General features: G+C 70.9%; 49 protein-coding genes and 1 pseudogene (1 of these 50 cut by a window edge). 20 read left to right on the plus strand and 30 right to left on the minus strand.

Features of this window, described 5'->3' with window-relative positions; genetic code table 11:
• Positions 1 to 59 precede the first annotated feature (59 nt).
• The 4 genes from ACWDX7_RS23130 to ACWDX7_RS23145 all read right to left on the minus strand — a co-directional run bounded on the left by ACWDX7_RS23130 (position 60) and on the right by ACWDX7_RS23145 (position 4,605).
• A complete protein-coding gene (locus ACWDX7_RS23130) occupies positions 60 to 1,955 on the minus strand; it encodes an anthranilate synthase family protein (RefSeq protein ID WP_451489142.1) in 1,896 nt (631 codons plus the stop codon).
• Positions 1,952 to 2,575: an isochorismatase family protein gene (locus ACWDX7_RS23135; protein ID WP_451489141.1), complete on the minus strand. Its 624-nt coding sequence runs from the start codon at positions 2,573 to 2,575 to the stop codon at positions 1,952 to 1,954. Before ACWDX7_RS23135 ends, ACWDX7_RS23130 begins: the two co-directional genes overlap by 4 nt.
• Positions 2,576 to 2,642: 67 nt before the next feature.
• The gene (locus ACWDX7_RS23140) at positions 2,643 to 3,413 is read right to left on the minus strand and encodes a 2,3-dihydro-2,3-dihydroxybenzoate dehydrogenase (RefSeq protein ID WP_451489140.1); all 771 of its coding nucleotides are present in this window, start codon (positions 3,411 to 3,413) and stop codon (positions 2,643 to 2,645) included.
• A 19-nt stretch (positions 3,414 to 3,432) separates the two neighbouring features.
• Positions 3,433 to 4,605, minus strand: coding sequence for a 3-deoxy-7-phosphoheptulonate synthase (locus ACWDX7_RS23145; RefSeq protein ID WP_451489139.1), 1,173 nt, complete (start codon positions 4,603 to 4,605; stop codon positions 3,433 to 3,435).
• Positions 4,606 to 4,873: 268 nt separating this feature from the next.
• On the opposite strand from ACWDX7_RS23145, the gene ACWDX7_RS23150 reads away from it, so the two are divergent.
• From ACWDX7_RS23150 to ACWDX7_RS23190, 9 genes are all read left to right on the plus strand, one after another.
• Positions 4,874 to 5,854 (plus strand): NADPH:quinone reductase, encoded by a 981-nt coding sequence (locus ACWDX7_RS23150; RefSeq protein WP_451489138.1) that lies wholly within the window; start codon positions 4,874 to 4,876, stop codon positions 5,852 to 5,854.
• 308 nt (positions 5,855 to 6,162) lie between these two features.
• Positions 6,163 to 6,711: an SRPBCC family protein gene (locus ACWDX7_RS23155; RefSeq protein WP_451489137.1), complete on the plus strand. Its 549-nt coding sequence runs from the start codon at positions 6,163 to 6,165 to the stop codon at positions 6,709 to 6,711.
• 101 nt (positions 6,712 to 6,812) lie between these two features.
• Positions 6,813 to 8,387 carry a class I adenylate-forming enzyme family protein gene (locus tag ACWDX7_RS23160; RefSeq protein ID WP_451489136.1) on the plus strand — a complete coding sequence of 525 codons (1,575 nt, stop codon included), beginning with the start codon at positions 6,813 to 6,815 and terminating at the stop codon, positions 8,385 to 8,387.
• A gap of 159 nt (positions 8,388 to 8,546) precedes the next feature.
• Positions 8,547 to 10,538, plus strand: a complete 1,992-nt coding sequence (locus ACWDX7_RS23165) for an FAD/NAD(P)-binding protein (protein WP_451489135.1) — start codon at positions 8,547 to 8,549, stop codon at positions 10,536 to 10,538.
• Entirely contained in the window at positions 10,535 to 11,953 is a 1,419-nt protein-coding gene (gene pcaB / locus ACWDX7_RS23170; protein ID WP_451489134.1) for a 3-carboxy-cis,cis-muconate cycloisomerase, read from the plus strand. Before ACWDX7_RS23165 ends, pcaB begins: the two co-directional genes overlap by 4 nt.
• 117 nt (positions 11,954 to 12,070) lie before the next feature.
• Complete coding sequence (locus tag ACWDX7_RS23175) at positions 12,071 to 13,516, plus strand: MFS transporter (RefSeq protein WP_451489133.1); 1,446 nt, start codon at positions 12,071 to 12,073, stop codon at positions 13,514 to 13,516.
• A complete protein-coding gene (locus ACWDX7_RS23180) occupies positions 13,509 to 15,977 on the plus strand; it encodes a molybdopterin oxidoreductase family protein (RefSeq protein ID WP_451489132.1) in 2,469 nt (822 codons plus the stop codon). The genes ACWDX7_RS23175 and ACWDX7_RS23180 overlap by 8 nt, the downstream gene beginning before the upstream one ends.
• A 2-nt stretch (positions 15,978 to 15,979) precedes the next feature.
• Positions 15,980 to 17,431 carry an FAD-dependent oxidoreductase gene (locus tag ACWDX7_RS23185; protein WP_451489131.1) on the plus strand — a complete coding sequence of 484 codons (1,452 nt, stop codon included), beginning with the start codon at positions 15,980 to 15,982 and terminating at the stop codon, positions 17,429 to 17,431.
• 38 nt (positions 17,432 to 17,469) lie between these two features.
• A complete protein-coding gene (locus tag ACWDX7_RS23190) occupies positions 17,470 to 18,681 on the plus strand; it encodes an NAD(P)/FAD-dependent oxidoreductase (protein WP_451489130.1) in 1,212 nt (403 codons plus the stop codon).
• A 122-nt stretch (positions 18,682 to 18,803) separates the two neighbouring features.
• Here the strand turns inward: ACWDX7_RS23190 and ACWDX7_RS23195 are convergent, their stop codons facing one another.
• The 9 genes from ACWDX7_RS23195 to aroC all read right to left on the minus strand — a co-directional run bounded on the left by ACWDX7_RS23195 (position 18,804) and on the right by aroC (position 29,381).
• Positions 18,804 to 20,270, minus strand: coding sequence for an MFS transporter (locus ACWDX7_RS23195; RefSeq protein ID WP_451489129.1), 1,467 nt, complete (start codon positions 20,268 to 20,270; stop codon positions 18,804 to 18,806).
• 157 nt (positions 20,271 to 20,427) lie between these two features.
• The gene (locus ACWDX7_RS23200; protein ID WP_451489128.1) at positions 20,428 to 22,008 is read right to left on the minus strand and encodes a class I adenylate-forming enzyme family protein; all 1,581 of its coding nucleotides are present in this window, start codon (positions 22,006 to 22,008) and stop codon (positions 20,428 to 20,430) included.
• A 345-nt stretch (positions 22,009 to 22,353) separates the two neighbouring features.
• A complete protein-coding gene (locus ACWDX7_RS23205; protein WP_451489127.1) occupies positions 22,354 to 23,001 on the minus strand; it encodes an NAD(P)H-dependent oxidoreductase in 648 nt (215 codons plus the stop codon).
• 141 nt (positions 23,002 to 23,142) lie between these two features.
• Complete coding sequence (locus tag ACWDX7_RS23210) at positions 23,143 to 23,568, minus strand: YybH family protein (protein WP_451489126.1); 426 nt, start codon at positions 23,566 to 23,568, stop codon at positions 23,143 to 23,145.
• A 279-nt stretch (positions 23,569 to 23,847) separates the two neighbouring features.
• Entirely contained in the window at positions 23,848 to 24,651 is an 804-nt protein-coding gene (locus tag ACWDX7_RS23215) for an arylamine N-acetyltransferase family protein (protein WP_451489125.1), read from the minus strand.
• Entirely contained in the window at positions 24,651 to 25,262 is a 612-nt protein-coding gene (locus tag ACWDX7_RS23220; protein WP_451489124.1) for an NAD(P)H-dependent oxidoreductase, read from the minus strand. Before ACWDX7_RS23220 ends, ACWDX7_RS23215 begins: the two co-directional genes overlap by 1 nt.
• 390 nt (positions 25,263 to 25,652) lie before the next feature.
• The gene (locus ACWDX7_RS23225; RefSeq protein WP_451489123.1) at positions 25,653 to 26,945 is read right to left on the minus strand and encodes an MFS transporter; all 1,293 of its coding nucleotides are present in this window, start codon (positions 26,943 to 26,945) and stop codon (positions 25,653 to 25,655) included.
• Positions 26,946 to 27,018: 73 nt separating this feature from the next.
• The gene (locus ACWDX7_RS23230) at positions 27,019 to 27,600 is read right to left on the minus strand and encodes an NADPH-dependent FMN reductase (protein WP_451489122.1); all 582 of its coding nucleotides are present in this window, start codon (positions 27,598 to 27,600) and stop codon (positions 27,019 to 27,021) included.
• A gap of 596 nt (positions 27,601 to 28,196) precedes the next feature.
• Positions 28,197 to 29,381, minus strand: a complete 1,185-nt coding sequence (aroC, locus tag ACWDX7_RS23235; RefSeq protein ID WP_451489121.1) for a chorismate synthase — start codon at positions 29,379 to 29,381, stop codon at positions 28,197 to 28,199.
• A 197-nt stretch (positions 29,382 to 29,578) separates the two neighbouring features.
• On the opposite strand from aroC, the gene ACWDX7_RS23240 reads away from it, so the two are divergent.
• Positions 29,579 to 29,851 carry a DUF1876 domain-containing protein gene (locus ACWDX7_RS23240; protein WP_451489120.1) on the plus strand — a complete coding sequence of 91 codons (273 nt, stop codon included), beginning with the start codon at positions 29,579 to 29,581 and terminating at the stop codon, positions 29,849 to 29,851.
• Positions 29,852 to 29,937: 86 nt separating this feature from the next.
• Here ACWDX7_RS23240 and ACWDX7_RS23245 read toward each other — a convergent pair whose 3' ends face one another.
• The gene (locus ACWDX7_RS23245) at positions 29,938 to 30,123 is read right to left on the minus strand and encodes a DUF397 domain-containing protein (RefSeq protein WP_451489119.1); all 186 of its coding nucleotides are present in this window, start codon (positions 30,121 to 30,123) and stop codon (positions 29,938 to 29,940) included.
• On the minus strand, positions 30,120 to 30,905 hold the full coding sequence (locus ACWDX7_RS23250) for a Scr1 family TA system antitoxin-like transcriptional regulator (protein ID WP_451489118.1): 786 nt from the start codon (positions 30,903 to 30,905) through the stop codon (positions 30,120 to 30,122). The genes ACWDX7_RS23245 and ACWDX7_RS23250 overlap by 4 nt, the downstream gene beginning before the upstream one ends.
• Positions 30,906 to 31,057: 152 nt before the next feature.
• Between ACWDX7_RS23250 and ACWDX7_RS23255 the strand changes: the two genes are divergently transcribed.
• Positions 31,058 to 31,456: an ATP-binding protein gene (locus tag ACWDX7_RS23255; protein ID WP_451489117.1), complete on the plus strand. Its 399-nt coding sequence runs from the start codon at positions 31,058 to 31,060 to the stop codon at positions 31,454 to 31,456.
• A gap of 111 nt (positions 31,457 to 31,567) precedes the next feature.
• Here the strand turns inward: ACWDX7_RS23255 and argS are convergent, their stop codons facing one another.
• Complete coding sequence (argS, locus tag ACWDX7_RS23260; RefSeq protein ID WP_451489116.1) at positions 31,568 to 33,352, minus strand: arginine--tRNA ligase; 1,785 nt, start codon at positions 33,350 to 33,352, stop codon at positions 31,568 to 31,570.
• Positions 33,353 to 33,631: 279 nt separating this feature from the next.
• Here argS and lysS point away from each other — a divergent pair, with 279 nt between their 5' ends.
• Complete coding sequence (lysS, locus tag ACWDX7_RS23265) at positions 33,632 to 35,401, plus strand: lysine--tRNA ligase (RefSeq protein WP_451489115.1); 1,770 nt, start codon at positions 33,632 to 33,634, stop codon at positions 35,399 to 35,401.
• A 166-nt stretch (positions 35,402 to 35,567) separates the two neighbouring features.
• Here the strand turns inward: lysS and ACWDX7_RS23270 are convergent, their stop codons facing one another.
• Entirely contained in the window at positions 35,568 to 35,963 is a 396-nt protein-coding gene (locus tag ACWDX7_RS23270) for a hypothetical protein (protein WP_451489114.1), read from the minus strand.
• Between the two features lie 95 nt (positions 35,964 to 36,058).
• Here ACWDX7_RS23270 and ACWDX7_RS23275 point away from each other — a divergent pair, with 95 nt between their 5' ends.
• Positions 36,059 to 37,894, plus strand: a complete 1,836-nt coding sequence (locus ACWDX7_RS23275) for an integrase (RefSeq protein ID WP_451489113.1) — start codon at positions 36,059 to 36,061, stop codon at positions 37,892 to 37,894.
• Positions 37,891 to 38,292: a hypothetical protein gene (locus ACWDX7_RS23280; protein ID WP_451489112.1), complete on the plus strand. Its 402-nt coding sequence runs from the start codon at positions 37,891 to 37,893 to the stop codon at positions 38,290 to 38,292. Before ACWDX7_RS23275 ends, ACWDX7_RS23280 begins: the two co-directional genes overlap by 4 nt.
• A gap of 170 nt (positions 38,293 to 38,462) precedes the next feature.
• Here the strand turns inward: ACWDX7_RS23280 and ACWDX7_RS23285 are convergent, their stop codons facing one another.
• The 8 genes and pseudogenes from ACWDX7_RS23285 to ACWDX7_RS23320 all read right to left on the minus strand — a co-directional run bounded on the left by ACWDX7_RS23285 (position 38,463) and on the right by ACWDX7_RS23320 (position 45,993).
• Positions 38,463 to 39,119, minus strand: coding sequence for a hypothetical protein (locus ACWDX7_RS23285; protein WP_451489111.1), 657 nt, complete (start codon positions 39,117 to 39,119; stop codon positions 38,463 to 38,465).
• 74 nt (positions 39,120 to 39,193) lie between these two features.
• Positions 39,194 to 41,083: a hypothetical protein gene (locus ACWDX7_RS23290; RefSeq protein ID WP_451751526.1), complete on the minus strand. Its 1,890-nt coding sequence runs from the start codon at positions 41,081 to 41,083 to the stop codon at positions 39,194 to 39,196.
• Positions 41,084 to 41,586: 503 nt separating this feature from the next.
• Entirely contained in the window at positions 41,587 to 42,273 is a 687-nt protein-coding gene (locus ACWDX7_RS23295) for a hypothetical protein (protein ID WP_451489109.1), read from the minus strand.
• A 207-nt stretch (positions 42,274 to 42,480) separates the two neighbouring features.
• Positions 42,481 to 43,137 carry a Crp/Fnr family transcriptional regulator gene (locus ACWDX7_RS23300; RefSeq protein WP_451489108.1) on the minus strand — a complete coding sequence of 219 codons (657 nt, stop codon included), beginning with the start codon at positions 43,135 to 43,137 and terminating at the stop codon, positions 42,481 to 42,483.
• Between the two features lie 22 nt (positions 43,138 to 43,159).
• A complete protein-coding gene (locus ACWDX7_RS23305) occupies positions 43,160 to 43,651 on the minus strand; it encodes a Pycsar system effector family protein (protein WP_451489107.1) in 492 nt (163 codons plus the stop codon).
• A 239-nt stretch (positions 43,652 to 43,890) separates the two neighbouring features.
• Positions 43,891 to 44,088 (minus strand): annotated as a pseudogene (locus ACWDX7_RS23310) (DUF2637 domain-containing protein); the annotation flags it as partial.
• A 124-nt stretch (positions 44,089 to 44,212) separates the two neighbouring features.
• On the minus strand, positions 44,213 to 45,016 hold the full coding sequence (locus ACWDX7_RS23315) for a DUF3558 family protein (protein WP_451489106.1): 804 nt from the start codon (positions 45,014 to 45,016) through the stop codon (positions 44,213 to 44,215).
• 113 nt (positions 45,017 to 45,129) lie between these two features.
• A complete protein-coding gene (locus tag ACWDX7_RS23320) occupies positions 45,130 to 45,993 on the minus strand; it encodes a DUF3558 domain-containing protein (RefSeq protein ID WP_451489105.1) in 864 nt (287 codons plus the stop codon).
• A 192-nt stretch (positions 45,994 to 46,185) separates the two neighbouring features.
• Here ACWDX7_RS23320 and ACWDX7_RS23325 point away from each other — a divergent pair, with 192 nt between their 5' ends.
• Both ACWDX7_RS23325 and ACWDX7_RS23330 read left to right on the plus strand, forming a co-directional pair.
• A complete protein-coding gene (locus ACWDX7_RS23325; RefSeq protein ID WP_451489104.1) occupies positions 46,186 to 47,379 on the plus strand; it encodes an RtcB family protein in 1,194 nt (397 codons plus the stop codon).
• Positions 47,380 to 47,557: 178 nt separating this feature from the next.
• Entirely contained in the window at positions 47,558 to 48,562 is a 1,005-nt protein-coding gene (locus ACWDX7_RS23330; RefSeq protein WP_451489103.1) for a GNAT family N-acetyltransferase, read from the plus strand.
• Between the two features lie 150 nt (positions 48,563 to 48,712).
• Here ACWDX7_RS23330 and ACWDX7_RS23335 read toward each other — a convergent pair whose 3' ends face one another.
• Complete coding sequence (locus ACWDX7_RS23335) at positions 48,713 to 49,447, minus strand: hypothetical protein (protein ID WP_451489102.1); 735 nt, start codon at positions 49,445 to 49,447, stop codon at positions 48,713 to 48,715.
• A gap of 78 nt (positions 49,448 to 49,525) precedes the next feature.
• Here ACWDX7_RS23335 and ACWDX7_RS23340 point away from each other — a divergent pair, with 78 nt between their 5' ends.
• On the plus strand, positions 49,526 to 50,116 hold the full coding sequence (locus ACWDX7_RS23340) for an ArsR/SmtB family transcription factor (RefSeq protein WP_451489101.1): 591 nt from the start codon (positions 49,526 to 49,528) through the stop codon (positions 50,114 to 50,116).
• Between the two features lie 123 nt (positions 50,117 to 50,239).
• Here ACWDX7_RS23340 and ACWDX7_RS23345 read toward each other — a convergent pair whose 3' ends face one another.
• Both ACWDX7_RS23345 and ACWDX7_RS23350 read right to left on the minus strand, forming a co-directional pair.
• On the minus strand, positions 50,240 to 51,010 hold the full coding sequence (locus ACWDX7_RS23345) for an SDR family NAD(P)-dependent oxidoreductase (RefSeq protein ID WP_451489100.1): 771 nt from the start codon (positions 51,008 to 51,010) through the stop codon (positions 50,240 to 50,242).
• A gap of 84 nt (positions 51,011 to 51,094) precedes the next feature.
• A complete protein-coding gene (locus tag ACWDX7_RS23350; protein WP_451489099.1) occupies positions 51,095 to 51,430 on the minus strand; it encodes a YnfA family protein in 336 nt (111 codons plus the stop codon).
• A gap of 167 nt (positions 51,431 to 51,597) precedes the next feature.
• Here ACWDX7_RS23350 and ACWDX7_RS23355 point away from each other — a divergent pair, with 167 nt between their 5' ends.
• Complete coding sequence (locus tag ACWDX7_RS23355) at positions 51,598 to 52,107, plus strand: hypothetical protein (protein ID WP_451489098.1); 510 nt, start codon at positions 51,598 to 51,600, stop codon at positions 52,105 to 52,107.
• A gap of 97 nt (positions 52,108 to 52,204) precedes the next feature.
• Here ACWDX7_RS23355 and ACWDX7_RS23360 read toward each other — a convergent pair whose 3' ends face one another.
• Positions 52,205 to 52,942: a Mut7-C RNAse domain-containing protein gene (locus ACWDX7_RS23360; protein WP_451489097.1), complete on the minus strand. Its 738-nt coding sequence runs from the start codon at positions 52,940 to 52,942 to the stop codon at positions 52,205 to 52,207.
• A 282-nt stretch (positions 52,943 to 53,224) separates the two neighbouring features.
• Positions 53,225 to 53,749 carry a GNAT family N-acetyltransferase gene (locus ACWDX7_RS23365; RefSeq protein WP_451489096.1) on the minus strand — a complete coding sequence of 175 codons (525 nt, stop codon included), beginning with the start codon at positions 53,747 to 53,749 and terminating at the stop codon, positions 53,225 to 53,227.
• 174 nt (positions 53,750 to 53,923) lie between these two features.
• Between ACWDX7_RS23365 and ACWDX7_RS23370 the strand changes: the two genes are divergently transcribed.
• Entirely contained in the window at positions 53,924 to 55,771 is a 1,848-nt protein-coding gene (locus tag ACWDX7_RS23370; RefSeq protein WP_451489095.1) for a hypothetical protein, read from the plus strand.
• Between the two features lie 126 nt (positions 55,772 to 55,897).
• Positions 55,898 to 56,695, plus strand: the 5' portion of a protein-coding gene (locus tag ACWDX7_RS23375; RefSeq protein WP_451489094.1) for a serine hydrolase domain-containing protein. It continues 42 nt past the right edge of the window; the window shows 798 of its 840 coding nt (coding positions 1–798); it begins with the start codon at positions 55,898 to 55,900; its stop codon lies beyond the right edge, outside the window.

Raw genomic sequence — 56,695 nt, forward strand, 5'->3', positions numbered from 1 at the left:
GTTGGGGGCGGGGGGGGGGCCCCCCCACCCCCCCCCCGGGGGCCCCCCCCCGCCCCGCGTCAGGCGGCGAGCATCCGCGCCGTCAGCGAGGCCAGCAGCTCCCCGGTGATCCGCGGACCGTTCTGCGTCAGCACCGATTCGGCGTGGAACTGCATCGAGGCGAAGTGCGGGCCGCGCAGCGCGTGCACCTCTCCCGTCTGCGGGTCGCGGCTGATGTCCACGAGCCCGATGCCCGGGACGATGGCCGAGTCGACGGCGGAGCGCGCGGCGAAGGTGTTGTAGAAGCCCACCCGCTCAGGCCGGCCGAAGAAGTCGATCTCCTTCTGCACGCCCTGGTTGGGTTCACCGCGGCGCACCAGCTCGAAGCCGAGGGTGGTGGAGAGCACCTGATGGCTCAGGCAGACGGCCAGGAAGGGCCTGCGCTCGTCCAGCAGGGTCCGTACGGCCGTCCGCAGGTGGTCGATCTTGGGATGTGCGGTGTCGCGCGGATCCCCCGGGCCCGGACCCATCACGACGAGGTCGTGGTGGTCGAAGGAGTACGGCTCGTCGAACCGGCGGACCGTCACCTCCAGGCCGATCGAGCCGAGCTGGCGGGCGATCATCGCCGTGAAGGTGTCCTCGGCGTCCACCACCAGCACCCGCCGTCCGGCCAGCGCCGGATCCACGGCCGCCCGCTCCTGCTCCTCTCCCAGCCAGTAGCCGGCGATGGTCCGGTTGCGGTCCTGGAGCGCCGCGCGGACGTGCGGATGGGAGGCGAACCGGGCCCGCCCTCCCCGCGACTCCAGCGCCGCGAGCAGGCCGGCCGCCTTCGCCTTGGTCTCGGCCACCTCCGACCACGGGTCGGAGTGGCGTACCAGGGTCGCGCCGGCCCCGATGCGGACCTCGCCGGCGGCGGTGATGTCGGCCGTACGGATCAGGATGGACGAGTCCAGCGCGTGTCCGCCCTCCTCGTCGCGGCCGATCAGCGCGAGCACGCCGCTGTAATAGCCGCGGCCCTGCGGCTCGTAGGCGGCGATGACGGAGGCCGCGCTCTCCAGCGGGCTGCCGGTCACCGTGGGCGCGAAGAGGGTCTCGCGCAGGATCTCCTCGGGGGCGCGCTCGCTGCGGCCCTCGATGAAGTACTCGGTGTGGGCGAGGCGGGCCATCTCCTTGAGGTACGGGCCGTCCACGCGGGCACCGCCCTCGCAGATCCGGGCCATCATCTTCAGTTCCTCGTCCACGACCATGTACAGCTCGTCGACTTCCTTGGTGTCGGCGAGGAAGTCCATCACCTCCGGCAGCGAGGGCCCGGCCGCCGGATAGCGGTAGGTGCCGCTGATCGGGTTCATGACGGCGGCGCCCTGGTGCAGGCTGACGTGGCGCTCCGGGCTGGCGCCGACGAGGGTCCGCTCGCCGGTGTGCACGAGGAAGGTCCAGTAGGCGCCGGACTCCCGCTCCAGCAGCCGCCGGAAGAGGGTCAGGGCGTGGCCCGTGGAGTACTCGCGGATGCCGGTGGACCAGGAGCGCTTGATGACGAAGTTGGCGCCCTTGCCCTCCCCGATCTCGTCCGCGATGACCCGGCGCACCGTGTCGGCGTACTCCTCGTCGGAGACGTCGAACCGGCCGCCCTCCAGCTCGATCGGCAGGTCGGGGATGAGCGCGAGGGCCTCGACCAGGGAGGCGCGTTCCTGGCCGGTGACGGTCATCGCGACCAGCGGGGTGTCCTCCTCCGGGGCGGCGAAGCCCCGCTCGGCGATCTGCCGGTACGGGACCAGCGCCAGCACCTCGTGCCGGGCGCCGGCCGGCCCCCGGGCGGCCTGGGCCTGCGCCGGGCGCAGTTCCGCGAGGGTTTCGACGCTCGCCGTGTCGCCGACGATGACGTCCAGGATGCCGGGGCCGGTGGCCTCGGGACGGTAGAGGAGGGCGAAGGGGGGCGGATTGGGGCCCAGGACGCGGGCCAGCAGCGGCGAGCTCATCCCGCGATCTCCTTCGCGGTGGTGACGACCGCGCAGCGCTTGGCGGCGTAGTCGATGGCCAGCCGGTGCTCCCGTTCGCTGAAGTCGCCGGTGGCGTCCGCGACGAGGAAGGTCCGGATGTCGTGGCTGAAGGACTCGATGGCGGTGGTCAGCACGCCCACGTGCGCGTACACCCCGCAGATGACCAGCTGGTCGCGGCCCGCGGCGCGCATCCGTTCCAGCAGGTCGGTGTTGAAGAAGGCGCTGTAGCGCCACTTGGTGCAGACCCAGTCGCCGTCGGCGGGGGCGAGCGGGGGGACGACCTCGCGGTCCTCGGGGCTCGTACGCATCCCGGGACCCCAGATGTCGGCCAGCAGGCCGCGCTGCTCGGGGGTCATGCCGCCGGGCTGGGCGGTGTAGGCCACGGGCGCGCCGGCGGCCGCGAAGTGCTCGCGCAGCAGGACGGCGTTGGCGGTCAGCTCCTCGCGCAGTGCTTCGGGGAACGGCGCGAGGAAGTACCTCTGCATGTCGTGGACGAGCAGCACGGCCCGGTCCACGTCGAACGACCACTGCGGGACGGAGGGGGGAAGGTCTCCCGCTGTGGGGAGGGGATAGGGCTCGATGGTCGGTATGCCGGCCATGATTTCCTCTCGGATATGTCGTTCCTCAAAGGGCTGGGTGTCGGCGGGCTCGCGGTGAGCGGCGGGCTCACGCGCCGAGCGTGGCTCCGCCGTCCACGGTCAGGACGTGCAGGGTGATGTGGGCCGCGCGGTCGGAGAGCAGGAAGAGCACGGCCTCGGCGATGTCGGTGGTCCGGGCGAGCTTGCCCAGGGGGATGCCGATCTTGTAGGCGGCCGGGTTGCCCGCGATGGTCTTGGCGGGTCCCTGCTCGTCCTCCCACATGGAGGCGAGCATCGCGGTGTCGGTGGAGCCGGGTGCGACGACGTTGCAGCGGATGTTGTACTGGGCGACTTCCAGGCCGAGCGACTTGGTGAGCATGGTCGCCGCGGCCTTGGAGGCCCCGTAGGCGGCCATGCCGATCCGCGGGGTGCCGGCCGCGTTGGAGGCGACGGTGACGATGGCTCCGCGACCGCGCGGGGCCATCCGGTTGACGGCGGCGCGCGAGAGCCGGAAGACGCCGCTGACGTTGACCTCGAAGGTCTGCAGCCAGTCCTCGTCACTGAAGTCCCGCACCTCGCCCATGCGCAGGATCCCCGCGGTGTTGACGAGGAAGTCCAGCGGGCCCAGCTCGGATTCCACCTGTTCGACGACGGCTTCCACCTGCTCGGTGCTGGTGACGTCGGCCGGGTAGGCACGGGCGGTGAGCCCGTCGGCGGTCAGCTTGTCCACCGCCTCCCGAAGCCGCGTCGCGTCCCGGTCGACGGCTGCCACCGCCGCGCCCTCCTCGGCGAGTCGGCGGGCTACGGCCAGGCCGATGCCTCCCGCGGCTCCCGTGACGAGGGCGACCTTGTTGTCCATGTCCCAACTCCCTGCTTGTTCAGGCACGCCATTGCGACACCACGGCGTAGGCCTGGTGCGGATTGAGGCGCGGATCGCAGAAGCTCGTGTAGGTCTCGCCGACCCCGTCGAGGTGCTCCGCGTCGGCGGCGCACTCGGTGACCGGGTCCGGGGTGGTCTCCAGGTGCAGCCCGCCGGCGACGCCGCCACCGCGGACCACGGCCGCCTGGAAGCCCCGTACCTCCTCGATCACGGTGTCGACCAGGCGCGTCTTGAGACCCCCGGGGGCGGTGACGGTGTTGCCGTGCATCGGGTCGGTGATCCAGACCACCGGGTGGCCGGCCTGCTGGACCGCGTCCACCAGCGCGGGCAGGCGTTCGTCCACCAGGTCGGCGCCCATGCGGGCGATGAGGGTGAGGCGGCCCGGCTCGCGCCACGGATCGAGGCGCCGGCACAGCTCGATGAGCTCCTCGGGGTCCATCGAGGGGCCGACCTTGCAGGCCACCGGGTTGACGACGCCGGCCAGCGTGTCGACGTGGGCGCCGTCGAGCTGCCGGGTGCGCTCGCCGATCCACGGGAAGTGCGTCGAGGTGAGCAGCGTGTTGCCCTCCTCGTCCCAGCGCATCATGGGCAGCTCGTAGTCCAGGAGCAGTGCTTCGTGGCTGGTCCACACCGGCGGGCAGATCCCGGAACGGCGGGCCGGGTCGGTCCAGCCGAGGTGGGCCATGGCCTGGGAAGCGGCGTCGTAGCCGGCCAGCAGCCGGTAGGGGTCGGGGATGCGCTCGGCGAGGCTCTCCTCGGGGCCGTTGACCATGTGGCCGCGGAAGACGGGCAGTTCGGTGCCGTTCACGATCTCGGTGGGGCGCGAGCGCGGCTTGCCGAACTGTCCGGCGAGGCGGCCGATGCGGACCACCGGCTTGTGGGTGATCATCTTGAGGGTGCCGGCGAGCAGGTCGAGGAGGGCGGACTTGCGGGCGATGTACCCGGCGTCGCACTCCGAAGGATCCTCGGCGCAGTCGCCGGCCTGGACGATGTACGCGTCACCGGCTGCGACCCGTGCGAGGTGGGAACGCAGGCGGCGGACGTCTCCGGCGTTGACGAGGGCCGGTCGCCGGGAAAGCTCTTCCTTTACCTTCGGCAGTTCCGGGTTGTCGGCCCAATCTGGCTGCTGACGGGCGGACTCTTTTCTGACGGTAAGTGAAGCTGTAACCACAGGAAACTCCCAGGAATGGGCAGGCGTGGGGTGCTCGGGCAATATGAGGGGCGGCGGAATACGGATCCTGCGATGACTGGCCGGAAGTAACCACGGGCCCCGGATCACTACGTCAGGTGAGAGTTACGGGCGCACCGTGATCGGCGAGCCGCATACCCGGCCGAAAGTCACGGGATACGGCTTCCGGACCGGTGGCCGGGGCGGCGGCACCTGACAGACGGCGACCGGAAGGTTTCCCGCGGCGGCCCGCCCGAACAGAATCCGACTCATGTATGCCGCCTATATCGAACAGCTCGGTCCCGCGGAGGTCATCCGCTTCGGTGAGCTCCCCGCTCCGCAGCCGGGGCCGTCCGACGTCCTCGTGGAGGTCGACGTCGTCTCCGTCAACCACGTCGACACCTTCGTCCGCTCGGGTGCCTGGCGCACCCCGCTGGACTTCCCCTTCGTCATCGGCCGGGACCTGGCCGGGACCGTGCTGCGCGCGGGTCCCGCCGTCGCCCACCGCTTCGCCCCCGGCGACCGCGTCTGGTGCAACAGCCTCGGCCACGACGGCCGCCAGGGCGCCGCCGCCGAGCAGGCCGCGGTCCCGGCCGAGCGGCTCTACCCGCTGCCCGAGGGGGTGGACCCGGTGGACGCCGTCGCCCTCGCACACCCCGCCGTCACCGCCTACCTCGCCCTCTTCGACCAGGGGCAGATCAAGGCCGGTGAGACCGTGCTGGTGGCGGGGGCCGCGGGCAACGTCGGCAGTGCGCTGGTCACGATGGCCGCGCACGCCGGAGCCCGGGTCATCGCGACCGCCTCGCCGCGCGACTTCGGCTACGTACGGGAGCTGGGGGCGGCCGAGGTCATCGACTACAACGACCCCGACGTCCCGGGCCGCATCCGCGCGCTGGCCCCGGCCGGGGTGGACATCCACGTCGACACCTCGGCCCGCAACGACCTGGAGACGGCGGTGGACCTGCTGGCGAGCCGCGGCCGGATCGTGCTGCTCTCCGGGATGCGCACCCGGCCGGTCCTGCCCGTCGGACCGCTCTACCTCAAGGACTGCTCGGTGCGCGGCTTCGCCATCTCCCACGCCACCGCGGGCCGGCTCGCCGAGGCCGCGGCCCACGTCAACAGGCTGACGGCGGCGGGCCTGCTCCGCCCGCGCGGCACCGAGGTGCTGCCGCTGTCGGAGGCGGCCCGGGCGCACCGGCTGCTGGACGACGGCAAGGTGACGGGAAAGCTCGTCCTGCGCGCCAAGAACTGAACCGGATATTCCGGATATCGCTTCCGCATGACGGACGCGATGGTGAGGTCCCGTCCGGAATCGGGGGCGCAACCTCCGTACACGACCCGTACATTCCCCGTACGGAATTCGGGTGGAAAGCCGTACGGAACTCCCCTGGGGGGCGGAAACGGCGGCGCCGTGGCATGACGGACGCGGCGCCGCTTCGGCATGCCCGAAAACACCCAGTGCCATCCGTCCCGCATCGCCCGTACCTTCCGGCCAAATGACCTGATGGACCTGGGGTGAGCTCATTGATCGCCGAATGTGCGGGCAGCAGTATTTCGGCCATGACGAACTCCATCATCGACTCGACCCCGCTTTTCGAGGTCCGCGCGGACATTCCCGTCGCGGCCACCGCCCAGGAAATCTACGACGTCGTCAGCGACCTGAGCCGCAGCGGCGAATGGAGCCCGGAGTGCCAGGGCGGCGAGTGGATTTCCGGCGAGCCCTCCAGCGTCGGCGCCGTCTTCCGCGGGGAGAACCTGCGCGCCGAGGACGTCGTCGGCTGGGCCCCCCTGGTCCGCGGCACCTGGTACACCGAGGCCCGCGTGACGGCCGCCGAGCCCGGCCGCACCTTCCGCTGGATGATGCTCACGCACGCCCAGGAGGACCAGGAGTCCATCTGGGGCTTCGACATCGAGCCGGCCGAGCAGGGCTCGGGTTCGGTCCTCGTGCACCACTTCCGGATGGGCAAGGCGACCGCCGGCATCCACAAGATCGTGGCCGACCTGGACGAGGTCCAGCGCAAGCAGTTCATCACCGACTGGACCGAGAAGCTCGAACAGGACCTCGACGCCACCCTCGCCCGCATCCGCGACGTCGTCGAAGGCCGCTGAGCTCGCGTTGCCTTCCCGCCCGGCCGCCGGCGCCGGCCGTCCCCCCGGTGCCGGCGCAATCCCCGTACGCCAACGAAGACAATCTTGAGAGAACGAGGGCCATGCTTCTCCAGCGCATAGGAAACAAGGGCATTCGGCTGGGTACGCTCTTCGACCGAGCGGCCGCCCGGACCCCCGCCGGTCTCGTGGTCATGGACCACGACCTGGACATCGCCCCGCAGCTCGGGCGCCGAGCCACCTTCACCGAACTCGCCGATCTCGTGGACGACTTCGCCTCCCGGCTGTGGTCGGTGGGCGTGCGGCCCAACCACCACGTCGTCGTGCACAAGTCCGACGGCTTCGACATCTCGCTGCTGGCCTGCGCGATCGCCCGCATCGGCGCGATCCCGGCCCTGCTGTCCCCGAAGCTGGACGGCGAGACGGTGGCGGTGCTGATCCGCCGCATCGACCAGCCCTTCCTGATCACCGACCAGGACAAGCTGGACCACCACCTGCCGGCGGAGGTCTTCGACATCACGGCCAAGGTGCTGCTGACCACGGGCACCTTCGAGGGGGCCGTCGAACTGGCCTCGCTCGCCGGTGCGGTGCGCGTCCCGGCCATCCCGATGCCGCCGGACCACCCGACCCTGATCACGCACACCTCCGGCACCACCGGCACCCCGAAGCTGGCCGTGCACACCGGTCACACCTTCGAGTCCCGCTACCGTCCGCAGGCCACCGTCTTCTCGGCCGTCAGCAAGCGCGAGCCCGTCGCGGTGCACGTCTCCTTCGTGCACTCCCGGATGTTCACGGCCATGCCCATCTCGATCCTCCAGGGCCACACGCTCATCGTGCTGCGGGAGGACGACCCGGAGACCGTCGGCGACATCTTCGCCCAGGTCCCGCCCGGCTTCATCGAGGCCCACCCCAACACCTTCCTGCGCTGGGAGGCGCTGGCCGACGACCCGCGCGGCCCCCTCGCCAACGTCAAGTACTTCAGCTCCACCTTCGACGCGATCCACCCGCGCACGGTGTCCATCCTGCTCAACGCGACGAAGCGGCGTAAGCCGCTCTTCGCGCAGGCCTACGGCCAGAGCGAGGTCGGCCCGATCGCGGCCCGCACCTACACCCGCAAGGGCGGCGCGGACTTCGACGGCCGCTGCGTGGGATCGCCGTTCCCCGGGATGACCAACGTCCGCGTCGTCAGCCGTGACGGCAACCCCGTCACCAAGACGAACCCCGGCTTCATCGAGATCAAGTCCGACGGCCGGATCATCACCTACCTCTCCGAGCACGAGCGCTGGGAGAAGCAGGTCAACGACGGCTGGTGGCGCATGGGCGACCTCGGCTACCGCACCAAGTGGGGCTGCCTGCACCTGCTCGACCGCGAGGTCGACGAGATCCCCGGCATCGGTTCCACGCTGGAGATCGAGGACAAGCTCTTCACCCGGCTGCACGAGCTGATCGAGGTGATCATCATCCCCGGCGCCGACGGCGTTCCGGTGCCGGTGGTGTGCACCCGCGACGACAAGCCGCTCGACCTGATCGCGTGGAAGTCCGCGGTCATCGGCCTGCCGCGGCTCGCCGACCCGGTCCAGTGGCGCCTGGAGGACGTCCCGCAGACCTCCACCACCAAGATCAAGCGCCTGGAGCTCGCGCGTCTGGTCGCGGCCGGCTCCGGCGCCATCGCCGAATAGCCCCGCCGCAGGGGCCCCCGCCCGCCGGCCAGCCCTGCGGAAGTCCCGCCGGACAGCCCCGCGGAACAGCCCGCCGGAGCGGTCCCACCCGGGCCGGCCGGACCCCCGCGGGCGGGCCCGGCCGGCCCGGCCGTACACCTCATAGCAACGGAGAATCGCATGAGCAGCTCATCCGTCGAGATCTGCGTCGTCGGCGCCGGTCCCCGCGGCCTGTCCGTCGTGGAGCGACTGGTTGCCAACGAACGGCAGAGTCCCTCCCACGACTCGCTCGCCATCCACGTCGTGGACCCCTCCGCGCCCGGCGCCGGCCAGGTCTGGCGCTCCGGCCAGTCCCGCCACCTGCTGATGAACACCGTCGCCTGCCAGATCACCGTCTACACGGACGAGAGCTGCACGATCGACGGCCCGGTCGAGCCCGGCCCCAGCCTGTACGAGTGGGCCAAGTCCCTTTCCGTCCTCGGTCAGTTCGGCGACTACGACGAGGGCACCCTCGCCGAGGCCGCCGCCATGGGCCCGGACACCTACCCGACCCGCGCCTTCTACGGCAGCTACCTCGGCGAGTGCTTCCAGCGCGTCATCGTCGGCGCCCCCAAGCACGTCACCGTCCACGTCCACAACTCCCGCGCCGTCGCCGTCGCCGACACCCGCGGCATACCCGGCGGCCCGCAGGGCGTCCGCCTGGACGACGGCACCCGCTTGAACGACCTCGACGCGATCATCCTGGCGCAGGGCCACGTCCCGGCCCGCCTGACCCCGCGCGAGGCCCGCACCGCCTCCCTGGCCCGCATCCACTACCTGACGTACCTGACGCCGGGCAATCCGGCCGACGCCGACCTCTCGCGGGTCAAGCCCGGCCAGTCGGTGCTCCTGCGCGGCCTCGGCCTGAACTTCTTCGACTACATGTCGCTCTTCAGCCACGGCCGCGGCGGCACCTTCGTCCGCGACGAGGACGGCAGACTCACCTACCAGCCCTCCGGGCAGGAGCCCCGGCTGTACGCCTTCTCCCGGCGCGGCATCCCGTACCACGCCCGCGGCGACAACGAGAAGGGCGCGTACGGCCGTTACTACCCCAAGCTGCTGACCCCGGCCTACGTGCAGAGCCTGCGCGAGCGCTCCGCCGCGGGTGGCTCCGTCACCTTCAACGCCGACCTGTGGCCCTTCATCTCGCGCGAGGTCGAGAGCGTCTACTACGGGGCCCTGCTCGCCGCCGACGGCCAGGAGGAGGAGCGCGAGGCGTTCACCGAGCGCTACCTCGACCTCGAAGAGGCCGCCGACCGGCTCGACCTCCTCGCCGAGTACGGCATCCCCGAGGAGCGGCACTGGAGCTGGGAGAAGCTCTCCCGCCCCTACGGCGACACGCGGTTCGCCGACCGCGACGCCTTCCAGGCGTGGCTGGTCGAGTACCTGGCGGCCGATGTCGTCGCCGCCCGCGAGGGCAACGTCAACGGCCCGCTCAAGTCGGCCCTGGACGTCCTGCGCGACCTGCGCAACGAGGTCCGCCTCGCCGTCGACCACGGCGGCCTCGACGGGGACTCGCACCGCGACGACCTCGAAGGCTGGTACACCCCGCTCAACGGCTTCCTCTCCATCGGCCCGCCGGCCACCCGCATCGAGGAGATGATCGCCCTGATCGAGGCGGGCATCCTCACCCTCACCGGTCCCGGCACGCAGGTCCGCATCGACACCAGCACCCAGACGTACCTGGCCGAGTCCGAGAGCGTGCCCGGCGCGGTCATCAAGGCGCAGGTGCTCATCGAGGCCCGGCTGCCCGAGCCGGACCTGCGGCGCACGGCCGACCCGCTGCTCCAGCACCTGCTGGACACCGACCAGGCCAAGCCGTACGTCGTCACCGGCGGCCAGGGCGGCTACCAGACCGGCGGCCTCGCCGTCACCGAGCGCCCGTACCGGCTCATCGACGCCCGCGGCGCCGCCCACCCGCGCCGCTTCGCCTACGGCGTGCCCACCGAGTCCGTGCACTGGGTCACCGCCGCAGGCATCCGCCCCGGCGTGGACTCCGTCACCCTCGGCGACTCCGACGCCATCGCCCGCGCCGTGCTGGCCCTGCCGCCCGTCGCGAGCGTCCCGGCGGGCATCCGCCCCGTCACCGACGCCGTGGGCGCCGACGACCACCTGCCCGGCGTGATCGTATGACCGAGGGCGACCTCCTCATGGACGCCGGCCTGCTCTCCCCCGTGCGGGCCGGCACCCCGGCCGAGGCGGCCGTCGGCGACCGGGCGTGGCTCCAGGCCATGCTCGACGCCGAGGCCGCCCTGGCCAGGGCCCAGGCGGGACTCGGCACCCTGCCGAAGTCCGCCGCGGACACCATCACGGAGGCCGCCCGGGCCGAGCACTTCGACCTGCGGGCCCTCGCGCTCGCCTCGCGGGAGACCGCCAACCCGGTCGTGGGCCTGGTCCAGGCGCTCACCGCGGCCGTCCGCGAGCGCGATCCGCAGGCCGCGGACTACGTCCACCGCGGCTCCACCAGCCAGGACATCTTCGACACCGGCGCCATGCTGGTGGCCGCCCGTACCCTGTGTCTGGTCCGCGCCGATCTGGCGCGGACCGCGCGGGCCCTGGCGGCCCTGGCCGCGGCACACCGCGACACCCTGATGCCCGGCCGCACCCTGGTCCTGCACGCCGTACCGACCACCTTCGGCCTCAAGGCGGCGGGCTGGCACCGCCTCGTCCTCGACGCCGACGCCCGCCTGGCCCGCGTCCTGCGAGAAGGCCTGCCCGTCTCGCTCGGCGGGGCCGCCGGCACCCTCGCCGGCTACCTGGAGTACGCGGCCATCGACCGGCCCGAGGTGGCCGCCTGCACCGAACCCCCCTACCTGGACCGGCTGGTGGACGCCTTCGCCGCCGAGACCGGACTCGCCCGCCCGGTCCTGCCCTGGCACGCGCTGCGCACGCCGCTCGCCGATCTCGCCGCCGCGCTGGCCTTCACGGCCGGAGCCCTCGGCAAGATCGCGGTCGACGTGCAGTCGCTGACCCGCACCGAGGTCGGGGAGGTCGCCGAGCCGGCCGCCGCCGGCCGGGGCAGCTCCTCCGCGATGCCGCACAAGCGCAACCCGGTGCTCGCCACCCTGATCCGCGCCGCCGCCCTCCAGGTCCCGGTGATCGCCGCCGGTCTGACGCAGTGCCTGGTCACCGAGGACGAGCGCTCCGGTGGCGTCTGGCACGCCGAATGGCAGCTGCTGCGCGAAGCCCTGCGGCTCACCGGCGGCGCGGCGCACACCGCCGTCGAGCTCGCCGAGGGGCTGGAGGTCCGGCCCGAGCGGATGCGGGAGAACCTCGGCCTCACCGGGGGCCAGATCGTCTCCGAACGCATCGCGGCCCGGCTCGCGCCGCGCCTGGGCAAGGCCGCCGCGAAGCAGCTGCTCACCGAGGCCTCGGTCGAGGCGGCGGCGAGCGGGCGGACCCTGGGCGCGGTCCTCGCCGGGATGCCCGGGCACGGGCTCGACGCCGCCGCCGTCGCGCGGCTGTGCGATCCCGCCGGCTACAGCGGCGGGGCGGGCGCCCTCGTCGACCGCGCGCTGGCCGGCGCACCGTCCCCGGGCCGCTCCTGAACGCCCTTCATGACCGCCCTGCATGACCGCCCTGCGTGGTCGTCCTTCATGGACGCACTTCATGAACGCCAATCCGACAGCGACAACCCGCCTGACAGACAGAGGGAGACAGGTCAGATGAGTGCCATGAGATCCGCCAAGGGGCGCTGGATCGAGGACTGGGACCCCGAGGACGAGCAGTACTGGGAGCGCGGCGGCAAGCGCATCGCCCGCCGCAACCTCTTCCTGTCCGTCGCCTCCGAACACATCGGCTTCTCCGTCTGGAGCATGTGGTCGGTCCTGGTGCTGTTCATGACGCCCGAGATCGGCCTCGGCTTCGCGCCGGACGAGAAGTTCCTCCTCGTCGTCACCCCCACCCTCGTCGGCGCCCTGCTGCGTCCGCCGTACAGCTGGGCCGTCACCCGCTTCGGCGGCCGCAACTGGACCGTCTTCGCCTCGTCGATCCTGCTGATCCCGGCCGTGGCGACGGTGTACTTCATCCAGCGGCCCGGCACCCCGCTGTGGGTGTTCCTGCTGATCAGCGCGGTCGGCGGGGTCGGCGGGGGCAACTTCGCCTCCTCGATGACCAACATCACCAGCTTCTTCCCCCACCGGCACCAGGGCTGGGCGCTGGGCCTCAACGCCGGCGGCGGCAACCTCGGCGTCGCGGCCGTCCAGCTGCTCGGCCTGCTCGTCATCTCCACCGTCGGCGACACCCACCCCGCCTACGTCGCCGCCGTGTACCTGCCGCTCATCGTGCTCATCTCCCTGCTGTGCGCGGTGAAGATGGACAACATCTCCGCCGTCCGCACCGCTCCGGGCGCCCAGCGCCAGGCCCTCGCCCACCGCGACACCTGGTTCATCTCCCTGCTGTACATCGGCACCTTCGGTTCCTTCATCGGCTACGGCTTCGCCTTCGGGCTGGTCCTGCAGACGCAGTTCGGCTCCACCCCGCTCCAGGCGGCCTCGTACACCTTCCTCGGTCCGCTGCTCGGCTCCTTCGCCCGTCCCTTCGGCGGCTGGCTCGCCGACAAGTTCGGCGGCGCCCGGGTCAGCCTGCTGATCTTCGGCGGCATGGGCCTGGGAACCGGCGTCCTGCTCATCGCCTCGGCGCAGCACTCGCTGCCGGTCTTCATCGCCGGCTTCACCGCGCTGTTCATCCTCAGCGGCATCGGCAACGGCTCCACCTACAAGCTCATCCCCACCGCCTTCGCCCGGGACGCCGAAGCCCGCATCGTCGCCGGGGGCGACGCCACCAGCTCCTTCGCCACCGCGCGCAAGCTGGCCGGTGCGGCCATCGGCATCGCGGGTGCGGTCGGGGCGCTGGGCGGAGTCGCCATCAACCTCGCCTTCCGCGGCGCCTACAGCGGCGGCGCGGCCAACGGGACCCCCGCCTTCCTGTCCTTCCTGGGCTACTACGCAGTGTGCGCGGCCGTGACCTGGATCGTGTACGTCCGCCGCGAGCGGGCCGCGGCCGCCTCGGTGGCGGCATCGGCCACTGCCTCCGCGTCCGCCACTGCCTCCGCCACTGCCTCCGCCTCCGCGTCCGCCGGATCCCGCCCCACGGAGTCGGTCCATGCGTGACGCCGAGCTCGCGCCGGCGCAGGCCGGCCAGGTGGCCACGCACTGCCCGTACTGCGCCCTGCAATGCGGCACCCTGCTCAGCGCCGGTACGGGCGCAGCCCCGGGTGCCGCCCCGCAGACCCCGTCCGGCACGGGCTCCGCCGCCGGCGCCCGCCCCACCGGAGCCGAGGGCGGTGAGGTCACCGTCCAGCCCGATCCCGACTTCCCCGTCAACCGCGGCGGCCTGTGCCAGAAGGGGTGGACCGCCCCGGCGCTGCTCACCACCCCCGACCGGCTGCGGACCCCCCTCGTCCGCGACGCCGAGGGGACCCTGCGCCCCACCGACTGGGACACCGCCCTCGACACGATCGCCGCCTCCCTCGCCCGGATCCGCGCCGAGCACGGCCCGGACGGCGTCGGCGTCTTCGGCGGCGGCGGCCTCACCAACGAAAAGGCGTACCTGCTCGGCAAGTTCGCCCGCCTGGCCCTCGGCACCAGCCAGATCGACTACAACGGCCGCTTCTGCATGTCCTCGGCCGCCGCCGCCGGCAACGCCGCCTTCGGCCTCGACCGCGGACTGCCCTTCCCCGTCACCGACCTCGGCTCCGCCGACACCGTCCTGCTCGCCGGCGCCAACCCCGCCGAGACGATGCCCCCGCTGATGCGCCACCTCACCACCGCCCGGCTGATCGTCATCGACCCGCGCCGCACCCCCACCGCCGAGCGCGCCGCCCTCCACCTCCAGCCGCGCCCCGGCACCGATCTCGCCCTCGCCCTCGGCCTGTTCCACATCCTGGTGGTCGAGGGGCGCAGCGACCGGGAGTACGTCGACCGGCGCACCACCGGCTTCGACGCCGCGTGGAAGCGCGCCGCCTCCTGGTGGCCCGAGCGCGTCGAGAAGGTCACCGGCGTGCCCGTCAGCGACCAGCGCGAAGCCGTCCGGATGCTGGCCGCCGCCTCCCGCGCGTACGTCCTGACCGGGCGCGGCGCCGAGCAGCACAGCAAGGGCACCGACACCGTCGCCGCGTTCATCAACCTGGCCCTCGCCCTCGGCCTGCCCGGCCGCGAGGGCAGCGGCTACGGCTGCATCACCGGCCAGGGCAACGGCCAGGGCGGGCGCGAGCACGGGCAGAAGGCCGACCAGCTGCCCGGCTACCGCATGATCACCGACCCGGCGGCCCGCGCGCACGTGGCGGGCGTCTGGGGCGTCGATCCGGCGGTCCTGCCCGGGCCGGGCCGCAGCGCCTACGAACTCCTCGACGCGCTGGGCACCGACAACGGGCCGCGCGCCCTGCTCGTCTTCGGCGCCAACCCGGTGGTATCCGCGCCGCGTTCCGCGCACGTCGCCGAACGGCTGTCCTCCCTCGACCTGCTCGTCGTCGCCGACTTCGTGCCCTCCGAGACCGCCCGCATGGCCGACGTGGTGCTGCCCGTCACCCAGTGGGCCGAGGAGGAAGGCACGATGACCAACCTCGAAGGCCGCGTCCTGCGCCGCCGCCGGCTCCTCGACCCGCCCGCCGGGGCCCGCTCCGACCTGGAGGTCCTGCGCGGCCTCGCCACCCGGCTGGGCGACCTGCCCGAGCGCTATCCGGCTCAGCCGCGCGCCGTCTTCGAGGAGTTGCGCCGCGCCTCGGCCGGCGGGCCCGCCGACTACTCCGGCATCAGCTACGAGCGGCTCGACGCGGGGGAGGCGCTGCACTGGCCGTGCCCGGGCGATCCCGCCGGAGCCGGTGACCACCCCGGCACGCCGCGGCTCTTCCTGGAACGGTTCGCCCACCCGGACGGCCGCGCCCGCTTCGCCGACGTCGAACACCGCCCGCCGGCCGAGGAGACGCACGCGGAGCACCCGCTGTACGCCACGACCGGGCGGGTGCTGGCCCAGTACCAGTCCGGCGCGCAGACCCGCCGGGTGCCGCAGCTGATCGCGGCCGCCCCCGAGGCGCATCTGGAGGTCCACCCGGACACGGCCGCCCGGGCCGGCCTCACCGACGGCGCCCACGCACGGGTCACCTCGGCGCGCGGCTCCACGCTGGCGCGGGTCCGTTTCGACCCCACCCTGCGCACCGACACCGTCTTCCTGCCGTTCCACTTCCCGGGCGCCGGGCGGGCCAACCTGCTCACCAACGACGCCCTCGACCCGCGCAGCCGCATGCCCGAGTTCAAGGTCTGCGCGGTCAGCCTCGCCCCCGCCGATCCACCGGCCGGGGCGTCCCCCGTCCGCGCCGCCGAGCCGGCCCGGCCCGAGCCCGCGGCCCCCGCCTCCGGGGCCGCGCCCCGCCCGGCCCATGCGGAGGCGGCGGCCGACGCCGTACGCGGCGCCCCAGGGCCCGTGTCGCCCGCACAGGCGGGCCCGCCGCCCGCCGCCGCGCCGGCATCCGTCCCGTCCGTCCCGTCCGTCCCGTCCGTCCTGTCCGTCCTGTCCGTCCCGTCCGTCCCGTCCGCGCCCGGCGCGTCCGGTGCCACACGCCTCCAGGAGGGCTGATCATGACCGCGACCGTGCCCGGAGGGGACGCCCGTCCCGTCACGCCGGTCCTCATCGTCGGCAACGGACCCGCCGCCCATCAACTCCTCGACCGGCTGCGCCACTTCGGCTGCACGGACCCCGTCACCGTCCTCGGTGCCGAGGACGCCCCCGCCTACCACCGGGCGCTGCTCACCTCCGCGCTCGACGGAAGCCTCCCGCCCGCCGCGATGGAGCTGCCCCCGCCGCCCGGGGACACCCGCGTCCACACCGGCGTCTGCGCCGTCCGCATCGACCGGGCCCGGCGCCGCGTGCACACCGCCGACGGGCAGGTCTTCCCGTACGGCCGGCTCGTCCTGGCCACCGGCGCGACACCGCTGCTGCCCGCCCTGCCGGGCCTGCGCACGCCCGACGGCGCTCCGGCCGCGGGCGTCGCCACCCTCCGTACGCTCGCCGACTGCGCCCGCCTCACCGATCCGGCCGCCGTGGCTGCCCGTACCCCCGTGACCATCCTCGGCGCGGGCTCCCTCGGGGTGGAGGCGGCTTTCGCGCTGGCCGCCATGGACCGCCCGGTCACCCTCGTGCACCCCGGACCCTGGCCGATGGACCACCTCCTCGACCGGACCGCCGGGGCCCTCGTCTGCGACCGGCTCGCGGCCGCCGGAGTGGAGGTCGTCACCGGCCAGCCGGCCGCCGCCTACACCCCCGGCGCCCTGACCCTCGCCGACGGCCGCACCCTGCCCGTCGCCACCCTCCTGCTGTGCACCGGTGTGCTGCCGGAGACCGGACTGGCCCGCGCCGCCGGGCTGAGCGTGCGCACCGGCATCGTCGTCGACGACTGCCTGCGCACCGACGACCCGCTGATCCACGCCCTCGGCGACTGCGCCGAGCACCGCGGCGGCCGCGGCGGATCCCTCGCCTCCGGCTGGGCCCAGGCCGAAGCGCTGGCCCGCCACCTCGCCACCGGAGCGCGCGGCGTGGCCGCCGCCCGCCGGGTGCTGCGGCCCCGCATCGCCGGCCCCGGCCTGGTCGTCCTCGGTATCCCGGGCAGTGTCCCAGCCGAGGAGGCGATCACCCTCAACGACCCGGCGAACGCCCGCTACGCCCGTCTGGAGCTCGCCGGCGAACGCATCGTCGCCGGGGTCCTGCTCGGCTTCGACCGGGCCATCGCCACCACCACCGAGCTGTACGTCCACGACCTGCCCGTCCCGCGTGACCGGCTGAGCCTGCTCCTGGGCCGGGCCCCCCGAGTGGCGCGACCCGGCTCCACCGAGCTGAGCCCCGAGACCGTCGTGTGCCTGTGCAACAACGTCACGCACCGCGACCTCACCGAGGCGTGGCACGCCGGCTCCCGCCGGCTCCCCGAACTGGCCGCCGCCACCCGTGCCACCACCGGCTGCGGCGGCTGCACCCGCCAAGTGGAAGCGATCTGCGCCTCCCTTTCCCACACCAGACCTGCCGCGACCGGCAGTTGAGCCGGAGCGGTGGTCCGCACCCCTAAGGACGGCACCGCATGAAGACCCGCACCCTCGTCGTCATCGGCCACGGAATGACCGGCCACCGCCTCGTGGAGGAGGTCCGCTCCCGCGACCGGGACGGACTGTGGCGGGTGGTGGTCCTCGGCGCCGAGCGACACCCCGCCTACGACCGGGTCAGGCTCTCCTCGGCCCTCGACGGCGCCACCCCCGCCGGGCTGAGCCTGGTGAAACCCGACATGTACGAAGACGCCCTGGTGGAGTTCCGTCACTCCACCAGGGCCGTCGGCATTGACCGCGCGGCCCGCACCGTGACGCTGGAGGACGGAGGGCACCTCTCCTACGACGCCCTCGTGCTCGCCACCGGCTCCGTGCCCTTCGTGCCGCCCGTCCCCGGCCGCGACCTGCCGGGCGCCTGCGTGTACCGCACCCTCGACGACCTCGACGCGATCCGTCAGGCCGCCGCCGGCACCACCACCGGGGTGGTGATCGGCGGCGGCCTGCTCGGCTTGGAGGCCGCGAACGGCCTGCGGCTGCTGGGCCTGGCCCCGCACGTCGTGGAGATGGCCCCGCGGCTGATGCCCGTCCAGGTGGACGAGGGCGGCGGGCGGGTGCTCGACCTGCTCGTCGGCCGGCTCGGCGTCACCACGCACCTGGGCGTGGCGACCAGCCACATCGAGGCGGGTCCGGACGGCCGGGTGGCGCGCCTGGTCTTCGCGGACGGTACGTCGATCGAGACGGGGCTCGTCGTCTTCTCCGCCGGCGTACGGCCCGCGGACTCCCTCGCCGGCCCCGCCGACCTGCCGCGCGGCGAGCGCGGCGGGTTCCTCGTGGACGACCACTGCCGCACCCCGGACCCGTACGTCTGGGCCATCGGCGAGTGCGCGGCCGTCGAGGGCCGCTGCTACGGCCTGGTCGCCCCCGGCTACCGGATGGCGGAGGCCGTCGCCGGGCAGCTCCTGGGCGAGGGGCCGACCCGCTTCCCCGGCGCCGACATGTCCACGAAGCTCAAGCTGATGGGCGTGGACGTCGCCTCCTTCGGCGACGCCCACGCGCAGACGCCGGGCGCGCTGGAATTCGTACGGGAGTCCGCGGGCGGGGAGGTGTACGTGAAGCTCGTGCTCGACTCCGAGGGCGACAGCCTGCTCGGCGGGATCCTCGCCGGGGACGCCGCGGCCTATCCGCTGCTGCGCTCCCTGCTGGGCCGTGAACTGCCCGACTCGGCCGAAGCCCTGCTCGCCGGCTCCTGATCCCGGCCGCCCACGCCAACGGCGAGAGCCCTTACCCGATCGGGGTAAGGGCTCTCGCCGTGTTGGGCGCCGGTGCTCCGGTGCGTAGTCGGGGCGTGGGGGCGTCGGTTCCTCGGGCCGGATCAGACGCCGGCGGTCTCCGCCTTGCGGTCGGCGGCCGGCGCGGCCGGCGTCGCCTTCTGCTCGGGCTTCTTCAGGCCGAGGGAGATCAGCGCGGTGATGACGATGCCCGCCGCGGCGATGAAGACCGCCGTGCGCAGACCGTCGGTGGTGGCGGCGCGGAGCGCTTCACCGGTCTGGCCCTCCAGACCGGAGTTGGCGATGGCGACCAGGACGGCGAGGCCGACGGCGCCACCGATCTGCTGGGTGGTGGAGGCGACACCGGAGGCGATGCCCTGCTCCTCGGGGGAGACGCCGATGGCGGCGGCACCGAACATCAGGGTGTAGCCGGCGCCCTGGCCGAGACCCATGATGATCAGGCCCGGGACGAGGAGCCAGTAGGTGGCGTCGGTGGCGAGGGTGAAGCCGAGGATCGCGGTGCCGATGACACCGATGACCATCGCGGAGACCATGATGGCGCGGATGCCGTGCTTGGTGGCGAGGCCGCCGGCGGTCTGGGCGCCGATGGCGATGGCGACCATCGGGACCAGGAAGGCGATGCCGGTCTCCAGCGGGCTGTAGCCGTGGACGCCCTGGAAGTAGACGGTCAGGAAGTAGAGCAGGGTGCCGAAGGTGGCCATGTAGAAGAAGGTCACGCCGACGGCGGTGGTGAGATTGCGGTTCTTGAAGAGGCTCAGCGGCAGCAGCGGGTCGGAGGACTTCTTCTCGATGACGAAGAAGGCGACGAGCAGGACCACGCCGATGGCGAGGGCGCTCAGGACGACCGGGGCGGTCCAGCCGGACTCCGGACCCTGGACGAGGGCGAAGACGATCGCGGTGATGCCGACGGTGGAGGTCAGCGCACCCATCAGGTCGAAGCTGCGGCCGGTGCTGACGTTGGTGTCGGGCTTGATGAGCGGGAAGGCGAGGAACATCGCGATGCCGGCCAGCGGCACGTTGACGTAGAAGACGGACTCCCAGCCGAAGGACTCGGTCAGCACGCCGCCGAGCAGCGAGCCGACGATCATGCCGCTACCACCGGCGGTGCCCCAGACGGCGAAGGCGCGGTTGCGCTCCTTGCCCTCCGCGAAGCTGGTGGAGACCAGGGTGAGGGTGGCGGGGAAGAGGAACGCGCCGCCGATGCCCTGGATCGCGCGGGCGGCGATCAGCACCTCGGGGGAGCCGGCGAGGCCGCCGAGCAGCGAGGAGCCGGCGTAGAGGCCGAGGCCGAGGACGAACATGCGCCGCGGGCCGAAGAGGTCGCAGGCCCGGCCGCCGAGGAGGAGGAATCCGCCGAAGGCGACGGCGTAGGCGCTGACGACCCACTGGAGGGTCTGGGCGGAGAAGCCGAGCCCGGAGCCGATGTCCGGGAGGGCCACGTAGACGATGTTGTAGTCGATGGAGATGATCAGCTGGGCGAAGGCCAGCAGAGCCAGAGTGAAGCCGAGGCGCTTGCGCCGGCCGTCCTGGGCGATCGGGGTCGAAGACATGGTGTGTACAGCTCCCGGTGTCGGGTCGGGGGATGGTCTGGGGGTCGCTGTGACGCGGTGACGCGGGGTGAAGCGGGGTGAAGCGAGGCGAAACGGGTGGTGCCTGTGGCACCGGGTGATGCGGGTGGCGGCTGTGGTGCCTTTGGTGCCGTTCTGGTCAGGAAGCCAGTTCGTGGGTCACCTGGTCGGCCAGCCGGCGGGCCAGCTCAAGGCGCTTGATCTTGGCGGTGGCCGTCCGGGGAAGCTCGCTCAACTTCATCTGGATCGGATCCGCCATGTCCGACTGGTCCGCGATCGCGCGGCTCCAGCGGGCGAGGTCCAGCGGTGCGTCGTCCTTGGTGCAGACGACGGGCACCGGCTCCTGCTTGGGGCCCGGCACGATGATGAGCTCGGTGAGCTCCGGCAGCCGGTGCAGGACGGTGTCCTCGACTTCGAGGGTGGAGTGGATGGTCGGGATCTGGTCGACCTCGCGGTCGAGCAGGTGCAGGCAGCCCCACTTGGTGCGGTAGCCGACGTCGCCGCCGCGCCACCAGTCGCCGTCGAGCTGCTTCTCGAAGCGCTCGCCCTCGCCGTAGTAGGTCAGGGCGCGGCCGGCGGTCTGCACGTCGATGTAGCCCGGGTTCTCGCGGGAGGGCTTCTTGCCGTTGCGGGGCACCAGGCGGTACTTGGTGATGCCCGGGGTCGCGTAGCCCTGGCAGCGGCCGTCGGCCTTCATGACGGTCTTGCGGGTGTACGGGCGGGCCACCAGCGGGCCGCACTCGCTCTGGCCGTAGACCTGGAGGAAGACGGGGTTCGTCCGCTCCGAGGCGCGCAGGAACTTGTCCATCGTGCCCGGGTGGATGGCGTCGAAGGTGCTGTTGTAGAAGCGGACGGTGGAGAAGGGCTTGCGCGGGTCGTCGAGGATCGACTCGCACTCCAGGAATGAGTTGGGGTGCGTCTCGAAGACCCCGGGACGGTACTTGACCATCGCGTCGGCGACCTTGCCGGGCTCGGCGTCGTCGAGGAACACCATCGGCTTGTTCCGCAGCATCATCGCCGCGATGCCGGGGTACATCCGCGAGTGCACGTAGCTGACGTGCATCAGGATCGGTTCGCGCTGGCGCAGCATGCTGACGACCTTGTCCTGCCAGCGGTAGCGCGATCCGATGGAGCGGGCGGAGTGCACCACGAGCTTCGGTATGCCGGTGGTGCCCGAGGTGTGGGTCATGATCGCGTGCGAGTCCGGGTGCAGCGTCACCGGCGTGCGCTCGGGGGCGCCCGCCAGGTCGCCGAGGGTGATGGCGCCCTCGACCGGCTCGGTGACGGAGATGACCCGCGCGGTGAGTTCCGCGAGCGGCGAGCCGGCCAGCGAGCCGCGCAGCTTGGCGGCGTCCGTCAGCAGGGTGGGGGAGGGGAGGCGCTGCAGCAGCGCGTTGATGGTCTCCCCGTCCAGGTGGGCGGAGAGCATCACCGGGACGGCGCCGATGCGGGCCGTCGCGCAGGCGAGCAGGGTGATGTCGAAATTATTGGTTTTGTGGATGACGACGTGGTCGCTCGGCCGGACACCGGTGGCCCAGAGGCGGTTCGCCATCTCGGCGATCAGTTCCGCGAAGTGGGCGACCGTCAGGACCTGGCCGGCCTCGGGGAGGGCGTCCATGGTGCGGTCGAGCGTGATGGTGTTGGCGCCGAACTTGGCGGCAGCCTCCTCGGCGACGAGGCCGAGGTAGAGCGGCGTCTTGTTCTTGGGAATCCGGAGCATGTATTCAAGTTCGCACCGGCGGTCCGCTGGCCCAATAGCAGACGTTTTACTGTGTCAGCTCGGTGCAATCAGGTCGTGGATCATGGCGCGAAATCAGTGTGCCGTGCATGTGTTGCATGTGTCCGGGCGTTCGGGCCGGCGCGTTGGGGTTGTCCGGGGTTGTTCAGGGCCGCTCAGGGTCGTTCGAAGCCGGTTCAGGGCCGTTCGCGTTCTTTCAGGTCCGTTCCGGCCCGTGTGCGCATGAAAAGGCCCGTAGCGGGAGTTCCGCTACGGGCTCTTTCCGCTGTCCGCAGGACGGGCGCCGGTCAGGCGGGGGCCGTGGGACGCGCGCCGGCCGGGCGCGAATTACTTGCCCAGCCCCTGCTTGATCGCCGCGGCGATCTCCATCGTGCGCACGGTCTGGTAGCCGACCGCTGCCAGATTGTCCTCGGTCACGTTCTGCGCGAGCTGGCCGGGAACGGCCTGGAGGCCGGAAGTGGCGCTCACGCCGTACGGGTTGCCGTTGCTCGGCGCCAGGAGGATCGGGTCGGTGACGCCCGGCGGCACGATGATGGCGCCCCAGTGGTAGAAGACGTTCGACAGCGACAGGATGGTCGATTCCTGGCCGCCGTGCTGGGTCCCCGTCGAGGTGAAGGAGGACATGGCCTTGTTCTTCAGGCCCGCGCGGGCGTGGAGTTCGAAGGTCTGGTCGATGAAGTGCTTGAGCGGCCCCGCCATCGCGCCGTAGCGGCCCGGGGTGCCCCATATGACCGCGTCGGCCCAGTCCAGGTCGTCCATGGTGGCGATCTCCACCTCACGGCTGCTGCCGCCGGTGTGCTCCTCGTATGCCTGCGTCCACTCGGTGTAGTTGGGCGCGAGCGTGGTCTCCTGGATCTCGGCGACGCGGCGCAGCCGCACCTGGGCGCCGGCCTTCTCCGCGGCGTCGGCGGCGGCCACCGCGAGCTTGTGGATGTTTCCGGTGGCCGAGTAGTAAACAATGGCGACGTTGGTCATCGGCTTTTCAGTCTCTCTTCGTGGGAATTCGTGCTCTACAGGCCTCAGGACCTTGGATTTCAGGGGACGGCCGCAGGCCTTAGGGGCTCGGCCTTAGGGGCTCGGCCTCAGGATCTCCGGGGCCTCAGGTGCGGGCAGGCCTCAGGGCTTCGGGGTTTCGCGGTCGACACCCGGCGGATTGTCTATCGCGTAGCGCCACACACCGTCCGCGCCCCGGCGCACCACATCCGTGGCCGTGCCCTCGTGGTGTACGGAAGTGCCGTCCGGCTTAACGCCCTTGATGAGATAGTCACACAGCAGCAGCGCCAGGTCGTCGTATTCGTAGCAGTGGCGCACCGTCAATTTCATCGGGATTCCGAGCGCCAGGAAGCTGCTGGTCGCGGCGCGCCGGCCGGCGCCGGTGACCACCTGGCCCGGGGTGAGGACGCGTACCGCCCCCGGCTCGAAGAGACGGTCGATCGCCTCCAGGTCGCGTGCGTTGAAGGCCCGCAGGAACGCGTCGGGCAGTTCGGACGGCGCGGTGACGGGCGCGGGCGCGGTGACGGGCGCGGTGACAGACGCGGTCATCGTGGCTCCTGATGAGGGGGGAAAGAGGTACCCGTTGGAGTTGGAGGAAACAGCGGTGCGGGGGGTGGCGGCGCAGGGGGAACCGCGGACGGCTGCGCCTGTGACTGCGGCGGATCTACGGATCTACGGATCTACGGATCTACGGATCTACGGATCTACGGATCTACGGATCTTTTGACCTGTGGAACCGGCGGACGGCCTGCGGATGACCTACGGGCCTGCGGTCGGAAGGTCCGGCGGTCGGAAGGTCCGGCGGTCGGAATGGGCTGCCGGGCAGGGCTACTCGACGGCGACGCCGCTCGACCCTTCCGGCCGTACCGGCTCGGCGGGCAGCCGGTCCAGTGTCATCCCGAAGTACTTGTGGTAGGCCTCGAACACCTGGACGTCGTCCGCGAGGTGCTCCTCGGTGAGCTCGTCGCCGACACGCCGGGTCAGGGTGCGCCCCTTGAGCGTGATCCGCCCCTCCACCGTGGGCAGCGAGCAGAACACGTCCTGGAGGAACGGCGAGTCCGGGCAGGTGCGGAACCACCACAGCGACGGCTTGAACTCGCCGAGCTCGCGCGCCCGGCCGTCCACCCGGTACATCGGCTCGCCGTCCAGCACGAGGTCGAATTCGCCCTGCTCCGGAGCGCCGAAGCGGTACGCGCCCTGCGGGTCGTACTGCACGGCTTCGGTCCCCAGCAGCAGCGGCCGCCGCGGGTTGCGGCGGAAACCGACGTCCACGAGGTACGCGGTCTCCTCCACGGTCACGCGCAGCACCAGGTGGCCCAGCGGAGCGCCGAGCCCGCCCGGGCGGTGCACGCGCGCGGCGAGGATCTCCACCTGGCAGCCGAGCGACTGAAGCAGGAGTCCGAAGGCCGGGTTCACCTCGTAGCAGCCACCGCCGCGCCCCTGGTGCACGATCTTCTCGACGGCCCGCTCGTCCAGGTGGATGTCCTGGTCCAGGTGGTAGTCGAGGTTCTCGAACGGGACGGTCAGCACATGGCGTTCCGTCAGCTCGCAGAGCGCCGCCAGGTCCGCCCGAGCCGGGCGCGAGGCGCCGATCCGGGCCAGGTAGGCGGTGGCCAGCACGTCCGAGATCATCAGGCGTCCAGGGTCTTCACGACCGAGGCGACCTGGAGCGTGCGGCGCGCCTGGAAGGCCGCGGCCTCCAGGTTCTCCTCGGGCACCTGGCCCGGGTTGCCGCCGACGACGGCGGAGGCGCCGTACGGGTTGCCGTTCTTCGGCTTGTACAGGACCGGGTCCGTCGAACCGGTGGAGACGATGACCGAGCCCCAGTGGGTGATCGCGTTGTGCAGGGCGAGGATCGCGGAGACCTGGCCGCCGTGGGCGGCGGAGCCGGAAGCGAAGGCGGAGACGGCCTTGTTGAGCAGCTTGCCGTCGATCGACAGCTTGGAGGTGGAGTTGATGAAGTGCATCAGCTGAGGAGCGGCCAGCCCGAAGTGCACCGGGGTGCCGAGGAGGATGCCGTCGGCCCACTCCAGGTCCGCCAGGGTGGCCACGGGGATGTCCTTGGTGGCGTCCTGGTGGCCGGCGGCGCCGTCACGGCTCGCGGCCTCACCGTTGGGCGCGATCTCCGCGATGCGCAGGAGGCGGACCTCCGCGCCCTCCTTCTCGGCCGCGTTGGCGGCGGCCTCGGCCAGCTTGTGGGTGGAGCCGGTGGACGAGTAGTAGATGACAGCGATGTTCGTCATGACGTGCGGAACTCCCTTTCGACCGCCCCCGCTCGTTTCCGGACGTTCAGGTGCCGGGGCCTTGGGACGATCCTGTTCCGTGGACCGCCCCGTGCCGAGGGCCGCGGTCTCAGTACGTCAGGTAGGCGGGGCCGTCCGTCAGGTCGGCGCGCGCGCGGGGCGTAGGCGCGGGGGCGGACGCGGGGGCCGGGGAGCGGTCCGTACGCCGGTGAGGTGCGGGTCAGGGGCGGGAGGGGCGCTGGGCGGCACCTACCGCTGCCGGGACTGGGCCGTACGCCGGTCCGGTCGGGCACGTGCGCCGGTAAGCGCGCGAGCCCCGCGAGCCGGCGCGTCGGTCGGGCCGTGAGCCCGTACGCCGCACCGGTGTACGCGTCGCCTCGCGTCCCTACGTCAGGTGCCCGCGGAAGCGGTCGCGGCGGGAGCGGTGGTCGCGGCGGCGGCGCGGCGCCGGCGGCCGGTCGCCACCAGCAGCACCACGCAGCCCCCGAGCAGCGCCGACATGAACAGTCCGACGCCCCTCACCTCGCCGAACGCGAGCGGGATCTGCGCTCCCAGCCCGCCGCCGATGTTGATGGTGAAGCCGTACAGGGCGGTCGCCATGACTCCGTGGGCCGTGCCCGCCGCCGCGCCGATCTCCTGCACCACGGCCGGCCCGATCGCGGCCACGCCCAGCATGAAGACGAACATGGATCCGGCCAGTCCGGCGGTGGTGCCGCCGAACAGTCCCGCACCGCAGATCCCCGCCGCCGCGACCGCGAACGCACCGGCTCCGCGCGGCCGGGCCGGTATCCGGCCCAGCAGCGGCGCCACCAGCACGCCCAGGACCAGCGCCGGGATCGCGGTGGCGCGCAGCGTCAGCATCGCCTGGCCGTCGCCGACCAGTTCGGCGGGACCGTAGAGCTGCACACTGGTGTAGACGGCCGTCATGGTGCTGGCGCAGGTGAGGCCGACGATGTACAGCGGCACCAGCCCGCCCCACAGCCTGCGCCGCCCGGCGCCGGGCGCGGAGGCGGCGTCCGAGGTCTGCGCGGGATCGACCCCCGACAGCACCCGCCGCAGGACGAGGGCCCCCGCCAGCAGCAGGGGAGCGGTCACCCAGAAGGTGCCGCGCCAGCCGACGACGGCGGCCAGCAGCTGGGATTCCACCTGTCCGATCACGATCGTCCCCGCCATGCAGGCGGAGACGATCGTCAGTGCGGTCGGCAGCTTCGACGCCGGTATGTGCGCGTTGAGGTACGCGTACACGAGCGGCACGTAAACGCCGGCGAACAGGCCCTGCCCGGCCCGGAGGGCCAGTCCCGCGCCGAACGACTCGGCGAGCGGGACGCAGGCGGTCACCACCGCCAGCGCACCCACGCCCGCCACCAGGACCGCCCGGGTGCCGAAGCGGCGGGCGAGCGCGCCGCTGAAGAGCGAGACGACCGCGTACGTCACCGCGTACGAGGAGGTCGCCCAGGTCGCCGATGCCTGGTCCACCCCCCACGCCCGCCCGATCTCGGGGAGCAGGGGGATCGCCACGTACAGCTGGCCCACCACCAGCATCCCGAGGAGCGAGATGGCCGTCACGACGGGCGCGACGGACGGGCCCTTGGGGGACCGGGTGGCGGGCTTGCCGGCCAGCGTGTGGGTGGGTTGTGGTGTGGGTGGCTCGGCCGTTCCGGCGGAGGGCGTGCGTAGGCTCATCTGCTGCTCCTGGGGGCTGCGGGGCACCCCGGGAGGGTGGGCCGATCAGCGTGTGGGGTGGCGCGGCTGTCGGTCAGCCGCCGTACGGCACCTGAGCCTTCTTGGCCTTCAGCGCGGTGCCCCACCACTCCAGGGCGTCGAGGAGGGTCTTCGCCGCGGCGTCCGCCTCGGTGGGGTCGATGAGGTTGCCCTGCTCGTCGAACTGGCCCCACGGACCGTGGAAACCGACGGTGTCGCGGACCGTGACCATGTGGCACTCGGCGAAGATCTGGCGCAGGTGCTCGACGGCGCGCATGCCGCCGGCGAGGCCGCCGTAGCCGACGAAGCCGACCGGCTTGGCCTGCCACTCGGTGGTGTGCCAGTCGATCAGCGTCTTCAGCGAGGCCGGGTAGGAGTGGTTGTACTCCGGGGTGACGACGACGAAGGCGTCGGCCGCGGCCAGGCGCGGCGTGACGCCGGCCAGCACGGCCTGGGTGGCCTCGGAGGGCGACTGCGACAGCTGGTTCGGCAGGTCGTACTCGATCAGGTCGATCACGTCGATGTCCAGGCCGGCCCGCTCCCGGGCGACGCCCGCGAACCAGTTCGCGATGATCGGGCCGAACCGGCCGTCACGGACACTTGCGATGATGACTGCGACGCGGAGCGGCTCAGACATGGAAATACCTCCGGAAGTATGCGGCGGCGCCCGGTCCGTGGGTGACGGACAAGGCGGTCCCGCGCTAGCGCCTCTCACCTTTTCGGCCCCAACCGGATGCGACAACTCCGTCTCCCCAAGTCCGTCAGCTCCCCCGAGGCCCCCGCCCTGCGGCGCGCGCCCCGGTTCGTCGGCGCGTAGCCGGGTCGAGGCTGTGACGCCCGTGCTCGCACGCGATTCCCGACAGCCCGCCCCGGCGGCCTCCCTCGCACGCCGTCAGGCGTTGGCCGAGCGCGGGGCCCGCCTCCGAGCTCGTACGGGTCACGGCGGGCCGGCAGGTGGCAGGGGGGTGCTCTGGGGCAGGGGCCCCGGAGGGGCGCCGGTGGGCGCGTTAGGGTGCCCGCGCGCGGCGGAGCCGCAGGGCCGACCGGGGTGGCCCGGTCCGGCGCGGGGCGCCGGGGGCATCCGGTCCGCGCCGGTGCGCGAGATGCGTGGGGTCACCGCCCCCGCTCCTTGGGCGCATGACGCAGCGCCACCGCGCCGCCCGCCACCCGCGCCCCCGGCAGCCTCATCCGCGCCGCCTGTCCGCCCGGGAAGTCACCCGGTGGTGCCGCCGCTCACCGGATCCGCAGGTGCCCGAGGTAGGACTCGACATTGCGCCGCGTCTCGTCCACCGAGTCCCCGCCGAACTTCTCGACGACCGCGTCGGCCAGCACCAGCGCGACCATCGCCTCGGCCACGATGCCCGCGGCCGGCACCGCGCACACGTCGGAGCGCTGGTGGTGCGCGGCAGTGGCCGCGCCGGTCGCCACATCCACCGTCGCCAGCGCCCTCGGCACGGTGGCGATGGGCTTCATGGCGGCCCGTACGCGCAGCAGCTCACCCGTGGTCAGCCCGCCCTCGGTGCCCCCGGAACGCCCCGAGGTCCGCTTGATCCCCGCCGCCGTGGGGACGATCTCGTCGTGGGCCCGCGACCCGGGCAGCCGGGCGAGCCCGAAGCCGTCGCCGACCTCGACGCCCTTGATGGCCTGGATCCCCATCAGCGCAGCGGCCAGACGCGAGTCCAGTCGCCGGTCCCAGTGGACGTGCGAGCCGAGCCCCACGGGGACCCCGTACGCCAGCACCTCCACCACACCTCCGAGGGTGTCGCCGTCCTTGTGGGCCTGGTCGATCTCCGCGACCATCGCCTTGCCCGCATCCGCGTCCAGGCACCGCACCGGATCGGCATCGAGCTCCTCCACATCACCGGGGACCGGGTAGAGGCCGTACGGGGCCTTGGCCGCGCCGAGCTCCACGACGTGCGAGACGATCTCGATCCCGGCGGCCCGTGCCAGGAACGACCGGGCGATCGCGCCGAGAGCCACCCGCGCCGCGGTCTCCCGCGCGCTGGCCCGCTCCAGGATCGGCCGGGCCTCGTCGAAGCCGTACTTCTGCATCCCGGCGAGGTCGGCGTGGCCGGGCCGCGGGCGGGTCAGCGGCGCGCCCCGGCCCGTTTCCTTCAGCTCGGCGGGATCCACCGGGTCGGCGGACATGACCTTCTCCCACTTCGGCCACTCGGTGTTGCCGATCATCACCGCGACCGGGGACCCCAGCGACAGCCCGTGCCGCACCCCGCCGAGGAACGTGACCTCGTCCTGCTCGAACTTCATCCGCGCACCCCGGCCGTGGCCGAGCCGGCGCCGGGCCAGGTGCTCGCCCACGAGCCCGGTGCTGACGGGAACACCGGCGGGAAGCCCCTCCAGCGTCGCCACCAACGCCGGTCCGTGGGACTCTCCGGCGGTCAGCCAACGCAATGTGCCCATGCGGACGATCACCCCTGCTCATTGGTCGCTCATTGGTCGGGAAGCGTCACCATAGGCAGCGCCTCTCGCCCGGCTTGCGCACCGCAGGGGCAATGCATCAGCTCCCCGGCCCCATCCGGGTGGGGCGGTCCCCGCTAGCGTTCCCGAGGGTGCGGGCGCACGCTGGAGGGTGGGTGAAACCCTGGAGGTGATGCATCGTGTCCACGCTCGTCGGGTGGCATGTGGAGATCGAGTTCACCGAGGACGGCCACCGCACGACCGCCGCGGCCATGGTCAGGCTCCCGGACGGTACGGAGCTCAGGGCGCACGGGTATGCCATGCGCCATCCCTCCGACCCGGAGCAGCTACGGGTCGGGGAGGAGATCGCCGGCGCCCGGGCCCTCATGGACCTGTCGACCGAGCTGTTGCAGAAGGCCCACGCCGAGATCGACGAAGTCACGGGCCGGCACTCGTACCCACTGAACCAGTAAGCCCAGGCCCTGGGCTGGCCCACCGTGGCGCTTCCCTTCCGGACGCGCCACGGTGGCCGCGCACCCGCTGCTGACGCGCCGGCTGATCAAGGAGCGGTACGGACCCACCGCGTGAGCCCGGCCCAACTGCCGGGCGCCAGGTCCAGTACGGGGCCGTCGCTGACCTTGGAGTCCCGGACGTGGACGGCCTCCGCGCAGGCGGCCACCTCGACGCACTGGTCGCCGTCGCTGCTGCTGTAACTGGACTTGAACCACTTCGGTGTGTCGCTCATAGCTCTCCTAGCAGGCGGTCCAACAGGCGTTCAGTCTCAAGGGGATTGAGGGCCTGGGTCCGGAGCATCGCATATCGCTGGGTCAGGATGCTGACGTCATCGGGGTCGGTGATGAGCTTGCTGCCGCGCTGGCCTTCGAAGTAGCCGAGGTGTTCGTGTTCGGGGGTCTCCACCATGGTGAATGAGCCGGAAAGGGCTGGGTGGTACGTCACACCGGCCGGCAGTACCTGGACGGTGACGTGCGGCAGCTCCATGCAGACCAGCAGATGACGCAGCTGTTCGGCGTAGACGGCGTCGCCGCCGATCCGGTCGCGGAGCGCCGCTTCCGAGATGACGAAGCTGAGACTCGGGGGCGGCTTGCGGTGCAGGACCCCCAGCCGGGTCAGTCGCCGGGCGGCCAGGGACTCGATCTCCTCGGGCAGAAACGCGGGGACGCGGCAGCGGAAGAGCGCCCGCATATAGCTCTCGGTCTGCAGAAGGCCAGGAATGACCATGGACTCGTACCAATGGAGCGTGATCGCCCGCTTCTCAAGGTCCATGTACTCCTCTGACCATGGGGTACTCGCATCCCGCACCGGCATTCCGTGGGCGGCCACCGTCAGCAGGCCGGGCAATCCCAGATGCTGATCCATCAGCTCGGCGACGTGCGGCATCAACGCCCGGCGGCCCTGCTCGATCGACGCGATGGTCTCCGCGTCCAGCCGGACCAGCTCTCCGAGCCGCTTCTGCGTGATGTTCTTGGCGATCCGGCTGACGGCCACCTGCGCTCCGACCATCTTCATGGTCGTCGCGTTCGGCCGTGCACGCTTCCTTGGTGGCATGACGATGAACTCCCCACCCCTGCACCCGAACTACCCGGTGCCGACCCGTACTCGTCCCCGAGTACGGGTTGGCGCTGAGCCATACGGTAGTCACAGGGCGCGACCATCGTCCGGTGAACTCCGATACTCAAGCGGCCCTCGTATGCGAGCGGTTGTACCTTCGCTCACACGCAACAGTCCCGGCCGCACGCCACTTCACACGTGACACCCTGCGCGCGTGGGGCGTGTCCGCCCGACGCGACGACATGTTGCTCTGCGTGAGTGAACTCGCCACCAACGCCCTGCGGTACGGGGTCCCGCGCGGGCGCGGTTACCTCCTGCGGCTGCTCATCTTCGACGCCACCGTCCGTATTGAGGTCCACGACAGCGGCCCCGGCCTGTCGCGGGTGCTGAGCCGTCCGTCCGGCGGGGAGAACGGCGGCCGGGGGCTGCTCCTCGTCGCCGCCCTCGCCGACCAGTGGGGCGTGCTGCCGCGGTCGCCGGGCAAGGTCGTCTGGTGCGAGTTCCGCTGAGGCGGAGGCGCGGGCGGAGGCGGGGCGAGTGCGGGCGGGCCCAACGCAGAGACGGGGGCCGGGGCAGATCGCCCCGGCCCCCGGCCCCGGCCCTACAGGTTCGGCTTCGCGTCAGAGCTTCTCGGGGGTGCGGATGCCCAGGAGCGACATGCCCTTGTTCAGGGTGCGCGCCGTCAGCTCGCACAGGAACAGGCGGTTCTCGCCGACAACGAGCTCCGGCTCCGGCCTGATGACCGGGCACTGGTCGTAGAAGGTCGTGAACAGCGAGGACAGCTGGTAGAGGTACGCGGCCAGCTTGTGCGGCGCGTGGTCCGCGGCCGCCTCCGCGATCAGCTCGCCGAAGTGGTCCAGGTGCAGGCCCAGCGCACGCTCCGCCGGGGCGAGCTCCAGCTCCGGGTGCGCGACCGGGCCGCGGTCGCCCGCCTTGCGCAGGATGGACCGGATCCGGGCGTACGCGTACTGGAGGTACACGGACGTGTCGCCGTTCAGCGAGACCATCTGGTCCAGGTCGAACTTGTAGTCACGGGCGGCGGAGGTGGACAGGTCGGCGTACTTCACCGCGCCGATGCCCACGTACCGGCCGTTCTCCACGATCTCTTCCTCGGTCAGACCGACCTTCTCGGCCTTCTCGCGCACGACGGCCGTCGCCCGCTCGACGGCCTCGTCCAGCAGGTCCACCAGCCGCACCGTCTCGCCCTCACGGGTCTTGAACGGCTTGCCGTCCTTGCCGAGCACCGTGCCGAAGGCCAGCTGCACGGCCTCGACCTCGTCGCTCAGCCAGCCCGCCCGGCGCGCCGTCTCGAAGACCATCCTGAAGTGCAGCGACTGCCGCGCGTCCACCACGTAGATCAGGGTGGTCGCGCCCAGGTCGCGGACGCGGTTGCGGATCGCGGAGAGGTCGGTGGCGGCGTAGCCGAAGCCACCGTCCGACTTCTGCACGATCAGCGGGGTCGGGTTGCCGTCCGGCCCCTTGACGTCGTCGAAGAAGACGCACAGCGCGCCGTTGGAGCGGACGGCGACGCCCGACTCCTCCAGCAGCTTGCAGGTCTCGCTCAGCATGTCGTTGTAGCCGGACTCGCCGACGACGTCGGCGTCCCGGATGTCCATGTCCAGCTTGTTGAAGACGGAATAGAAGTAGATCTTCGACTCGTCCACGAACCGCTGCCACAGGGCGAGGGTCTGGGCGTCCCCGGCCTGGAGGTCCACCACCCGGGCGCGGGCCCGCGTCTTGAACTCCTCGTCGGAGTCGAAGAGCGTGCGCGAGGCCTTGTAGAGCCGGTTCAGGTTCGACATGGCCTCCTCGCCGGAGACCTCCAGGTCGGCGTCGGCGCCCGCGGCCTTGTGGTCCAGCTCGTGCGGGTGCTCGATCAGGTACTGGATGAGCATGCCGAACTGGGTGCCCCAGTCGCCGATGTGGTGGCGGCGGACCACCTTCTCGCCCGTGAACTCCAGGATCTCCACCATCGCCGCACCGATCACGGCGGAGCGGAGGTGGCCGACGTGCATCTCCTTGGCGACGTTCGGCTGCGCGTAGTCGATCACCGTGGTGCCCGGGTTCGACGCGAGCGGCACGCCGAGGCGGTCGTCGCCCGCCCGGGCCGCGAGGGTCTCGATGATCGCCCTGTCGGTGACGGTGATGTTGAGGAAGCCGGGGCCCGAGACCTCGATGTCCCCGATCAGGTCACCGGTCGGGATGGAGCCGACCACGGTCGCCGCCAGCTCGCGCGGATTGGCCTTCGTCTTCTTCGCGAGCGCCAGGATGCCGTTGGCCTGGAAGTCCGCCCGGTCGCTTCGTCGCAGCAGGGGGTCGGCGGCACCGGCCTCCGGCAGGGCGGAGGCGAGGGCGTCCGCGACGCGCTGATTGACGGAGGAGGCGAGGGAAGGGACCGAGGCCATGAGCTGCCGTTCCTGTGAGGTCGCACTGCGAGGTGAACTTGTTCGTTCCGACAAAGGCCGAGTATCCCACGCGGGGGCTGTCCGTATCCCGGAAGATTCGGCGGGCCGGCCGGCGCCACAATGCGTGCGGGGATCGCCGGGCGGATCGGCGCGCGGATCGGCGGGCGGAATCCGCAGGCGTGACCGGCGGTCCGATCGGCGGTCCGATCAGCCGGCGCAATCCGCAGGCGCGATCGACGGGCGGAAACAACCTCGGAGCGCCCCGCCACGTCTGGGAGAATGGCTGAAGCCAGCATTCGAGTAGAAGGACGTGTCGTGGCTCAGAGCAGCACCGAGACCGACTGGGTCTCCCGTTTCGCGGACGAGGTCATCGCCGAGGCGGAGCGCCGAGCACCCGGCAAACCCCTCACGGTCACCGTCGCGTCCGGACTCTCCCCCTCCGGCCCGATCCACCTCGGCAACCTCCGCGAGGTCATGACCCCGCACCTGGTCGCGGACGAGATCCGCCGCCGCGGTATCCCGGTCCGGCACGTCCTGTCCTGGGACGACTACGACCGCTACCGCAAGGTGCCCGCCGGCGTCCCCGGCGTGGACGAGTCCTGGGCCCAGCACATCGGCAAGCCGCTGACCGCGGTCCCCGCCCCGGCCGGGTCTCCGTACGACAGCTGGGCCGAGCACTTCAAGGCCGCCATGGTCGAGGCGCTGGCCGAACTGGGCGTCGAGTACGACCCGATCAGCCAGACCGAGCAGTACACGACCGGCGTCTACCGCGAGCAGGTGCTGTTCGCGATGAAGCACCGCGGCGACATCGACGCCGTCCTCGACCAGTACCGCACCAAGCAGAAGCCGGGCGGCAAGAAGCCCCAGCAGAAGCAGCTCGACGCGGCCGAACTGGAGGCCGCCGAGGGCTCCGGCGCGGCCGCCGAGGACGACGGCAGCACCGCCGAGGGCGGGTACTTCCCGTACAAGCCGTACTGCGGCGTGTGCAACAAGGACTTCACCAAGGTCACCTCGTACGACGACGAGACGACCGAGATGACCTACGTGTGCACCGAGGACCTGCACACCGAGACGGTCAAGCTCAGCGAGTTCAACCGCGGCAAGCTGGTCTGGAAGGTCGACTGGCCGATGCGCTGGGCCTTCGAGGGCGTCGTCTTCGAGCCCTCCGGCGTCGACCACTCCTCGCCCGGCTCGTCCTTCCAGGTCGGCGGCCAGATCGTGCACCTCTTCGGCGGCGAGCAGCCGATCGGGCCGATGTACGCCTTCGTCGGCATCTCCGGCATGGCCAAGATGTCCTCCAGCAAGGGCGGGGTCCCCACCCCGGCCGACGCGCTGAAGATCATGGAGCCGCAGCTGCTGCGCTGGCTGTACGCGCGCCGCCGCCCCAACCAGTCCTTCAAGATCGCCTTCGACCAGGAGATCCAGCGGCTCTACGACGAGTGGGACAAGCTGGAGGCCAAGGTCGCCGACGGTTCCGCGCTGCCCGCCGACGCGGCGGCGCACAGCCGCGCCGTCCGGACGGCCGCCGGTGAGCTGCCGCGCACCCCGCGGCCCATGCCGTACCGGACCCTCGCCTCGGTCGTGGACATCACCGCCGGACACGATGAGCAGACCCTGCGCATCCTGAGCGACCTGGACCCGGAGCAGCCGCTGACCTCGCTGGACGAGGTACGGCCGCGCCTGGACCGCGCCGAGAACTGGATCACCACCCACGTCCCCGCCGACCAGCGGACCCTCGTACGCGAGGAGCCGGACGTGGAACTGCTGTCGTCCCTGGACGACGAGGGCCGCGAGTCGCTGCGGCTGCTGGTGGACGGGCTGGAATCGCACTGGTCACTGGACGGGCTGACCACGCTCGTCTACGGCGTACCGAAGATCATGGCCGGGCTGGAGCCCGACGCCAAGCCGACGCCGGAGCTCAAGGTCGCCCAGCGGACCTTCTTCGCGCTGCTCTACCGGCTGCTCGTGACCCGGGAGACCGGGCCCCGACTGCCCACGCTGCTGCTGGCGGTGGGCGCGGACCGCGTGCGCAAGCTGCTGGCGGCCTGACGCTCCGCGCGAGCCGCGTCCGCGACCGGCCGCGCGCACCGAAGCGGAAGGGCCCGCACCCCGAGCGGTTTCCGGGGGTGCGGGCCCTTCCGCTTGGGTTCTGCGGGCGCCCGGCGTTTCTTCGCTCGGCGTGCGGGCTCGGGCTTTCGGCTTCGGCTCTCCGCCCCTACGCGATGTGTTCGCTCTCCAGGTCCTTCTGGTAGCGCAGCTTGAACGCCGGGATCATCCGGCGGAGGAGGGAACCGCTGCGGGGGTGGGTCACGCCGTAACCGTCCGAGAGGTGTATGTCGAGCGCCTCGGCGGTCGGGAAGTCGTTCTGCTCGTCGATGAGCAAGCGGAACACCTTGTACGCCGCCTCGGCGAAGGCGGCCTCGTCGGGGGTGCCCAGGAACTCGTGGGACTGCTGAGCCAGCTGAGCCTGCTGGGCGTCCTGCTGTCGGGCGGCCGGGGCCGGCAGGTCCTGCGGGTGCGGGTGCTGGGGCTGGGGCTGGGGGTGGGGTCGGCCGTCCGGTTCCGGACCCGTCGGAGGCATGACCGGAGTCGGCTCCAGGCCCTCCACCACGCGCGGGTTGTAGCCGCCCTCGTACGCCGCCTGCGGGGCCCGCGGCGCGGCGAACCAGGCGCTGTTGTGCCCGGGGGCGGGGCGCGGCTCAGACCATGCTGCAGAAGTACTGCGAGTGGTTCCGGCTGGCCCGCTGGCTGCACCAGCGCGGCATCACCCGTCTCGCGGACTGCACCGAGGACCAGTGGCGGATCTACGCGGGCGTGCGCCGGGACGAGGGCATCAGCCGGGTGCACGCCGAGATGGTCCTCGGCTACTTCACGGACCTGTGGGTGTACGACCAGCTCAGCGCCCGCCCCGCAGGCATCAGTTGCCCGCCGTGGGAGACCGAGGGCATCGACGACTACCTTCCTGCCGCCGACGGCACGGACAACGCGGAGAACTCGACCGAGCCGCTCGACCCGCAGGTCCTGGGCCCGTTGCTCACCTGGGCACTGCGGTTCGTCGACAACTTCGCCGACGATATTCTGGCGGCCTGGACCGAGCAGCGCCGCCTGATGGACGTGGCGGCGAGCAACACCGCCACGTCGACGAGCCGGATAGCGCTCAAGGAGTACCTGCTCCCGCTCGTCAACTCGGGTGCCCCGCTGCCCGCCGCGCACGTCAAAGGGCGGCTCTACCTGGCCCGCGATTACGTTGCCGCACATACCGGCGCCACCCACGCCCAGATCGAGCGGCTCGTCATGCTGCACGGCATCCAGGACCTCGTCCTGGAGCGCCCGGCTCCCTGCCCGCTGAATGTCCCGGTCACCGGAGAGATCGAGGGCAGACCCTGGCGCGAACACATCTTCTTCGGCGAAGCGACCACCCTGATGCAGCAGTTGGGCACCGCCGCCGCTCTGGTGATCGTCTACCTCACCGGCATGCGCCCCCAGGAGGTTCAGGCCCTGCGCTCGGGCTGCTGCCCCGACCCCGATCCGGCCGCCGATGGCACCACAGGTCGGCACCTGATCCGCAGCCACCACTTCAAGAACGTCCTCGACGACAACGGCAACCACGTCTCCGCCGGCGAGGTCCGGGATGTCCCCTGGGTCGCGATCACTCCGGTTGTCCGCGCCATTCGGGTCCTGGAACGCATGGTCCCCGAGGGCGAACTCCTCCTCAGCGCCGCCCACCACGACGTGCATCGCCCCGGCGGCAAACAGCACCACGGAGCGATCCGGAAAACGTCCCTGAACCGGCGGATCGAGTCCTTCATCGTCTGGGTAAACCGCGAGGCCGAAGCTCAGGGAGTCCCTGACCAGGCCGTTCCCGAGGACCCACACGGCGCGATCGGCATGTCCCGATTCCGCCGCACCCTGGCCTGGCACGTTGCCCGCCGTCCCGGCGGACTGGTCGCCCTGGCCATCCAGTACGGCCACATGCGCACCGTCCTGGACACCCGCACCTCCAGCGGTTATGCCTCCCGAAGCCGCCGCGGTCTGCACAGCGTCCTCGACGTCGAGACCGTCCTGGCGGCGGCCGACACCGCCGCCCGCTTCCGCGACCGTACCGCGGCTGGCGAGAAGATCTCCGGTCCCGCGGCCCGCCGAGCCGTCACCGCCGCCGCACAAGCGCCACGCTTCGAAGGCCGTCTCGTACCCAAGACCTTCGCGAAGAAGGCCACGGCGTTCCTGGCCCGGGACGGCATTGTCCTCTACGACAACCCCGACGCGTTCCTCATCTGCGCCTTCAAGCACGACAACGCGCTCTGCGAACCCGAGCCCGGCGCTACTGCCCCAAGGCAGTACGCCTGCAAAACCGGCTGCGGCAACACCGTCCGCACCGACACCCACGCCCGGCAACTGCGAGCGCGAGCCGACGAGATCGACTACTTCGCGAACCATGCCCCCGACCCCATCGCCCGGAAACTGCGGGCTAACGCCGCCCGGCTCCGCGAGACAGCCGCCACCCACGACGCCACCGCCCAGAGCATCGAGGCCCTCACATGACCCAGCAGCACCCGGACGAACGCACCCGCATCCACGAGGCCATGGACCGCCTCCTGGCCGGGCAACCCACCATCTCCAACGGCAGCCTCACCGTCGCCGCCCTGGCCGTCGAAGCCGACGTCCACCGCATGGCCCTCATGAAGCGGCACGCGGACCTGAAGAACGAGTTCTACGAACGCGTCCGCAACGAGACCCAGCAAGTGCCCGAGGCCGAGAAACGGCTCCGCGAGACCGTCGCCAAGCTCAGGAATACCATCGCGAACAAAAACGCCGAGATCGAGGAGATCCGCCAGCAGGTGACCCGTCTTACTCTCGCAAGCGCAGTCCTCACTCGGCAGCAGGAGGACTCCTCAGCACCGCTGAAATCGAACCCTGGCAACGTCGTTCCGTTCCGTTAATTGGAACACTGACGACCTCACCAGCTTGGGCTCCTTCTCGCTGGGCTCTGTGAAGCCCACCTTCTGGGCCAGCAGGTTTCGTGGATGGCATAGCGATAAGTTTCGGGTCGGTTACCGAAACGGTGGCTGGCGAATCAGAGATTTTGCTGGCGCGCCAGCCGTGGAACCTACTATTTCGGCTGAAACTTCCGCTGCTCGGCCAGCGTGAGGCTATCCGCAAGGTCTGGCCAGTCCATCTCCTTCATCAGGAGGCGTGCGGTGGCGACGAAAAGCTTGTGGCGAGTCGGGTCGTCCTCCAGCCTCTCGACCACTTGGGCAAGGACATGAGCAGTGCGCATGGCGTTTGTTTGTGCGTCCCCGGCTCGGCCGACGAAAGGCAGGATGTGCGTGTTGAACTCATCCCACACGATCGACTGGTGCCCTTCGCGATGCCGTTCGAGCCACCAGGCACGTGCTGTATCCGCGTCGGCGAGCACCTTGTCCCGCATGTATGCCACACGAGTCTCATGCAGATCATGTTGAAGCTGCTGATCGCGCAAGGCGTCTTCGTATGCCTGGGCACGAGTTGCCGCTTCGGCTTCCAGCCGGAGGACGAGGTGTGCTTTGATCTCAATCGGCCACCTCGCATCCACCTGCCGCCAATCGGACAGCTCCAGCGCGAGCGCGCTCTCTGCCTCGTCAAGTTGCCCAGGCAGATATCCGCGGGTGATCTGCGAAGCCTTCTCCTCTAGCGCCATCCGTGCAGCCGAACGTACCAGGGCGCGTTTTTGACGCTGCTCGCCTGAAGCGAGGCGGCAGTGCAGCACACCGCTGACCGTATAGGCCACGCCCCAGAGCTTCGTTGGCCACGTAGTCGAAACGCGGTGACGAAGACGTCGGCGCAGCCCGAGGTACGCCATCATCAGCTTGATGCCTTCTCGCGTTCATGAGTCCTGATGATTACTCGTTCAAGGACTTCGCCCCAGAAGGAATCCTGGAAGTCACGGTCCTGTGCAAAGAATCGCTGCAGACCGCTTCGATAGATCTTGGGTTCGTACACATCGGCCATGAGATCGACTAGCAGCGCTGAGGGCAGCAGCCCGCTCTCGGCTGCGACTCCCCACCTGCCTAGCTGCTCATCTGCTGCGCTCTGGGACTCATCGTCCTGGAGTAGTTGCTGCCAGGCCCGTACGAAGCGCTGCCTGCCCGCAGCATCATCCGTCATGCTCAGAAGAAGCCGTGTCCCTTCGTCGGTGGCAGCCAGGGAGAGGAAAGCGACCAAAGCATGCCTTTTGGCGGGTTCCTCTGTCAGCCACGTCTCGAGAGCCTTGGCTACTTCGGCCGCGTTGATCTGGGTAAGCCGCCGGAACGCATCAACCATGGCGGAGGATGGGAACGGAGCGTGGACGGCTGCCCTGGCCAGTCGCGTCATTGCGATTGACGGCTGGCGGACGGCAAGTTCCCCTCCACAGATCTGCGTCACCAGATCCACCATCGCCGGCGACGGTTTACCGAGCATCCACCGGTACAGGCGTCCCCGGACATATTTGCCCAGAGTGGGGTCGAGTGCCGCAGATGTGAGAGCTTCCACTGCTAGCGGAAGGCGGCGCCCAGTCACCTCCTTGGCGACGCTGTCGATAATGCTGGTGTCGTGCACTTCCTTCGACAATTCGAGGAGTGCGGAAAGAGCGATGCGCGCGTCGTCCTCGGGCACGGCCTGCTGCGCGACGACCGACACAGCCCATGAACGCAACAGATCTCGTTGGGTCGGGAACTCATCCCAGAGATGCCTGAGGATGGCCGGTGCCAGATCGTGCTTGTCCAACTCGTGGAACGCCCGATCTCCATGCGGCCTAAGCGCGGCGGCCTTCAGGCGGTGACTGGACGTGGCATCTGCCAGAATGTCCAGGGGTTTCCGCCCAAATTCGAGTTTTTCGAGAAGTGCATCGGCGGCATGAAGTACTGACCGCTTTCGGCCGCCGTTGATCAGCGCCCCCGCCCAGACGGTGGCACGGGTGGATACGAGCTCTGGCTCACCAGCTCCTTGCCTGGTCGGGGTGAGGAGTTTGTTGATGTGTGTGTTCCATCCCTGAAACTCCTCAACGACGGTGTTGTCGTTCTCTTTCGCCTCATAGACGATGCGAGCGAGTCGTCGGGCTTCCTGGGCAGGTGGATTGGAACGCCAGATGTCGTTGTACGCCTCCTGGTCGAGCCAGGAGACTCGATCTTCTGCACCCATCTGTCGAAGTTCTTGGCGCACCAGAGGCTTAGCGTTCGGTGAAGAATGCTTGACAGTGATGTGGCGCGTCTCTTCAGACCATTCATTCGTCCACTCGTCAGGGGTGGTGAGAACGACGAGATAGCAAGACTTCTTTACGCCGTCGATGCCGTAATTGATCAGACCCTGACCGAATCGAGGTCCAGGCTGCTGCGGCATGCCTGAGAGGTCGAGAACGTAGCCATGACCAGTTGCGGCTGGCAGCTTCGTAGCGTCGGGTTTCGACCACTCCGGCTCGAGGTCCACGAGGGTCAGCGGTAGCGATCCCACGGTAGTCAGGAGACGCAGCGCGGTGCTGCGCCGGCCCGTGCCCGGTGGCGCGCAGAGAATGACGACTCCGTGCTCCTTGATCAGGAACTGTGCCTGTTCCCAGCAGTCGGCGTCACGTGGCGGGATGAAACGATCATTGGTGCATGCAGCGAGATCCACTTGATGCACCGGCTGCTGCCGCACAAAATCGCCGCCGTAAAAGTGCTGGCTCTCCGCCTGGAATGCGGTGGCGTAGGGGGCCACGTTCTGCACATGAGAGCCCATGGCAGGCATGACCTGCGGGGGAGTAGCTGGTCCAGGAGTACCCCCCTCGATGCCCGGCTCTTCTGCTGGTGCCGCAGGTACTGGCAGCTCGTCGATCCTCTCGCTGTCCTCGCTGACGCGTGTGGGCGCAGGCACAGGGGCACCGTGAGCGGCCGGCGGAGAAAGCGTGCCTCCGTCGGTTGAAAGCATGCCTCCCTGCCCAGGCATGAGCTGGCTTTCGGGCCTTGCGTGGGGGACGACCCACTCCCCGGATCCGCCGGCTGGCGTCAGGGCGGGTTTCCCCGGATACAGGACGCTGGTTGCCTCCGATTCCTCTTCCGGAGGGGAGGCGTTGCCTGAACGGCCCGCGAGGTTGAGCCGGTCGGCCCAGCGCCAGCGCGGTGTGGCAGTGGAGGATGGGTCCTCCTGAGCCGGTTCAGGCTGGTGCCCGTACCCATCGGCAGACGACTTCGGGGGAGTACCAGGTGAGTTGTCAGGCTCACCAGCAGTGAATGGGTTGTCGGTCATCGCAGGCCTCCCACGCCGCCGTTGAAGTACTGGTGCTGGCCCTGGAAGTTCCCGTTGCCGTTCTGAACAAAGGATGGCGCGGAGGCAGGTTGTGAGTCCTCACGGCGTGTTCCCTGTGAGGGTGGGGCCGTACTGCTCTGCTCTGGGACTTCGAAAAGCGAACGATCGGCAAGTCCCCAATCGAGGCCGGGAACGTGCAGCCAGGCAGGCTGGGCGAACTTCTTGGCCTTGGCGATGTTCTGCGCGAAGTCCTCGGCGACAGTGCTGCCTGTCTCGAGCCCGCTCTGAAAGACGTCCTCGTACACGCGCTGCGAGATGATCATCACCGTGTTTGCGCGCTTGGCCTTCGCGAGAAGATTCCGGAGGGTCTGGTCGTCGAGAAGGCGGTGAGTCTCGACCATGGGAACGCCCAGCCCGGAAGGAGGCAGCGGACCTACATGGACGCTGACGCGCAGTTGCAGCGGGCTCTTGCCCGGGTTCTGCCTTCTGTACTCGTGCAGAACATCACTGAGGGCTCCGGGGAAGCATCCCACCAGGGCTGGCAGCACCTCGGGGTCCAGACCTGCGACATACCCGTCACCCGTGTGCTGCGGGAAGGCCCGCTGTTCCCAGTGCGCGCTAAGGCTGGTGGCCGACAGGGCCTGCGCGAGCACTTGCTGGATGTCTGCGTTGATCTCCTGCATGCGTTTGCTGGTATGAGAGCTGAAGTCTCTGGCATCAACCGCCAGTACAGCCCGGTAGGGCCACAGGCGCTCCCATGAAGGTGCCATTGATGTGTCCTCCTCTTGTCGGGGTGGTAGAAGCCACTGTGGCGGTGAACGCGGCGGGGTACCGTCCAGCTTTGGACGGTACGAAGGTGACGTGGGTCACGGTGAGGCTGGTGGGTGCTGTCACCCTTCGGACAGCCTGGTGAGGGCTGCGCTGTCCGTGACCACCAGACGCTCCCGGCCCAGCTCGAGGACACGGGCATCATGAAGCTCTCGTAAGACGGCCATCGCTGACGAGCGGCTCATCGAAGCCATCGCTGCCAACTCGTCTCGGGACATCCCGAGCCGGAGGACGACCGTCCCGTCTTCCGCACTCTCGCCGACTTCCGAAGCCAGATACTCAATCACCCGGGCCACCCGGGCCTGCGGCGACAGCCTCATCAACGCGGTGCGCAGCTGCTCGTTCTCGTGCATGCGCTGAACAGTGAGCCGATACACAGTCGGGTTGAGGCCGTGGCGGTCGATGTATCCCCGAAACGCGTGCGCGGGAAGGACGTATCCGACGCACTCGGAGACCGCCTTCACGGACGCCGATCGAGGCTTGTCGAGGAGTGCGCCGATCTCGCCCAAGACCTCGCCCTGACCGCGCAGCGCTAGAGGTGTCTCCGTCCCGTCTCCCGCCAACTGGACGATCTTGACGATTCCGTCAGTCAGGGCGATGACGAAGTCAGGTGACTCTCCCTGGTGAAACAGCCATGTGGCTCGCGCGTAGCGGCGCCTCTGCCCTCGGTGCAGCAAGTCATTCCAGGCGGCATCCGATACCAGATGACGAAAATTCACTTGATCCCCCCCGAGGCGTCGCTCACCCTATTGCGGCCGAGGCGCCAATCACCGCGCAACCCGTCACCGCGAGCAGCAGGGAGAGCTGTACTCGACGGTGCTTGGTCCAGGCGATCTCGCTCATGACGATGATCTGCCGTGACAGCGCGGACAACGCGGAGCCCGAGCGCAGAGCAGCTTCCAGGGTCTCCGGCTCGAAGTGGCGCAGATGCCCGAAGAACAGATAGTCGTCGTCCGGGCCAGGTCCTCTGCGCTCCAACCGCAGGTTAGGGGCCACCGCAGCGGCGGCCAGAAGCGCTCCGCAGAGAAGGATGCATCCCCCCGCCCACAACAGCACCTGGCCGGGTATTGATCGTGCGCCGACTCCGTGGCCCGAGGCGGCCAATATCCCGAGCAGGGCGAGCACCGTTGACTGGAGGCTAAGAGCGATGGACGCCTTTGTGTCCGCCTTGCCCGTCGAATCTGCTAATGCCGCCTGGATCTTCCAGGCCGTTTCCAGCGGGTCGGCGGCCACCCTGCCTCCTCCTGACTAGTGCAGCTGAACTGCGGTGATCTGCCCCAGGATCCGGTACGGGCCCCCTCGGCGCGTCCGTCACCAGGTGAGTTGGCTGAAAATGATCCGCCTCTTCGTGCTCTCTGGCCTCTACAGCTTGCCAAGACGCTTTCCGTTGGGAGACCCGGGCGGCACCGAGTTCATTGCTACAGCCGTTCCCTCATGGGTGCAATAACTGAACAGAAGAACTTGACAGGGAACAGCGCCAGCAGGACGCAGATGCCCGCGTCGATGCCGATCGGGAACACCAGTGAGAAGCTGCCGAATCCTTTCTGCAGGGCGAGGGCGCGCACAGCGGAATACGAACCGGCGAAGCCGATCGCGGCGATGATCACCGCTCCGGCCACCACGATGCCGATGAGTATCCGGTGCGTACGAGTCAGCTCCATCGCGGCCACCCGCGATCCCCTCCCCTTATCCAGCCCTTATCAGCTACGGCAGGCACAGCGTACGGGGGACGCCGGTGACTGTATGTCAGCGCCCCCGGCCCCGCCCCTGCCCCTGCCCCCACCGGCCGGCCGCCTACTGCTGGGGCTGCGCCGCCGCGGGCTGCGCGGGCTGCTCGGGCTGCTGCGGCTGCTGCGGCTGCTCGGGCTGCTTCTGCTGGTTGGCGGTGTCGACCGAGGCCACGGTCTCCTTCGCCGCCACGATCGCGTCCTGCAGCAGCTTCGCGTGGTCCGGGGCGCCGGCGCCCTCGTACGCCGCGCCGTTGTAGTCGAGCGTGATCACCACGTTGTGGGTGCGCGCCACGATCGTCGTGTTGAAGAAGTCCACGTCCTTCTTCACGCTGTACACGACCGAGGTGCCCTGGTCGCCGATCCCGCCCGCGGGCTCCGCCTTCAGGTTCTGCGCGCCCTCCGCCGCCTTCGCGGCCTCGACCTGCTTGTTGTACTGCTCCTCGGCCCGCTTGTTGGCGCTGCCGAGCGAGGCCTGCGAGTCGTAGCGGAACATCGAGATCGAGAGCCAGCGGTACTGCGAGCCCTTCAGCCCGTCCTCGTCCAGGCCGTTCCAGGTGCAGCCCGCGCGGCTGGCCAGGTCGTTGGACTTGGTTGCCGTCCCGTTCTTGTCCTTCGCCTCGGGGACGAGGGAGTCGATCGTCGCCGTCTGGACCGCCTTGCAGGGCTCGGGCAGCGTGGCGAACGTCGCCTTCTCCAGGGTGGGCGAAGGCTTCGCGCTCGGCTTGGCGGACGAGGAGGAACCGGACTTCTTGTCGCCGCCCGAGCCCGATCCCTTGCCCGAGTCGGACGAGCACCCGGCCACGGTGAGGATCACCGGGACGGCTGCGCAGGCGAGAACGCGGGTGAGGCGCGAGGCTGATCGGTGCATGATTCCTTCAGTGCGTTGGTGGGTTTTCTTCGGGCGCGGACGCGTGCAACGGTAGCCCGACCCGGCGGCCGCCTGCTGTGCGCGCCGTCACGCCCGGGCCGGCCGCGCGCCGCTCAGTCGTTGAACCGCTCGGCGAGGGCCTGCGCCAACTGCCGTGCCTCGTCCTGGGTTTCCGTACTAGGCGGCACCGTACCGGGCAGCGAAGGCTGCACGCTGTACTCGACCGTGACGATGACATTCGAGGTACGGAACACAATCCGCACGGTGCGCGCCTGCGCCGCGGTGGCCCCGGCGGCGCTCAGCTTGTCGTCGAGGAAGGCCTCGTTCCCGAGCCCCTCCAGCACGCGGGAGCCCAGCTCGGGCGGGGCGCTGGTCGCACCCGGGCTCGCCGGCGCCCCCGGCGCGGGCGCACCCGCGGCGGCGTCGGGAGCGGCACCGCCGCTCGGACTCGCATGCGGGCTCGGGCTCCCGCCCGTCCCCGCACTCGTCCCCGCCCCCGTACCGGCGCCCGGAGGCGTGGCGGGACCGGGGAACGGCAGCCGTGCGTCGGTGAGCTGGCGCACGTACACCTGACGCGCCTTGTCGTCGTCGCTCGCGACCGCCCGGTCGTACGAGACCACCCGCTCGAAAGCGACCGACAGCAGCCGCGTCTCCTCGGGCGTCTGCGTGGTCCAGCGGCAGCCGACGCGCCGGTCGCCGTCGTACGAGGCGTCCGCGGTGCCGGCGTAGAGCCGTTCGAGCTGCTCCCCGACGAGCGCGGCCGGGGCCGGCAGCATGGCCCGGAGCCGCTTGCCGTCGGCGGCCTTGCAGGGGGCGGGCAGGCTGCTGTACTTCCCGGGTTGCGCGGGCGCGGCGGGGCTGCCGCCCGCCTTCGCGTCGCTGGTGGTCCCGCCGCCGCCCCCGCCGGTGCACCCGGCCAAGAGCGCGGTGAGCATCGCGATGCCCGGCAGGGCTCGCCGTACCGCCTTGCGCTGCACGTCCAATGGCTCCCTTCGACCGGCCGGCCGCCCGGCGGTCAGGAAAATGCGTTGCCGCGGCTCGGGCGCGGATGGACACAATGTCTATCGCACACGCTGGTGCCGGCGCCGGTCCCCTGTCGTATTTGGGATCAAGAGCGAGGCTTTTTGCGTATTCAGACTTTTCTGTGGTTTTCGGGGGATTAGAACCGTATGTCGTATGTAGAGGTACCTGGGGCGAAGGTTCCCATCCGGATGTGGACCGACCCGGCGTCGGTCGAAGACGGCGCGATGCAGCAGCTCCGCAACGTAGCCACCCTCCCGTGGATCAAGGGCCTGGCCGTCATGCCGGACGTCCACTACGGCAAGGGCGCGACGGTCGGCTCGGTGATCGCGATGAAGGACGCGGTCTGCCCGGCGGCGGTGGGCGTGGACATCGGCTGCGGCATGTCGGCGGTGAAGACCTCCCTCACGGCGAACGACCTGCCGGGTGACCTGTCGAAGCTGCGGTCGCGGATCGAGCAGGTGATCCCCGTGGGTATGGGGATGCACAAGGAGGCGGTGGACCCGGGACGGCTGTACGGGTTCTCCGTGGAGGGGTACGAGGACCTCTGGAGGCGCTTCGACCACATCACGGATGCGGTCAAGTACCGTCAGGAACGCGCAACAAAGCAGATCGGAACGCTCGGATCAGGCAATCACTTCATCGAATTCTGTCTCGATGAGACAGGTTCTGTCTGGCTGATGCTGCACTCGGGCTCCCGGAACATCGGCAACGAGCTCGCCGAGTTCCACATCGGCGTGGCCCGGGGGCTTTCGCACAACCAGGGTCTGGTGGACCGGGACCTCGCCGTCTTCCTCGCGGCGACGCCCGAGATGGAGGCGTACCGCAACGACCTCTTCTGGGCGCAGGAGTACGCCAAGTACAACCGCGCCGCGATGATGAGCCTGTTCAAGGAAGTCATCCGCAAGGAGTTCCGGAAGGCGAAGGTCTCCTTCGACCACGAGATCAGCTGCCACCACAACTACGTGGCGGAGGAGCGGTACGACGGCATGGACCTGCTGGTCACGCGGAAGGGCGCCATCCGCGCCGGCAGCGGTGACTACGGGATCATCCCGGGCTCGATGGGCACGGGCTCCTACATCGTGAAGGGCCTCGGCAACGAGAAGTCCTTCAACTCGGCCTCGCACGGCGCGGGCCGGAAGATGAGCCGGACCGCGGCGAAGAAGCGCTTCTCGGCGCGGGACCTGGCGGAGCAGACCCGGGGCGTGGAGTGCCGCAAGGACTCCGGTGTCGTGGACGAGATTCCGGGGGCGTACAAGTCGATCGAGCAGGTCATCGACCAGCAGACCGACCTGGTGCAGGTCGTGGCCAAGCTGAAGCAGGTCATCTGCGTCAAGGGCTGAGCCCCCTCTGAGCGCCGTCGGCGCTCCTCCGCCTCCTCGGAGGCCCCCGGCGGACCCGTGGCCCAGCGGGTCGTCGACCGGCAGGAAGACGGCCGCCCGGTCGTCGGGGAACGCGGCCGCTCGATCCTGGGGTACCGCCGGACCTGTCGCTTCGCCCGCGGCGCACGTCCGTGGTGCCATGGAACTGGGGGCGGAAAGGAGAGCGATCATGCCCGCAGGAGAGCGAACGAGTGTCGCCGCCTCGGTGTCGGTCCGCCCGCTGGCTGAGCCGGACCTGGATCGGGCCGACAAGATCTTCAGGGTCGCCTTCGGAACCTTCCTCGGGGCCCCTGAGCCGGCGACGTTCTTCGGGACCGCCGACTATGTCCGCACCCGCTGGGCGGCAGATCCACATGCGGCCTTCGCAGCGACCTTCGAGGGCGAGGTCGTCGGATCGACCTTCGCCACCAACTGGGGCAGCGTCGGGTTCTTCGGCCCGCTGACCATACGTCCGGATCTGTGGGATCAGGGCATCGGCAGGCGCCTTATGGAACCGGTCATGGCCTGCTTCGACACCTGGCGGAACCGCCACCTCGGCCTGTTCACCTTCGCGCACAGTCCCAAGCACCTTGAGCTCTACCGCCGGTACGGTTTCTGGCCCCGCTTCCTTACAGCCATCATGAAGAAACAGGTCGCCGTCAATGCCGCAGCCCCCGGCCGAGTGCTGTACGGCGAGCTGACCGCCGCTGAGCGGCCCGACGCACTGAGCCTCAGTCGCGCACTGACGGGGGCCGTGTACGAGGGCCTGAGCTTGGAGCGCGAGATCGTGGCCACACAGGCGCAGGGGCTCGGTGACACCATCCTCCTTGAGGGCGCCGACTCTGACCTCGACGGTCTGGCTGTCTGCCACTGCGGAGCGGGGTCGGAGGCCGGTGAGGACGTGTGCTTCGTCAAGTTCGGCGCCGTACGCCCTGGCCCGGACGCCGCGGACCGGTTCGAACGACTGCTGGATGCGTGCGAGCAGTTGGCCACCGAGAAGGGACTCAGCCAACTGGACGCCGGTATGAACCTGGCCCGCCAGGATGCCTACCGGCGCATGGTCGACCGCGGTTTCCGTACCTGGCTGCAAGGCGTGGCCATGCACAAGCCCAACGAACCTGGCTACAGCCACCCAGACGCCTACGTGATCGACGACTGGCGCTGAGCCCACCGCCATACCGAGCTTCGGGGGAAGCCCCAGTGCCGTCACGAGAGAACTGACACCCGGACTCCACACTGAACGACCAGCCGCTGACCACCCGTCACCGTTCTCACTGGCCACGTCGGCATACCACGGAGATCACCAGACCAGCGCCTATATGTAGGGCCGGATCGCCACCGTGACGTCCATGTCGAAGGCATTGGTCCCCGCCGGGGACGGCAGGCCCAGGGCTCGGTCGAGGGCGCGGTTCAGGGGGCCGCAGCCGGTGGTGCGCGGGGCGGCGAAGTCGGTGTCCTGGGCGCCGAAGGTGAGGATCAGGGGGTTCTTGGAGATCACCCGGGTGGGATCGGTGTCCTTGAGCACGAGGTGGACCGCGTCCTCACCGCTGCCCACCGAGCAGCCTGCCGACGGCAAGGCCGGCGGCCGGTGCGCCGAGCCTATGGCGAACTTGATGTCGAACTCGCCGCGCCGGGTGTCGTCGGACAGGAAGTCGGAATAGCCGCCGTACTGCGGAGTCAGGGTCAGGGGGGTGCGTCCGACCCGGATCGGCGCAGCGGTCATCTCCCCGAAGACCTGGCGGAATTCACCGTTCACACGGCCTTCCGCGAAGGTGATCTTCATCGGTTCGGTGAGCGGCTCGTCCACGGTGCCCATGCGCAGATGCCCCGTGGCGTGCATGACCTCGCAGCGCCAGGTCCCGGGGTCCGCACCCGCGGGCAGCTCATCGACGGTCGGGCAGGCGGAGAAGTCGAACTCGGGAGAAGGCGCCGCCCCTTCGGCTCCGTGCGCGGGTGAGGCCCCCAGGGCGAGCCCCGCAAGGAGTGCGGACGCGGCGGCAGTTGTGATGCGGCGGACTGTGCGATGCGAGGTCACTCGGTTCGGTGTCATGTGGACCAGCATTGCAGAGATTTCTATGCAGAGGAAGCTCTGCATAGAAATCTCTGTGATTTTCGATAGAGTGCCGCCATGACGAAAGAGACGGAAGAGCAGGGCGCGGCGGAAGCGGCCGCAGGGCGGCGGCGCACGGTCGACAGCCCCGAGGTGCTCAAGGCCCTCTCGCACCCCCTGCGCCTGCGCATCCTGCGCCACCTCGGCGCGGCGGGCCCGGCCACCTCGACCACACTGGCCGCCGCCCTCGGCGAGAACACCGGCACGCTCAGCTACCACCTGCGCATGCTGGAGCGCAGCGGCCTCATCGAGGACATCCCCGAGCGTTCCACCGGGCGTGAGCGCTGGTGGCGCGGGGTGCGCGGCCTCGACATCCGCAGACCGCCGCAGGGTGAGCTGACGGAGGCCGAGCGCGCCATGTCGGCCGAGCTGGACCGGATGAGGATGGAGGAGGACGTCCAGCTCGCCCGGCAGTTCACCGCCGGACAGGCGGAGTCCGAAGGGTGGATGCGCGGTTCACGCAGCCTCATCCACCTCACGAAGGGTGAGCTGGGCGCGTTCCATGACGACTACCTGGCCTTGCTCGCGCGCTATGCCCGTGGCCCCGAGGACGCCCCCGACGACGCGCGGCCCGTACTCCTCCGCTGGTTCGGCCTGCCCGCCGACTGACCGGCAGCCGGCCGATGAGCGGTCTGACCGACTGACCGACTGACCCATCTGGCCGACTGGCCGACTGACCGACCGTACGGGTGAGCTGGTCAGGCCCACACTCCCGCCCGCGTGCCCACCGGGTCAGAGCTCGCGGTGGACCTTCGTGTTCGAGGCCTGGGCGCGGGGGCGGACCACCAGGAGGTCGATGTTGACGTGGCTCGGGCGGGTCACGGCCCAGGTGATGGTGTCGGCCACGTCGTCGGCGGACAGGGGGTCCGCGACGCCCGCGTACACCTTGGCGGCCTTGTCGGCGTCGCCGCGGAAGCGCGTGGTGGCGAACTCCTCGGTCTTGACCATGCCCGGCGCGATCTCGATGACGCGGACCGGCTGGCCGACGATCTCCAGGCGCAGGGTCTCCGCGAGGACGCGGGCGCCGTTCTTGGCTGCGACGTAGCCGGCGCCGCCCTCGTACGTGGAGTGCCCGGCGGTGGAGGACAGGACGACCACCGTGCCGTCCCCGGAGGCGGTCAGGGCCGGCAGCAGGGCCTGGGTGACGTTGAGGGTGCCGATGACGTTGACCTCGTACATCGTGCGCCAGTCGGCGGGGTCGCCGGTCGCGACGGGCTCGGCTCCGATGGCGCCGCCCGCGTTGTTGACCAGGACGTCGACGGACGGGTAGCGGTCGAGCGAGGCGGCGAAGGCGTCGACGGCGGGGCGGTCGGTGACGTCGAGGGCGTGGGCCGCGGCGGAGTGGCCGGCGGCGGTGAGCTCGGCGGCGAGGGCCTCGATGCGGTCCTTGCGGCGGGCCGTGAGGACCACGTGGTAGCCGGCGGCCGCGAGCTGCCGGGCGGTGGCCGCGCCGATGCCGCTGCTCGCGCCGGTGACTACGGCGGTACGGGTGGCCGTGCTCATGTGCGGGGCTCCTCGTTCGTTCGTACGGGCGATTCCTCGCCAGCATAGGCGCGGTGCGGCGGCCACCACGGCGCGGAAGCGCGGTCAGCGGCCGCGCGGGACGTACATGAGCACGGCCACGCCGGCGAGGCACACGAGGGCGCCGACGACGTCCCAGCGGTCGGGGCGGTAGCCGTCGGCGACCATGCCCCAGGCGAGGGATCCGGCGATGAAGACTCCGCCGTAGGCGGCGAGGACGCGGGCGAAGTCGCCCTGCGGTTGCAGGGTCGCCACGAAGCCGTAGAGCCCGAGGGCGATCACTCCGGCGCCGATCCAGGCCCAGCCCTTGTGCTCGCGTACGCCTTGCCAGACGAGCCAGGCGCCGCCGATCTCCAGGAGGGCGGCGAGGGCGAAGAGGGCGGCGGAGCGGGCGATCAGCATGGCTCAAAGGTACGCAGGACGGGTGCCTGCCCGAGGTCGGGCGGACACGGGGGACGAATGGTGGAGGGCGCGCCCTCATCTGGGGGCAGGGGCGCGCCCTCATTCGTGTGATGGTCCGACGGGGCGGGGCGGGCGCTGGTTAGCGTCCGCGCCAGGAGGTGGTGTCGGTGCGCCGTGGTGCCGTGCTGAGTGTGGTGGTGGCGGGGTTGCTGGTGCTGGGACTGGGCGGGGCCGGGAGTGCTCAGGGGAGCGCCCGGGGAAGCGACGACGGGGCCGCCGCGGGGTGGGCCGGGCCGGAGGCCGACGTGGCGTACCGCGGCATGGTGTCCCTCTCGCAGGGGCGGCTGCGGCTGTGGGTGGTTCCGGAGAACCGCGGCCCGGCGGCGCTGGCGAACGCCACCGTACGCGTGCGGCTCTCGGCCGACCTCGCGGACCGGCAGGCGCTCGCGGAGGGCTGCGCGCGCGCCGGACAGCGCGAGGTGGTCTGCGAGACGGGCGCGCTGCCGCGGCGGGGGGAGGGCCGTCACATCGGGCTGCTGCTGGAACTGCGGGAGCGGGCGCCGGAGGTGGTGGTACGGGTGAGCACGTGGTGGAACGGCGGCGCGACCGACCGCAACCCGGTGAACAACGAGCCGGTGGTACTGGCCTTGGACACGGGCGACACCTACGCCTTCTGAGCCGTACGGGCGCGGGCGCGCGGCGTGGCGGGGGCGCGCTGGGGCGGGGGCCGCGCCCGGGTGGTGGGTCCGGTGGCGGGTCCGGTGGTGGGTCCGGTCAGGCGGTGGCGGCTCCGCCGAATTCGGCGAGGGCTTCGGCGACGATGCGCTCCAGGCGGGTGTGGTGGGCGCCGCGCCAGTAGACGCGCTCGCAGCGGGTGCACTGCGCGAACACGTCGTAGGTGCGGTGCGTGCCGCTTTCGAGACGGTCGCCCACGCTGTCCTTGTCGGCCTCGCGGAGCGGGCCGTTGCAGGCGGTGCAGCGGGTCCACGGGGCGAGCGCGGGTGCGAAACGGCCCAGGACGTCGCGTAGTTGTTCGTCCGGGTTGTCGCTGTACACGTAGGCGCCGGCGAAGATTTCGCGGCGGCGCAGCAGCCCGCGGTCCCGCGAGAGCAGCACGCGCTGCTCGGCGGCGGAACGGGTGGCGAGGGCCGGGTCGCCGATGTCCTCGTTCTCGTAGGCCGCGTCCACGCCGAGCAGGCGCAGCCGGCGGGCGAGGGTGCCGAGGTGGACGTCGAGCAGGAAGCGGAGCGGGGCGCCGGGGATCTGCTGGGGCCGGTCGACGCCGAGTACCTCGACGGACTGGCCCTCCCGGGGCACGTAGGAGACGGGCACCTCCTGCCCGTCGACGAGCAGACGGCCGACTTCGGTCAGCGGGACGCCGGTCGATTCGACGACGTGCCCGAGGCTGGAGGCGCCGTCGGTCACGGTCGGTACGCGCTCGGCACGCCGGCTGGGCGCGGCGAACAGGCGCAGTTCGGGGGCGAGGGTGAGCTGAATGCCGGGTCCGTTCACCTTGTCAGCATGCCATTGCGGGGCGAGTGGCCGCGGCCGGTTTTACGGTCGACGCCGGACACCGCCGAGGCCGTAGGGCGGTGGGTGGTTGCGGTGCGGCCGGGATGGGGCGGGGTGCGGGGCCGTACGCGGGATGCCCGGCGCCGGGCGGCGTGCGGCGTGCGGCATGCGGCGTGCGGGGGTCGGGCCCGGCCGACTGGCGGGGCTGTTGCGGCGGTCGTTGCCTGCGGCGGCGGGATACGGGCGACGCCGGGACCCGGAGCGGGCGCGAGGTGGCCGAGGCTATCGGGGCAGGTCACCGCGCAGCCGGTAGCGCCAGTCGAAGCTCGGGTGGGGCACTCCCGGCGGGTACTCGAAGTCGACCTCGCCCAGGCACTCGAAGCCCGCCCGCCGGCACACCGCATTGGACGCGGGGTGGTCCGTACCGGGAAAGGCGTGGACCGCGTCGCGGCAGCCGTGCGTCCGGATGTGGGCGAGGAGTTCGGTCAGCGCGACCGTCGCGAACCCGCGGCCCTGGAATTCCGGGAGCACGCCCCAGCCGGCCTCGTACACCGGCTCGTCCCGCCACTCGCGCTCCCAGAAGCCGATCGAGCCGACCGTCTCGCCGGAGAATTCCAGCACCATTCGGAACATCCGCCCGGCGGCCGGTTCGCGCGCGCTGAGCTCCTGGTAGCGGCGGTGCCGGTCGGCGAGCTTCTCCGGTGACTCCGGGCCACCGAGGTGGTGGGTCATGGCCGGTTCGTTCTTGCGTTCCAGCAGCCAGTAGTCGCCGGCCGCCCAGGGCTCCAGGCGTACTCGTGTCTCCATGCGGACAGCCTCCCGGGGCAGCGGCGCGGACCGCAACCAGCCGCTGACGGGCAGGGCACCGCCCGGCTAGAGCCCCCCGCCGGAGCCCCCCGCCGGAGCCCCCCTGCGCCGCCGAAGATCACGCCGAAGACCCCCGCCGTCCCGCGGCCACGAGCCCTCACCATGATGTGACGCATGAGCAACGCATCCCGTCGCAGTCTCCTCGCCGCGGTGGCCGCTTCGGCTGCCGCTCCGCTGACCAGCCTGACCGTGTCCCCGGCGCGGGCGGCCGCCGCACCCGCCACCGTGCCCACCACGACGGCGACGACGGCCGTCGGGGCCAGCCTGACCGGCCCGCGCTCCTCGATGACCCTCACCGGTACCCCGTACGACATCGCGGCGGCCACGCGTGCCTCAGTCGGCGCCCTCACCGCGACCGTACTGCCGGGAACGGCGGGAACGGCGGGAACGGCCGGCACGCCGGACCGTACGGAGGTCACGTCCGGCGGCCAGGAGCGCGTGGCGCTGCTCACCAAGGGCGCCCGGACCGTGTTGCTGACCGGGCCGGAGCGGACGTTCACGGAGAACAAGCAGCCCTTCACCGACGACTTCGCCCGCTCCGTCCCCGATCCGGCGATCCCCGACGCCTCCCGGCGGATCCACGGCTGGGGCAGCGCACCGGGCGGCGGCTCCTGGACCCTGACCGGCGGTGCCCACAGCGCCCAGACCGGTTACGACTACGCGGTCACGCCCGGCGCCGGAACGATCCGCCTGACCGACTCGGCGGCCGGCCGCTACGCCACCCTCACCGATGCGGCGGTCGCCGACGTCGACTTCCACATCCGGGCCGGCTTCGACAAGGTCCCCTCGGGCGAAGCCTGTTCGTACGCCGCCGTCTTCGGTTTCGACACCGTCGACAACCACTACCGGGCCCGGCTCTCTTTCACCACCCAGGGCGCGGTGGACCTCCGCCTGGAGAGCGTGAAGGCGGGCACCACCCACCAGCTGCTGACCACGCCGGACCGGGTGCTACGCCTCGCCACCGACGTGGCGGCGGGCACCGAGTGGACGGTCCGGGTACGTCGCTCGGGAGCCCGGTCCCAGGTCAAGGCCTGGCCTTCGGCCGGTACGGAACCGGCCGCCTGGACCGCCGAGTTCACCAACACCGACCACGGCAGCGGCCGGATGGGCCTGCGCGCCTACGCCTCGCCCGGCTGCACGAGCTTCCCGATCACGCTGACGGTCAGGCGTTTCGCCGTCAGGGAAGTCACTTGGCACAGGCCGCCCGTCGTCACCCACCGGGACTGGGTACGGGTGCTGGACGCGCCCTTCGACGGGAACTGGACCCCGGCCCTGGAGGCGACCGTCCGCGGCTGGGCCGGGTCACTGGCCCCCGACGTGCTCTCGTACGCGGCGATGTTCCTGCCTGGCGCCCCGGCCGTGAGCAGCGGCAGCAGGACACCGGTGGGCGCGCGGGTGCTGGGCGATGCGGGGTACGGGAAACTGGACAGCCAGGGGCTCCTGCCGGTGGGCGCGGACTTCCACGACTACATGGACCGGGACTGGACCCTCTTCCCCGACAAACCGCTGGAGCGGAAGAAGGAGGGCCTGGCCGGGAACCTCGACTGCTCGGGCTACGTACGGATGGTCTACGGCTACCACATGGGCGTTCCGCTGTTCTGCGACGTGGACCCGGAGAAGAGGGGGCTGCCGCGCAGGTCGGGCGCCATGGTGGACTCCGCGCCGGGGGTACGGATCGGGCAGACGGCGGACGGTGTGCACCCGCCGGCCGCGGCGCTGCTCCAGCCCGGTGACCTGGTCCTCTTCGGCGTCAACGACGCGGAGGAGTCGGTGACCGACCCGGACGACTACGCGGTCGACCACGTCGGCATCTACCTCGGCCCGGACGCTGACGGCCGGCGCCGCTTCGTGTCCAGCCGCAAGAGCTCGCACGGGCCGACGATGGGGGACATGTCGGGTGCCTCGGTCCTGGACGGAACGGGCACGTACGCCACCCGCCTCCACACGGTCCACCGCCTCTGACCCCCACCGCCCGCGCCTCTGTACCCGCGACCGGGGGCGGCGGCGTACGAACGTGGCGTATCAACCACCACGTGTATTCCGTACGCGTACGGACTACGCGCACGAACTACCTGAAAGGGGCCTTCCGTGTTCCGGACGCCCAGTTGCCTCCTCGGCAACGAGATCGAACCCCGTGTCACCCACGGCCACAGCGCCGCCGGCTACGTCCAGATCGGATCGCTGACCAAAGTCGTCACCGGCACCGCACTCATGCGCATGGCCGAGGCCGGCGTCCTGGGCGTGGACGATCCCATCGATCGCTGGCTCGACACACCGCCCGGCAGCGGCATCACCCTGTTACACCTGGCGGACCACACCTCCGGCCTGCCCCGCCAGCCCCCGGGCCTGCCGCGCAGCAACCCGTACCGCGGTTTCGACCAGGCAGCCCTGGCCGCGCTGCTCGCCGGTCTCGGCGAGATGGCCACGGCTCCGCCCGGCGCCACCGAGGAGTACTCCAACCTCGGCTACGCGCTGCTCGGTTCGGCGCTGTCGGTCGCTGCCGGGATTCCGTACGAGGAGCTCGCGCGGCACTACGTCCTCGAACCCCTCGACATTCACGAGATGACGGCGCATCCCCCGGCGGAGCAACGCCTGCTCGCGACGACCAGCCTGCTCAACCGCCCGCGCAAGCCCTGGACCATGGACGGCGCCATCCTGCCCGCGGGCGGTCTCTGGGCCACTCCCCGGGCCGCCGCCCGAGTCCTGACGGGGCTGCTCGTGGACAAGCTCCTCGGGCCGCCGGCCCCGACCTGGAGGAAGACCGGCGCCGTGACCTGGCACAACGGCGCCACCGAAGGAGCGTCGGTCTTCGCGGCCGCGCTGCCCGACGGCCGTTGGAGGCTCCTCCACCGGCTCGGCGGGTCCCCCGACACCACGGACCGCATG

It is taken from the genome of Streptomyces sp. NPDC003034, assembly GCF_053591375.1.

Excerpts from the sequence above, each read along its gene's own strand:
- lysS (WP_451489115.1), top strand. The coding sequence starts at position 33,632 with ATGGCTGAAGCCAGCATTCGAGTAGAAGGACGTGTCGTGGCTCAGAGC.
- ACWDX7_RS23335 (WP_451489102.1), bottom strand. The coding sequence starts at position 49,447 with ATGACACCGAACCGAGTGACCTCGCATCGCACAGTCCGCCGCATCACA.
- ACWDX7_RS23150 (WP_451489138.1), top strand. The coding sequence starts at position 4,874 with ATGTATGCCGCCTATATCGAACAGCTCGGTCCCGCGGAGGTCATCCGC.
- ACWDX7_RS23175 (WP_451489133.1), top strand. The coding sequence starts at position 12,071 with ATGAGTGCCATGAGATCCGCCAAGGGGCGCTGGATCGAGGACTGGGAC.
- ACWDX7_RS23340 (WP_451489101.1), top strand. The coding sequence starts at position 49,526 with ATGACGAAAGAGACGGAAGAGCAGGGCGCGGCGGAAGCGGCCGCAGGG.
- ACWDX7_RS23345 (WP_451489100.1), bottom strand. The coding sequence starts at position 51,010 with ATGAGCACGGCCACCCGTACCGCCGTAGTCACCGGCGCGAGCAGCGGC.
- ACWDX7_RS23280 (WP_451489112.1), top strand. The coding sequence starts at position 37,891 with ATGACCCAGCAGCACCCGGACGAACGCACCCGCATCCACGAGGCCATG.
- ACWDX7_RS23330 (WP_451489103.1), top strand. The coding sequence starts at position 47,558 with ATGGAACTGGGGGCGGAAAGGAGAGCGATCATGCCCGCAGGAGAGCGA.
- ACWDX7_RS23250 (WP_451489118.1), bottom strand. The coding sequence starts at position 30,905 with ATGAAGATGGTCGGAGCGCAGGTGGCCGTCAGCCGGATCGCCAAGAAC.
- ACWDX7_RS23295 (WP_451489109.1), bottom strand. The coding sequence starts at position 42,273 with ATGCAGGAGATCAACGCAGACATCCAGCAAGTGCTCGCGCAGGCCCTG.
- ACWDX7_RS23245 (WP_451489119.1), bottom strand. The coding sequence starts at position 30,123 with ATGAGCGACACACCGAAGTGGTTCAAGTCCAGTTACAGCAGCAGCGAC.
- ACWDX7_RS23210 (WP_451489126.1), bottom strand. The coding sequence starts at position 23,568 with ATGACCGCGTCTGTCACCGCGCCCGTCACCGCGCCCGCGCCCGTCACC.
- argS (WP_451489116.1), bottom strand. The coding sequence starts at position 33,352 with ATGGCCTCGGTCCCTTCCCTCGCCTCCTCCGTCAATCAGCGCGTCGCG.
- ACWDX7_RS23130 (WP_451489142.1), bottom strand. The coding sequence starts at position 1,955 with ATGAGCTCGCCGCTGCTGGCCCGCGTCCTGGGCCCCAATCCGCCCCCC.
- ACWDX7_RS23365 (WP_451489096.1), bottom strand. The coding sequence starts at position 53,749 with ATGGAGACACGAGTACGCCTGGAGCCCTGGGCGGCCGGCGACTACTGG.
- ACWDX7_RS23190 (WP_451489130.1), top strand. The coding sequence starts at position 17,470 with ATGAAGACCCGCACCCTCGTCGTCATCGGCCACGGAATGACCGGCCAC.
- ACWDX7_RS23325 (WP_451489104.1), top strand. The coding sequence starts at position 46,186 with ATGTCGTATGTAGAGGTACCTGGGGCGAAGGTTCCCATCCGGATGTGG.
- ACWDX7_RS23350 (WP_451489099.1), bottom strand. The coding sequence starts at position 51,430 with ATGCTGATCGCCCGCTCCGCCGCCCTCTTCGCCCTCGCCGCCCTCCTG.
- ACWDX7_RS23195 (WP_451489129.1), bottom strand. The coding sequence starts at position 20,270 with ATGTCTTCGACCCCGATCGCCCAGGACGGCCGGCGCAAGCGCCTCGGC.
- ACWDX7_RS23290 (WP_451751526.1), bottom strand. The coding sequence starts at position 41,083 with ATGGGCTCTCATGTGCAGAACGTGGCCCCCTACGCCACCGCATTCCAG.
- aroC (WP_451489121.1), bottom strand. The coding sequence starts at position 29,381 with ATGGGCACATTGCGTTGGCTGACCGCCGGAGAGTCCCACGGACCGGCG.
- pcaB (WP_451489134.1), top strand. The coding sequence starts at position 10,535 with ATGACCGAGGGCGACCTCCTCATGGACGCCGGCCTGCTCTCCCCCGTG.
- ACWDX7_RS23315 (WP_451489106.1), bottom strand. The coding sequence starts at position 45,016 with ATGCACCGATCAGCCTCGCGCCTCACCCGCGTTCTCGCCTGCGCAGCC.
- ACWDX7_RS23275 (WP_451489113.1), top strand. The coding sequence starts at position 36,059 with ATGCTGCAGAAGTACTGCGAGTGGTTCCGGCTGGCCCGCTGGCTGCAC.
- ACWDX7_RS23180 (WP_451489132.1), top strand. The coding sequence starts at position 13,509 with ATGCGTGACGCCGAGCTCGCGCCGGCGCAGGCCGGCCAGGTGGCCACG.
- ACWDX7_RS23160 (WP_451489136.1), top strand. The coding sequence starts at position 6,813 with ATGCTTCTCCAGCGCATAGGAAACAAGGGCATTCGGCTGGGTACGCTC.
- ACWDX7_RS23215 (WP_451489125.1), bottom strand. The coding sequence starts at position 24,651 with ATGATCTCGGACGTGCTGGCCACCGCCTACCTGGCCCGGATCGGCGCC.
- ACWDX7_RS23370 (WP_451489095.1), top strand. The coding sequence starts at position 53,924 with ATGAGCAACGCATCCCGTCGCAGTCTCCTCGCCGCGGTGGCCGCTTCG.
- ACWDX7_RS23220 (WP_451489124.1), bottom strand. The coding sequence starts at position 25,262 with ATGACGAACATCGCTGTCATCTACTACTCGTCCACCGGCTCCACCCAC.
- ACWDX7_RS23230 (WP_451489122.1), bottom strand. The coding sequence starts at position 27,600 with ATGTCTGAGCCGCTCCGCGTCGCAGTCATCATCGCAAGTGTCCGTGAC.
- ACWDX7_RS23165 (WP_451489135.1), top strand. The coding sequence starts at position 8,547 with ATGAGCAGCTCATCCGTCGAGATCTGCGTCGTCGGCGCCGGTCCCCGC.
- ACWDX7_RS23200 (WP_451489128.1), bottom strand. The coding sequence starts at position 22,008 with ATGCTCCGGATTCCCAAGAACAAGACGCCGCTCTACCTCGGCCTCGTC.
- ACWDX7_RS23140 (WP_451489140.1), bottom strand. The coding sequence starts at position 3,413 with ATGGACAACAAGGTCGCCCTCGTCACGGGAGCCGCGGGAGGCATCGGC.
- ACWDX7_RS23155 (WP_451489137.1), top strand. The coding sequence starts at position 6,163 with ATGACGAACTCCATCATCGACTCGACCCCGCTTTTCGAGGTCCGCGCG.
- ACWDX7_RS23205 (WP_451489127.1), bottom strand. The coding sequence starts at position 23,001 with ATGACCAACGTCGCCATTGTTTACTACTCGGCCACCGGAAACATCCAC.
- ACWDX7_RS23135 (WP_451489141.1), bottom strand. The coding sequence starts at position 2,575 with ATGGCCGGCATACCGACCATCGAGCCCTATCCCCTCCCCACAGCGGGA.
- ACWDX7_RS23225 (WP_451489123.1), bottom strand. The coding sequence starts at position 26,945 with ATGAGCCTACGCACGCCCTCCGCCGGAACGGCCGAGCCACCCACACCA.
- ACWDX7_RS23185 (WP_451489131.1), top strand. The coding sequence starts at position 15,980 with ATGACCGCGACCGTGCCCGGAGGGGACGCCCGTCCCGTCACGCCGGTC.